Here is a 56249-nt window from a genome sequence, read left to right as displayed (position 1 = left end):
CTTGGTGGCTGGACGCTCCTCCCGATCCTCGCGGCTGGCGCGCTCCTGCGCCACCGCGACATCTAGACCGCGTTCGCCGGGGCAGAAACGAACGGCTGCCCCGGCGAACGCCCTTTTTTTATTCCAAACACCCTGTGTTTTCGCGGTAGGATCGTGCTATGGACCACAGCCCCGCGCGCGGCACCGCCGAATCGGTGCGGGTCAGCTTCGCCGAGCTCGCCGAGCGCCGGCGCGGGCCCGTGCGGCGGTACCTGCACCGGCACCCCAGGATCGGCGATGGCCTGGTCGTGGCGGCCTACCTGCTCTCCAACGCGATCGCGCTCGTCATGGTCGCCGACGCGCATTCGCTCTGGCCTCTGGCCGTGATCCTCGGCATCGCCGTCACGCTCTGGTTCCGGCGCCGTGCCCCGTTCGTCGTCCTCTCCATCATCGGCGTCACGACGCTCGCGTTCATGATCGTCGACCCCTTCCACGGAGTGTTGAGTACGGGCCTCTGGTTCGCGCTCTACACCGCGGCCACAAAATACTCGTCCCGCCGCATGCTCGTGCTCGCGGTGCTCATGAGCGGCGCGCAGGTGTTGATGATGGCGCTCTGGGTCGTGCCGCACCTGCAGGGGACCCGCCACGACCCGCACGCCGGCCTCGACGTCGGGGAGGGCACGACGGCGCTCGTGGTCGCCGCCGTGATCCTGCTCGCCGCCAACCTCATCTCGACCGGCATCGGGTCCGCCGTGCGCAGCAACCGCCTGCACCAGGCGGAGCTGGCTAACTGGGGGCTGCGCGTCTCGCGCCTCGCGCAGACCGAGGAACGCACCCGCATCGCCCGCGAGATGCACGACGTCGTCGCGCACTCGCTCTCGGTCATGATCGCGCTCTCCGACGGCGCCGGCGTCGTGATGCGCCGGGATCCCGACCGTGCGCAGGGCGTCCTGCGCGAGCTCTCGATCACCGGTCGGTCCGCGTTGCGTGACATGCGGCGCGTGATCGGCGTGCTGCGCGACGGCTCCCAGGCCCCGCTCGCGCCCCAGCCGGCGAGCTCCTCGCTGACCGAGCTGCTCGAGGGATTCCGGGTCGCCGGGCTGCCGCTGACCTACACCCATACCGGCGCGCCGCTGCCCGAGGATGCCGGCCTGCGCCTGACCGTCTACCGGATCATCCAGGAGTCCCTGACCAACGTGCTGCGCTACGGACGCGAGGTGCGTCGGGTCGCCGTCGACTGCACGGTGGTCGACGGCGAGATCGCCCTGCGCATCACCGACGACGGCCGGGGTGCGACGACGCGCGTGTCGCCGGTCGGCAGCGGCCAGGGCCTGAAGGGGATCGCCGAGCGCGTGGCGATCTACGACGGCGAATTCGTCGCCGGGCCGGGGCCCAGCGGCGGCTGGGTCGTCGACGCACGCCTGCACGTGAACGGGCAGAATCACTCCGCCGGGGGCGGGGGCACCGGGCCCGCCTCGCCGGAACCGCACGGGAGTGGGAGTATCGAAGCAGAGATGGGGGAGGACGGACGATGACAAAGAAGACGAAGGTGCTGCTGGCCGATGACCAGCCGCTGCTGCGCATGGGGTTTTCGCTGATCCTCGAGGCCGAGGAGGCCATGGAGGTCTGCGGCGAAGCCTCCGACGGGATCGAGGCGATCGAGCAGACCGAGCGGTTCGCGCCCGACGTCGTGCTCATGGACGTGCGCATGCCGCGCATGGACGGGATCGAGGCGACCCGCCGGATCACCGCCGCGCACCCCGGAACGCGCGTCATCATCCTGACGACGTTCGACCTCGACGAGTACGCGTTCGACGGCCTGCGGGCGGGCGCTTCGGCCTTCCTGCTCAAAGACGTCGCGCCCGAGGAGCTCGTGCACGCGGTGCAGCTCGTGGCCAGCGGCGACGCCGTCGTCGCCCCGCGCGTGACCCAGCGCCTGCTGGAGACCTACGTGCGCCCCGCGACCGGCGAAGCGGGGACGCCGTCGTCGTCCGCGGCGGAGCGGGCCGAAGATCCGCTGCTGGCCGACCTGACCCCGCGCGAGCGCGAGGTGCTCGAGGCGATCTCCGAGGGCCTCTCCAACGCGGAGATCGCGCACCGGTTCTTCCTCTCGGAGGCCACGGTGAAGACGCACGTGCGCCGAATCCTGACGAAGCTGCACCTGCGCGACCGCGTGCAGGCCGTCGTCTACGCCTACGAGACGGGTCTCGTCATCCCGAGCCAGGGCCTGGATTACTGAGGTGCGGCGATGAACATCGAGTTCCTGCGCAGCCCGTGGTTCATGATCGCGGTCCTGCTGCTCGTCGCCGGCGCGTTCCTGCTCGCGGTGCCCCAGTGGCCCGTGCCCGGCTGGGGGCTGATCATCTGCGGGCTGGCGTTCACGGGGTACGCCCGCTACCGCCAGGGCACGTGAGCACCGCTAAGATCGTTACCGAAGCAAACCATCAGCGTCCGCGCGCGCGGACAGCACGACGACGGAGGCCGGCTTGGCAGACATGAGCACGTTGGGTGCCGCAGGGGAGTTCAGCGACGAAGCCCGGGCCCACACCCGCGACCTGGGGGACTTCGTCTCCGCCTCGCCCTCGAGCTATCACGCGGCTGCCGAGGCTGCCCGCCGGCTGACCGCGGCCGGCTTCACGAGCCTCGACGAGGCGGCTGACTGGCCGACTCGGCCCGGGTCCTACTTCGTGGTCCGCGATGGCGCGATCATCGCGTGGGTCGTGCCGGAGGGTGCGGGGCCGCGGACCGGCTTCCACATGCTCGGCTCGCACACGGATTCGCCGTCGTTCAAGCTCAAGCCCAAGCCGACGACGGGCGCTCACGGCTGGCTGCAGGCCGGGGTCGAGGTCTACGGCGGCCCGCTGCTGAATTCGTGGCTCGACCGCGAGCTGCTGCTCGCCGGCCGCCTCGTGCTCACGGACGGCACGGAGGTGCTCACGCGCACCGAACCGCTGCTGCGCTTCCCCCAGCTGGCCATTCATCTCGACCGGCAGGTCAACGACGGCCTGACGCTGGACAAGCAGCGCCACATGAACCCGGTGTGGGGCACGGGGGTGCCGGCGCAGGAGGACCTGCTCGCGGTGCTCGCGGACGCCGCGGGTGTGGAGGCGGCGCGGATCGGCGGCTACGACGTCGTCGTCGCTGACGCGCAGGCCCCGGCCGAATTCGGCCGCGATGGGGCGTTCTTCGCTTCGGGCCGGCTGGACAACCTCTCCTCCGTGCACGCTTCGCTGGTCGCCCTCATCGAGCACGCCGCCACCGGCGGCGGCGAGCACATCGCGATGCTGACCGCGTTCGATCACGAGGAGATCGGATCCGGCTCGCGCTCCGGTGCCGCCGGACCGTTCCTGCAGGAGATCCTGGAGCGGATTTCGGGCGGACTCGGCGCCACCGACGCCGACCGCTACCGCGCGTACGCCGACTCGGTGTGCGTCTCCGCCGACGCCGGGCACTCGATCCACCCGAACTACCCCGAGCGTCACGATCCGGCGAACCAGCCGCTGCTCGGCGCCGGGCCGCTGCTGAAGATCAACGCGAACCAGCGCTATGCGACCGACGGCGTCGGGGCCGCGCTCTGGGCGCGCTGGTGCGACGAGGCGGGCGTGCCCTACCAAGAGTTCGTCTCCAACAACGTGATGCCGTGCGGCTCGACGATCGGACCGCTGACGGCGACGCGGCTCGGCGTGCGCACGGTCGACGTCGGCATCCCGCTGCTCTCGATGCACTCGGCGCGCGAGATGTGCGGCGTCGCCGATCCGTGGCGGCTGGCCCGCGTCGGCGTGCGGCTCTTCTCCAGCTGAACCACGGGTGGCGCCCGGTGCGTCCACAGCCTGCTGTGCGCGGACTGTGCCGAGGGTGGCGAAGTGCTGGCGATGCCCTGAGATTCCGGGTTCTGGCTTGCGTTGCCCCGCCGTCGTTGCCTTACCGTCGTTAAGTCACGGTTTGGTAACGACTTGCACTCGGTCGTTCCGGACACCGGGCGCCCGCATCCCGACCGTCCGCGCGGCGCCCCGGTACGAACTCGAAACGACGCCGGACGGTCGCGCGCAGCAGGTCCGGGGACGGTCCAAGCGTTGGGGGTGGCACACAGGAGATCCATGATCCGGAAGCATAAGAACACCAAGCACTCTGCACGCGTCGGCCTCGCCGGCTCCGCGGCCGCCATCGTCCTTGCGGGCGCCGCTGTCGGAATGGCCGCCGTTCCTGCGAATGCCGCCCCGGCCTCCACCTGGGATGCGGTCGCCGAGTGCGAGTCCGGGGGCGACTGGTCGATCAACACGGGCAACGGCTACTACGGCGGCCTGCAGTTCAGCATGAGCACCTGGGAAGCCTTCGGCGGTACGGGCAACCCGGCTGACGCCTCGAAGTCCACCCAGATCGCCGTTGCCGAGCAGGTGCTTGCCTCGCAGGGCTGGGGCGCATGGCCCGCGTGCTCGGCGAAGCTGGGCCTCTCCGGCACGGGCGACGCCGAGCCGGCGCCGGTGGAGGAAACCGTGGAGGAGGCCGCTCCGGCCGAAGCCCCGGCTGAGACGTCCGAGGAGGAGGCCGCCGCACCCGCCGAGCAGGCCGCCCCGCAGGAGGCGCCTGAGGTTGCACCGCAGGCCGAAGAGGCACCGCAGGAGGCGGCCGTGCCGCAGGGCGGCGGCCAGGAGGCCCTCGAGGTCGAGGCTGAGGACTCCGGCGAAGACCACACGGTCGAGGGCGGCGAGACCCTGGCCGACATCGCTGATGAGCACGGCATCGAGGACTGGCGTGCCGTCTACTCCGTCAACACCGACGTCATCGACGACCCCGACCTGATCTTCGTCGGCGAGGAGCTCAGCCTCCCGGTCAAGTAGCCCGGGCCTGCCAGGCTCTACACCCCGTCAGGGTGCGTCGTGGGTGCGGCGGGCGGTCGAATCACTTGGATTCGACCGCCCGCCGCACCCTTTTTCGCGTGCCCTCCAGCGGTGACCGATGCCTCAGCGGAGGCGTCTCGGTCGCCGGCGCGGATCGGGTAGGATAGATGAGGTTGTCTTCAGCCTGCCCGAAAATCGGGACGGCGGGACGACCAACGCAAAGAACCTCCTGTTACGGAAAGACCGTGACCGTTTAGCCCAAAGGAGGTGGGTTCACATGCGTGCTTACGAACTCATGGTGCTCCTCGACCCCGAGGTCGACGAACGCACCGTCGAGCCGACCCTCGGCAAGTTCCTGGACGTCGTCCGCAACGATGGCGGGACCATCGAAAACGTCGACATCTGGGGCCGCCGTCGTCTGGCCTACGAGATCCAGAAGAAGTCCGAGGCGATTTACGCCGTCGTCAACTTCACCGCAACCCCGGCAACCTCTGCCGAGCTTGATCGCCAGCTGTCTCTGAACGAGACGATCCTGCGCACCAAGATCACCCGCCCGGAGGACCAGAAGGTTTCCGCCAAGTAGTCCTCGCGGCTGCTTGAACTTCATTCGAACCGACACGTTAGAGAGACCTTCATGGCAGGAGAGACCGTCATCACGGTCGTCGGAAATCTCACCGGCGACCCGGAACTGCGTTTCACCCCGTCGGGATCAGCGGTGGCGAACTTCACCATCGCATCGACTCCGCGGACGTTCGATCGCCAGACCAATGAGTGGAAGGACGGCGAAACGCTGTTCCTGCGCTCTTCGGTGTGGCGCGACGCTGCCGAGAACGTCGCCGAGACGCTGACCAAGGGCATGCGAGTCGTCGCCCAGGGTCGGTTGAAGTCTCGTTCGTTTGACACCAAGGAAGGCGAACGGCGCACCGTCATGGAGCTGGATGTCGACGAGATCGGCCCCTCCCTGCGATACGCCTCTGCAAAGGTCACCCGCTCCCAGCGCAACAACGCTGGTGGCAATCAGGGCGGCTTCGGCGGCGGCAACGCAGGCGGCTTCGGTGGCGGTAATGCCGGGTTCGGCGGCGGCAACGCCGCACCAGCCGGCGGCGGAAACAATGCTGGCGGCGGAAACAATGCCGGCGGAGGCTGGGGCGCCCCGGCCGAAGACCCCTGGTCCACCCCGTCCACCGGAGGCAACAACGGTGGAAACAACGGTGGCGGCTGGGGAGCCGGTAACGACGAACCGCCTTTCTAACAACATTTCTATTCACCATCCCGCAGAATATTCTGCGGGCTCCAAAAACTAAGGAGCTCCACGATGGCTAAGGCTGATATCCGTAAGCCCAAACCAAAGTCCAACCCCTTGAAGGCCGCTGACATCACTGTCATCGACTACAAGGACGTCGCCCTGCTGCGCAAGTTCATTTCCGATCGCGGAAAGATCCGTGCTCGTCGTGTGACCGGCGTGTCCGTTCAGGAGCAGCGCAAGATCGCGCAGGCCATCAAGAACGCCCGCGAGGTCGCCCTGCTGCCTTACTCCGGCGCTGGCCGCGGCTAAGGGAAGGGATAAAGAACATGGCAAAGCTCATTCTGACCCACGAAGTGACCGGTCTCGGTACCGCTGGCGACATCGTCGAGGTGAAGAACGGTTACGCCCGTAACTACCTTCTGCCCCGCGGCGTGGCCATCACCTGGTCCAAGGGTGGCGAGAAGCAGGTCGAGTCCATCAAGGCCGCGCGTGCTGCACGCGCTGTCGCCTCGCTGGAAGAGGCCAAGGAACTGGCTGCGAAGCTGTCCTCCAAGCCGGTGAAGGTGCAGGTGAAGACCGGCGAGTCCGGTCGCCTGTTCGGCACCGTCAAGGTCGACGACGTCGCGAAGGCCGTCGAGGCCTCCGGTCTCGGCGCCATCGACAAGCGCAAGGTCGAACTGCCGGAGCACATCAAGGCCACCGGCAACTACGAGGCCACCGTGCGCCTGCACGAGGACGTCTCGGCGACCATCGCACTGCAGGTCGTCCCGGCCGCGAAGAAGAAGTAGTCGCGCGCGGCGTCAGCCGCACGCGTTCTTCGCACTGCACGCGAGGCCCCCACCCGCACGGGTGGGGGCCTCGCGTGGCTTAACGGCCGGACATCTGGTCGATGAACTTCTTCGCATCGACCAGGCCGATGCCGGTGTCCTGACGGACCTTCTTCACGGCCTCGACGATGCGTCCCTGCTGCACGAGCGCGAGGACGGCGTGGTACTCGGGGTTCGCGTCGGCGCCGCCGGGCATGGTCCCCGACGGGTGCATCATGGACGGGCCGGCGGCCGCGGTGGGATCGTTGACCGAGGCGACCGGTGTGCTGCGGTTGGCCGGGAGGCGCTGCTCCGTCTCGCGGCGGATCCGTTCCGCCCGCTGGGTCTCCTCGTGGCGCTGCTGGGCCCACTGCGAATTGAGGCGCTGGATGTACTGCTCCTCCTCGCTGACGGCCGTCTTGGGGCGCGAGACGAAGATGGCCCAGAGGACACCGACGATGATGCCGAAGACAGTCAGGAAGATGATCGCCTCGGCGATCGAGACCTCGAACATGTCAATCATTCCTTCTCGCGTGGCCGTTCGCGGGCGCCCGGTGCGCCCGTCCCTCCAATCTACGCCGGTGGCACCGCCTGACGCATCAGCCTGAAGTATCACCTTGGCGAGGTTCGGAGGTTCCTCGTCGCGGGCTCCCGCCACGCAGCGAACGCCAGCGCGGTGCCGACGGCACCGGTCCCCGCGAGGATGACGGCGGCCGACGACAGTCCGTACGCGGCACCGAGGCCTCCGGCCAGTGGGTACGTCAGCAGGAAACACGCGTGTGAGAGGGAGAACTGGGCTGTGAAGACCGCGCCCCGCGTCTCCGTGCCGCTGTTTCGCGCCAGCAGGCGCGCAGACGGGGTGAGGATCGCCGACGACGCCGCGCCCACGACGAACCACAGACCGATCAGGGCCAGCCATTGGGCGGGGCCGGACCCCCAGTGGATCGTGGCAGCCATCGCGGTGAGGGCGGCTGGCATGAGGGCCGCCCCCGCCAGCATGAGCGTCCGGTCGGCGATCGCGTCCAGCAGCCGCGGCACGACCAGCGCGACGGCCATCGAGCCGGCCCCGCCCGCCGCCAGCAGAAGGGCGACGTCCGACTGGGCGCGGCCCAGATCGGCCTGGACGAGGACCACCGTATTGACGATGAGCATGGCGGTGCCGCTCGCGACGACGAGGTCGAGAGCCAGCAGGCCGCGCAGCTCGCGCCGCCCGATGAATCGCCGGGCACCACGGGAAAGCCGATCGAGGAAGCCGGTACCGGACGCCACCTCGATGGCCGGGAGCCGGGCGGAGGCGACGAGCGCCGCCGACGCGGCGAATCCGACGACGGTGCCGACGAACAAGTCGTGGTAGCTCGCCACCGTCAGCAGCAGCGCGGCGATGGCGGGGCTGAGCAGGGACTCGAGGTCGTAGGCGAGCCGAGAGAGGGAGAGCGCCCGCGTGTAGTCGCGCTCGTCGGGCAGCACGGACGGGATCACGGCTTGGAAGGCCGGCGTGAACGTGGCCGAGGCCGACTGCAGCAGGAAGATCAGGACGTAGATCTGCCAGGCCTCGCCCACCAGTGGCAGGCACAGCGCGATCAGTGTGCGGACGACGTTGGCCGTGACGAGCAGCTGCTTGCGCCCGGCGCGGGTGGTCAGGGCGGTCACGACCGGCGCGACCGCCACGTAGGCGATCATCTTGATGGTCATCGCCGTGCCCATGACGATGCCGGCCTCTCCGCCGGCCACGTCGAAGGCCAGCAGGCCCAGAGCGACGGTGAGCAGCCCGGTGCCCAGCAGGGCGACCACCTGGGCACCGAACAGCCGGGCGTACACTCCGTCGCTCAGGACCGCGAGCATCGGATCACTCCTGCGGGGCGTGATGGTGCGGCGGCGCCGCTCCGCCGGCCACGGCGTGCTCGGCCTGTTTGACGGCCTCGGCGACGAGGGCCGCAGCATGCTCGTCGGCCAGGCGGTAGAGCACCCGCGTGCCGTCCTGGCGGGTCGTCACCATCCGCGCCATGCGCAGCCGCGCCAGGTGCTGGGAGACGCCCGAGGGGCTCTTGCCCACGGCCTCGGCGATGGCGTTGACCGAGAGCTCGGGACTCGCCCGCAGGGCCAGCACGATCCGGATGCGCGTGGGGTCCGAGAGGATCCCGAAGACCTCGGCGGCGAGGTGGACGAACTCCGACGACGGATCGAGTCCGCAAACCTTCTTATCTGCATTCATACGCGGAGACTAACAGTTTAATCCCCGTGCCGGCAGGCCTTGACCTCACCCGTTGCATTTCCCCTTGCTTCTGCACCCACAGACCACCTCGGGCGTGTCTGTGGGTAAGTGGACAAAACCTGTGGATAACTTGTCGCGCTTCGGGGCCCTCCGGGGCCTGAACACGCAATGCAAGGTTGAAGGTTGGGGATGAAAAACTTTCTGTCCACACCTGTGCAACAAGGAAATGCCTAGTCAACGCCAAATAACGGTGAAAAATAATCTCCTGTCCACAGCTCCGTCCCCAGACTGTGCACAATCGCCCACAACTTCTCCACAAGACCTGTGGATAACTTAGTTGGAGTGGGGATAAACAAGGTCTACTGTTTCAACATCCCTCCCGTGGCGAATCCGTTCGCGCGCGCACGTCGGGCGCCCCATTCTGCGGGTGCGGCGGCGGATCATGGAGGTGATGACGGCGCCAGGCGGCGTTCGGTGGCGAAAGGAATGCAGTGACTCTGACTCACTCGGATATCGACGAGAACCGCTCCTCCGACGTCGGGCGCACCCCGCCGCAGGACATCGTCGCCGAGCAGTCAGTGCTCGGCGGCATGATGCTCTCCAAGGATGCGATCGCCGACTGCGTCGAAGTTCTGCGCGGCCCCGACTTCTACCGGCCGTCCCACGAGCTCGTCTACGAAGCGATCATCGATCTCTACGGTCGCGGCGAGCCCGCCGATGCCGTCACGGTGGCGGACCTGCTGACCAAGCGCGGCGACATTTCCCGCGTCGGCGGCCCGGCTTATCTGCACACGCTCATCCAATCCGTGCCGACGGCCGCGAACGCCGGTTTCTACGCCGAGATCGTGCGAGAACGCGGTGTGCTTCGCCGGCTCGTGGACGCCGGGACGAAGATTGTCCAGCTCGGCTACTCGCAGGATGGCGAGGTCGACGACATCGTCAACACCGCGCAGGCCGAGGTCATGAACGTGGCCGAGCGCCGGGGCGGCGAGGACTATGTGGCCCTGCGCGACATCATCGAGGGCACGGTCGACGAGATCGAGTCCGCCGGTAGCCGGGGCGAGGGAATCATCGGCGTACCCACGGGCTTCTACGAGTTCGACGAGCTCACCCAGGGCCTGCACGGTGGCCAGATGATCGTCATCGCCGCCCGCCCCGCGGTCGGCAAGTCGACGTTCGCACTGGACTTCGCCCGGTCGGCGGCCATCGCGAACAACATGACCACGGTTTTCTTCTCCCTCGAAATGGGGCGGAACGAGATCGCGATGCGCCTGCTCTCCGCGGAGGCCTCGATCGGACTGCAGGACCTGCGCAAGGGCACCGTGAAGGACGACCAGTGGGGCAAGATCGCCACCACGATGGGCCGGCTGAACGACGCGCCGCTCTACATCGACGACTCGCCCAACATGTCGCTCATGGAAATCCGCGCCAAGTGCCGCCGCCTGAAGCAGAAGCACGATCTCAAGATGGTCGTTCTCGACTACCTGCAGCTCATGAGCTCCGGCAAGCGTGTCGAGTCGCGCCAGCAGGAGGTCTCCGAGTTCTCGCGTGCCCTCAAGCTGCTGGCCAAGGAGCTGGATGTCCCGGTCATCGCGCTGTCCCAGCTCAACCGTGGTTCCGAGCAGCGCACCGACAAGAAGCCCATGGTCTCCGACCTGCGTGAGTCCGGCTCGATCGAGCAGGACGCCGACATGGTCATCCTCCTGCACCGTGAGGACATCTACGACAAGGAGTCCCCACGCGCCGGCGAGGCCGACGTCATCGTCGCCAAGCACCGTAACGGTCCAACCAAGACCATCACCGTCGCCTTCCAGGGGCACTACTCGCGCTTCTCCAACATGGCCGCCGAAGGCGGGATGTAGGTGGGCGAGGTCGCGGCCGGGATCCGCCTCGTCGTCACCGACATGGACGGCACGCTCCTCGGGGCCGACGGCACCGTGCCGGACTCGTTCTGGCCGGTCCTGGAGCGTATGCGCGCGGCCGCGGTGACCTTCGTCCCCGCTTCGGGCCGGCAGTACGCGACCCTCGTCCGCGACTTCGCCGGCGAGGGGCTGGCCATCATCGCCGAGAACGGCGGCCTGGTCATGCGCGACGGCGTCGAGGTCTCCTCGCGTACGCTCGATACCGAGCGCGCCCGCGAAATCGTGGCCCGGGTTCGGGCGCTGCCGCGCGAACGGCACGACCTCGGGATCGTGCTGTGCGGCAAGGCGTCGGCCTACGTCGAGCGGAGAGAGCCGGCGTTCCTGGGGGAGGCCGAGAAATACTACGCCTGCCTCACCCCCGTGCCGGATCTGCTGGCGGTCGACGACGAATTCCTGAAGGTCGCCGTGTTCGACCTCAACGGCGCGGCCCACCGCGTGGCACCGGTCCTCGAAGAGGTCGCGCCCGGCAACCGGGTCGTCGTCTCCGGCCCGCAGTGGGTCGACATCATGCGGCCCGACGTCAACAAGGGTCTCGCGCTCGAGGACCTGCAGGCCGCGCTGGGCGTCACGCCGGCGCAGACGATCGTCTTCGGCGACTACCTCAACGACCTCGAGATGATGGGCCGGGCGGAGCACTCCTACGCCATGGCCAACGCCCACCCGGACATCTTGGCGGCCGCGCGCCACCGGGCCCCGTCGAACGCCGAGAACGGCGTGGTCACCACCCTGGAGCGGTTCTTCGGCTGAGATCGGCCCCGCGGCCCGTCAACGCCCGCCGCGCGCCCGGTGGCGGCGGACCGCGTCCCGATTGGCGCAGCGGACCGAACAGTAGCGCTGGCGGCCGTTGCGCGTCACGTCCACGACGACGGCGTCGCACTCGTCGCCCGGCGTCTGCCCGGCCGCGCAGCGGGACAGGCGGTGCATGCCGCGCGTCGTCAGGTGCAGCGCGGTACCCACGCTGATCACGGCCCGCAGCACATGGGGCAGGGCCTGTTCGTCGTCGCGGTAGTGCAGGTGCCAGCCCTCGGTGTCGTGGTCGGTGAGGCGCGGATAGGCCGCGACCGCCGCCATGTGCGCGTTGAGCAGCCGCGCCCGCTCCTGGTCGTCACCCGCGTCGACGACCTCGAGCCACGCGTCGATCACGGCGCGGGTCTGCCCGTGATCGTCCTGGGCGGTGGGGAACGACATGGTCATGCCGAACTCGCGGGTCCTGTCCTCGATGCCCGCGCGGTCCTCCGGCCAGTCGTTCGCAAGGGAGGCGGCGAGGAGGACCGCGTACTCTCCGTAAGGGTTGAGATGCATAATGGCATTACATCATGGTGGATTCATGAGAACCAGAGAACAGCACTCCGCCCGCCCCGTCCCCGCCGTAACGGACCTGCCCGCCGCGCACGAACACGGCTGGCGCGTCGAATCGAGTCACGCGACGTCGGCCGGGCGTGTGCTCTACGTGATGTGCGGCGACTGCGGCATGCGCCGCGTCGACGTGCAGGAGTCCGCGCACGTGCCGCCGTCGGCGCTGAGCCGCGAACTTCCCTGACGTGGCCGGACTAGAGCAGCACCGCCGGGTCGATGAGGTCCGTGCGCGGGTCCAGCGGGTAGTCGCTGTCCTTGTGTCGGTGCACGGCGGGCATGCCGATCGCGATCGAGTCCGCGGGCACGTCCCGCACGACGACGGCGTTCGCGCCGATCGCGGTGTCGTCGCCGATCGTGAGGGGCCCGATGATGCGGCAGCCGGCGCCGAGCATGACGCGGTCGCCGATGATCGCGTGGCGGCGCTCGTTGACGTCGCACGGCACCTGGAGCGTGCGGCCGCCGACCGTGGTTCCCTGGTACATCATGATGTCGTCGCCCATTACGGTGGTCTCGCCGATAACGATCTCCGAGCCGTGGTCGATGAACGGTCGCCGGCCGATGGTCGCCCCCGGATGGATCTCCACGCCGGTGAAGAAGCGGGCCAACTGGCTCAGCACGCGCGCCGCCGGCCGGAACGGGGGCCGCTGCCAGAGCGCGTGCGCGATCCGGTACGCCCAGATCGCGTGCACCCCGGAGTACGCGAGCGCCACCTCGAGGTCGTTGCGGGCGGCCGGGTCCTGGGCACGCGCCGCCTTGAGGTCCTCGCGCAGCAGGCGCAGCAGCGCGATCATGCGACGCCGGCGTTCTTGGCGACGGGCACGAACAGGTCCGTGCGCATCGAGGCCGGGTCGGCGTCGGGGCTCGGCTCGGTCACGTAAACCTCCCAGAAGGGCAGCTGCGGGGCGTAGCCCTGCTCCGCGATCCAGGCCATGAACGCCTCCCACGCGTCGCCCAGGGCGTCGTAGGCGCCCAGGTGGGAGGCGGCCGCCGTCGTCCCCTCGGGCAGGATGGAGGGTTCGACGACGACGCCGGAGCTCGCGGTGTGCGCGCCCTCGAGCGGGTGGTCGATCGCGAAGCCGACTTCCAGGTCCATCGTCTCGGTCGGCGGGCGCGTCATGAGTCCGAACGCCGGGCCCACGGGTGTCAGGTTCCGCTCGGCGAGCACCTCGCCCAGCGCCGCGAAGGCGGCGTCGTAGAAGGACGTCAGGTCGGCGAGGGCCACGTCCTGGCCCCTCACCACGGCCGTCCGGGCCTCGGAGACCTGAACGATCACCGGTTCGGTGTGCGGTTCTGAATGAATCACGGCACTCTCCTGCCCTCTTCCTGCTAGGTGACGGCGTTTCGTACCTTGAACTCTGCGGCGTCCCATGCGCGCGTGTCAAGGATGTCGCGCAGCGCCTCGACCGCATCGTAGACGTCGGCGAAGCCCACGTACAGCGGGGTGACGCCGAAGCGCAGGACGTGCGGCTCGCGGTAGTCGCCGATGACGCCGCGCTCGATCAGGGCCGCCATGACCGCGTAGCCCTCCGGGTGCAGGAAACTCGCGTGGCTGCCGCGGCGCGCGTGCTCCTCGGGTGTGACGAGGGTGAGCGGGTGTTCGCCGCAGCGCTCGCGCACGAGCCGGATGAAGAGGTCCGTCAGCTCGAGCGAGACCGCCCGAACGGTGGTCATGTCCGCGGCGAGGGCGATGTCCAGGCCGTTCTCGACCATCGCGAGCGACGTGACGGGCTGCGTGCCGCACATGAACCGGCGGATGTCGTCGGCCGGCGTGTAGGAGTCGGCCATCGCGAACGGGCTCGCGTGCGACCACCAGCCCGAGAGCGGCTGCCAGAAGCGCGCCTGGTGGCGTTCGTTCACCCAGACGAAGGCGGGGGAGCCGGGGCCGCCGTTGAGGTACTTGTAGGTGCAGCCGACGGCGTAGTCGGCGTCTGCGTCGTTGAGGTCGACCTCGACCGCGCCCGCCGAGTGGGCGAGGTCCCAGATCGCTAGGGCCCCGGCGTCGTGCGCTGCGGCCGTCACGGCCGCCATGTCCCACATGGCGCCGGTGCGATAGTTGACGTGGGAGAGCGCGACGACGGCGACGTCGTCGTCCAGCGCGGCCTCGAGGGGGAGGTCCTCGTCGATGAGGCGCACCTCGTAGGCGGTGCCCGTCTCGGCGGAGACGCGCTCGATCGCGCTGTTGAGGAAGTCGGCCAGACCCTCGGCGATGTAGACGTCGGTGGGGAAGTTGTCGCGTTCGGTCAGGATGACGCGCTTGGCCGGGTGCTCGGCCTGCTGGATGCGCACGGCCGAGGCGAGCGCCTTGAAGAGGTTCAGGGTGGTGGTATCGGTGACGACGCATTCGCCCTCGTTGCCGCCGATGAGCCGGGCGACCTTGTCACCGAGGGTGCGCGGGAGATCGAACCAGCCGGCCGTGTTCCACGAGCGGATCAGGCCCGTGCCCCATTCCTTCTCGACGACCTCGGCCGCGCGTTCGGCCGAGCCGACGGGCAGGGCGCCGAGCGAGTTGCCGTCGAGGTAGATCACGGATTCGGGCAGGCGGAAGCGGTCGCGGAAGCCGGCGAGCGGGTTCGCCGCATCGGCCGCCACGCAGTCTTCGCGGGTCACGCGATCGCCGGTGGGCTGCAGGATCTGGGTCATCATCGTCCTTGTCTGAGCGGGTGTGCCCAGCAAGTCTATGCGCCGGACTGGGCTCTCAGCCGCCGGCGACCGACTGCACGATCATGACCCGCGTGCCGGCCGGAATCGGAGTGTCCTGCCCGGCCAGGTCGCGGATGTTGTCCTGCCCGATGAACACATTGGCGTAACGCCGCACCTCGCCGAGCTCGTTGCGGATCTTGCGGCCGAACCTGGGGTGGCGTTCGGCGAGCACGTCGAGCACCGCCCCGATGCTCGGGTCGGCGCCGTCGTCCACCTCGACGCGCAGCTCGCGCGCCCCGTCCACCGACGCCGCGAGCACCTGCGGGACGTCCACGATGACCTCGCCCACGCCCCTACTCCTCCGGGAACTGAGGGACGTACTTCGCCGATCCCTGGGGCAGGGCGGTCTTCGGCACGACGGCGGCCCGCACGCTCAGCACGTCCGGCAGCCGGTGCGCGACCCGAGTGAAGGTCGCGCCCTCGTCGGCGCTCGCGAACACCTCGCCCGCGCGCGTTCCGAAGTAGACCCCCGTGGACTCCGGGTGGTCGTCGACTGCGGAGGCGTCGCGCAGGATGGTGTTGAAATCCTTGTCCGGCAGGCCGGCGTGGTTCTCCGTCCAGGTGTCGCCGCCGTCCTCGGTCTTGTAGACGGAGACGCGCGCGCCGGCCGGGATCCGGTCGATATCCGCGGCCATCGGAATGACCCAGCCGGTGCCGCCGATCCGCGGGTGCGTGAGGAACGTGAATCCGAAGTCGCCCGGCAGCCCGTCGGCGATCGAGACCCATGTCCCGCCGGCGTCGTCCGAGCGGTACACGCCCCCGTGGTTCTGGGCGTACAGGCGCCCGGGCTGCTCCGCGTCGCGGGCGATCCGGTGCACGCACTGGCCGTACTCGGGCTCTTCGCCGGGCAGGAAGCCGGCGGCGATGCCGCGGTTCGCGGGCTCCCACGTGGCGCCGCCGTCGTCGGAGCGGTAGACGCCCGCCGCCGAGGCGGCGATGTGGATCTGCTCGCTGTCCGGGTCGGGGTCCACGGTGTGCAGGCAGGGTCCGCCGCCGCCGGGTTCCCAGCTCGCCCGCTGCGGGTGGTCCCACAGGCCGCGGTTGAGTTTGAAGGTCTCGCCGCCGTCCTCGGAGCGCCACAGCGAGTGCGGCTCGGCGCCGGCCCACACGATGCCGGGGCGCGAGGCCGCGTCCGGGCGCAGGTGCCAGACGCGCTCGAGCGCGGCGCCGGTGTCCGGCGGGAACTTGATGGCCCCCTGCTCGGGGTCGGTCCAGGTGGCACCGAGGTCGTCGCTCGTGACGACCGTCGGGCCCCAGTGCCAGTCCAGCAGCCCGGCGAGGACGCGCGGGGCCCCGTTGCGGGTGTCGATTGCGACGGACGAGGCCTCGAGAATGAGGAAGTGCGGATCGGACAGGGTCCAGTGCTCGCGGTCCTCGCTCGCGGCGAGCCACAGGCCCTTCTTGGTTCCGATCGCCAGCAGAACCATGGTGTCGGCCGCAGCCGTTTCTGGTGCGCTCATGCCCACATTCCAACACCGAGGGCCCGTGCTGGCAATAGTTACCGACCGGTAGCGAGGATCAATCGCGGGCGATCAGGCCCGTCAGTCGACCCCACAGTGACCGGCGCGGGGCGCCCGTCGAATACGAGCGCGGAACGAAGTCCGGGTCCAGGCCCACGGGGGCGTAGAACAATGTCGGAGCGACTGTCGCCGCTCGTTCGGCTGCGGCGCGCGGGGAGGAGTCCGCGGAGTGGTCCGGGGTGCGGGGGCCGGTCGTGGTGTTCATGTTGTCTCCTCGTATCGAAAGTTCTCCTGCATTCCATAATGTGGAATCTAAATTCTGAATCCTGAAAACTAGTATGCGTCCTGCGTGCGGTGGTGGCAAGGGGTGTCGGCGGACGGATTCGAGGCCTGGTTCCACGTGCGGCCTTCGTCCGCCCCTGTGTGGCGACGAAGGGCGGGGACAGGTCGTTCCCAAGAATTTTCGACCACGGGGTTGACAGGCTCGACGTGACCGGCGTTACATTGATGGAAGAGAAGTTCCACCATACAAAAACATCGAATCAAGTTGATGCGGGTCCGCCCGCCAATGGTCAAGGGTGTTCAGCATTGAGGTGGACGTTGTCTAGACGACGAAAGAGCTGAACTCCCATGAACCTGAGCACCTTCAATTCACTGACTCCCGACGAGGCCCGTGCCGCCGTGCGGCCCTGCCTCGACGTCGACCGCTGGGTCGACGAGCTGGTCGCCGGCCGGCCCTACGCTGATGCCGAATCGCTCGCCGCCGCCGCCTCCAGTGCCGCGAACCCCTTCACCGACGCCGAAGTCGACGCCGCGCTCGCACACCATCCCCGCATTGGCGAACGCGCCGAGGGCTCGGGGGCCGAGGCGTGCCTCAGCCGCGGCGAACAGGCCGCCCTCGACCCCGCCGCCGAAACGGCCGCCCGCCTCGTTGAAGCCAATCAGGCCTACGAGAAGCGCTTCGGCCGGGTCTTTCTGATCCGCGCCGCCGGGCGCAGCGCCGAGGAGATCCTCTCCGAGGCCACCCGCCGCGTGCAGAACACTGACGAGGCCGAGGCCGCGGAGACGGCCGACCAGCTGCGGCAGATCGCCCTGCTGCGCCTGCACGGCGCCGTTGCCGAACCGGCTGCCGCCGGCGCGCAGCACCCCTGACGAACCACACGCCGGTGCTGGCGCGGCCGTCGTCGGGCCCGCACCGGGGGACACCTGCAGACAAGTGCAAAGGAGAGACTCGATGAGCGCTAGTGGACACACGAGCCACATCACCACCCACGTCCTCGACACTGCGGCCGGGCGACCGGCCTCCGGGGTCGCCGCGAAGCTCGAACAGCTCGCGGGCGATGAGTGGACGGCCATCGGCGACGGGAGAACCGACGACGACGGCCGAATCACCGACCTGAGCCCGCCCGCCGTGGAGCAGGGCACCTACCGCGTCACCTTCAGCACCGGCGACTACTTCGCCGCGCAGGACACGGACTCCTTCTTCCCGGAGGTCGTCATCGCCTTCCGCGTCACCGACGTGGACGCGCACTACCACGTGCCCCTGCTCATCAGCCCGTTCGCCTATTCAACCTACCGAGGAAGCTAGAACCATGACTCTGACCGCATCCGAAACCTCCACCGGCACCAAGATCGTGCTGGGGCGCAACCAGTACGGCAAGGCCGAGGTCCGACTCGTCAAGATCACCCGCGACACCGCGCGCCACCAGATCGAGGACCTGAACATCACGTCCCAGCTGCACGGCGATTTCACCGCCGCGCACACGGAGGGCGACAACGCCGCCGTCGTGGCCACGGACACCCAGAAGAACACGGTCTACGCGTTCGCCCGCGACGGCGTGGGCACCCTCGAGGGTTTCCTCACGCGCCTCGGCGACCACTTCACGACCGAGTTCGAGTGGGTCACGGGCGGCCGCTGGGCCGGGCAGCAGTTCTTCTGGGACCGGATCGAGGACCACGACCACGCGTTCTCCGCGAACAAGTCCGAGATCCGCACCGCGATCCTGGAGATCGCCGACGGTCAGAACAACATCGTCGCTGGCATCGAGGGCCTGACCGTTCTGAAGTCCACGGGCAGCGAGTTCCACGGCTTCCCGCGGGACCGTTACACGACCCTGAAGGAGACCACGGACCGTATCCTCGCGACCGACGTCACCGCCCGCTGGCGGTACAACACGGACGCCGTCGCCGGCGGCGGGATCCGGTTCGACGACGTCTACGCCTCCGTGCGCCGCCTGCTGCTGGGCGCCTTCGCCGACACCCACTCGCTCGCGCTGCAGCAGACGATGTTCAAGATGGGCGAGGCCGTGCTCGAGGCGCACCCGGAGATCGACGAGATCCGCATGAGCCTGCCCAACAACCACCACTTCCTCGTCGACCTGACCCCGTTCGGGCAGGACAACCCCAACGAGGTCTTCTTCGCTGCCGACCGCCCCTACGGCCTGATCGAGGCGGCGATCAAGCGCGACGGCGTTCCGGACACCCACCCGATCTGGGAGAACTCTTCCGGATTCTGCTAAACCGCCGCACGGAATCTGTCTGACAAGGAGGTCAGCTGTGACAGTTGCACGCAAGAGTAGACCCGCGCGGCCGGAGGACGAGCGCCTGCCACTGGGGCGGACGTTCGCCTACGGGCTCCAGCACGTCCTGACGATGTACGGCGGCATCATCGCGCCGCCGCTGATCATCGGCGCCGCGGCCGGGCTCGGGCCCGGCGAGCAGGCGGTCCTGGTCGCCTGCTGCCTGTTCGTCGGCGGGCTCGCGACGATCCTGCAAACCGTCGGCATCCCGTTCTTCGGGTGCCAGCTGCCGCTCGTGCAGGGCACGTCCTTCGCGTCCGTCGCCACGCTCGTGGCGATCGCGCAGGACGGAGGGGGAATCCAGGCCGTGTTCGGGGCGGTGTTGACGGCCGCCGTCATCGGGTTCCTGATCGCCCCGTTCTTCGCCAGGATCGTCCGCTTCTTCCCGCCGGTCGTGACGGGCGTGGTCATCACGATGATCGGGCTGTCGTTGACACCCGTCGCCGCGAACTGGGCCATGGGCGGGAACTCTTCGGCCGCGGACTACGCGAGCCTGGAGAACATCGGCCTCGCCGCGATGACCCTGGTCATCGTGCTGGCGCTGAGCAAGGTCGGCAACGCGGCGATCTCGCGGCTTTCGATCCTGCTGGCCATCGTCATCGGCACGCTGGTCGCGTGGGGGATCGGCATGGCCGACTTCTCGCAGGTCGGGCAGGGTGCGTTCTTCGCCCTGCCGCAGCCGTTCGCTTTCGGCCCGCCGACGTTCCACGCCGGCGCCATCATCTCGATGGTCATCGTGGTGCTGGTCATCCTCACGGAGACGACGGCGGACATTCTGGCCGTCGGGGAGATCGCCAAGACCCGCGTCGACTCCCGGCGCATCGCCGACGGGCTGCGGGCGGATATGATCTCCTCGATCGCGGCGCCGGTATTCAACACGTTCACGCAGAGCGCGTTCGCCCAGAACGTCGGCCTCGTGGCGATCACCGGTGTGAAGAGCCGGTTCGTCGTCACCGCCGGCGGCGTGATCCTGCTGATCCTCGGCCTCCTGCCGGTCCTGGGGCGCGTGGTCGCGTCGATCCCGCTGCCCGTGCTCGGCGGCGCCGGAATCGTTCTCTTCGGGACCGTGGCCGCGTCCGGGATCCGGACGCTCTCCAAGGTCCAGTTCAGCGGGCAGAACCTGATCATCGTCTCCGCGTCGATCGCGTTCGGCATGATCCCCGTCGTGGCGGAGGGCTTCTACGAGCACTTCCCGGCGTGGGTCGGGACGATCTTCCACTCGGGCATCAGTTCGGCAGCCGTCATGGCCGTGGCACTGAACATCGTCTTCAACGAGATCAAGGCCGGAAACTCCAAGGGGGGCTCGGTGTTCCACGCGGCCCCGCCGCGCATGGTCAAGACGGAGGAAATCCGCAGCCTGCGCGAGGGGGACCACTACGAGGCGGGCAAGCTCATCGACGCCAAGGGCGACGAGGTCCCCGTGGTGACCGCCGAGCAGTTCACAGTGGCATTGGCGCAACACCTCAAGGCCTGCGACGAGGCGGGCATCGAGCCGGAGCTGCCCGACGGCGTCGACCGCCGCGAGGTGCTCCAGGATGCCGAGCAGTCGGCGCGCCAGGACCACGTCCGGAGCACGTGAACCGGCGGGTCCCGGGGACTACGGGATAGCTGAACGGATGGCGAAAGCCGGGGGAATACCAACAGGTATTCCCCCGGCTTTCGCCATCCATTTCGGTGGTGGCGCGGTCGGGGCCGTTGCGTGAATGGCCGACCGCGGCCGGGTCCGGGTCCGGGTCCAGCGGTCGTTGCCGCCGGGCGCACCGGACTGCGCGCCCGGGGCCGATCAGGCGCTGACGCCGGTGAGGGCTTCCGAGATGGTGCCGGTGGCCCGCTTGAGGGCGTCGACCGCCTTGACTGCGAAATCCTCGCCGACGCGCGAGATGGGGCCCGAGATGGACAGGGCCATGGGGGTCGGGGCGCCCGAGACGGGCATCGCGAAGCAGCGGACGCCGATCTCCTGCTCCTCCTCGTCGACCGCGTAACCCTGCGCGCGGATCTGCTCCACCTCGGCCATGAGGGCCGGCAACGTGGAGATCGAGTGTTCGGTGGCGGCCGGCATGCCGGCCTGCAGGACCAGGCGGGTGATGCGCTCGTCGTCGAGCGTGGCGAGGATCGCCTTGCCGACGCCGGAGTTGTGCAGGTTGGCGCGGCGGCCCACCTCGGTGTTCATCCGCATGCTGTGCGGGGAGGGGACCTGGCCCGTGTACGTGACCATGTCGCCGTCGAGCACCGCCAGGTTGGCGGACTCGCCGAGCTCCTGGACCAGCGAGCGCAGCACCGGGGCCGCGAGGGCGCCGAGCTGGCGGTTGGCGACCTCGCCGAGGCGGATCAGGCGCGGGCCCAGGGCGTAGCGGCGGTTGGGCAGCTGGCGTACGTGGCCGATTCCGACGAGAGTGCGCAGCAGGCGGTGGATCGTCGGCAGCGGCAGCGGGGTCTGTTCGGCGAGTTCGCTCAGGGTGCATTCGCCGCCGGCGCGCGCGATGAGCTCGAGCAGGTCGAAGGCCCGCTCAACGGATTGGACGCCCGAACTGGTCTTGGCGGTCATGTGCACTCCTCGCGATGTGGTCGCATTCTCGATGTCACAGGGGCTTGTGACCCACTTGTCAGGCTATCGCATCGCCGAACGGTTTTTCCGCCCAACGAAATTTTTTCGCACGGAACTGAGTCTTGGGCCTTGAAATTCCATGATGTAAATCATAGTATCCACTATACGGAAAGAAGTTCTCGGCAATCGGAGGATTGCCACCCGTCGCTTTGCACGACGAGGCCTACAAGGAGGTACGGAACATGGGAGCACCCAGCCCCGGCTACTCGCTGACGATCCGCGTCGAAGCCCCAGCCACCATCACCGCGACCAGCGAGCTCGCCGCCGCCGTCGGCGCCGCGGGCGGTTCGGTCACGGCGCTCGACGTCGTCGAGTCGGGTCACGACAACGTCGTCGTGGACGTCAGCTGCAACACCACGGACACCTCCCACGCGGAACAGATCCGCGGGGCGCTCGACGACCTCGAGGGTGTGCACGTGCGCAAGGTCTCCGACCGCACCCTCCTCATGCACCTCGGCGGCAAGCTCGAGATCAACCCCAAGGTCGCCCTGCGCAACCGCGACGACCTCTCCCGCGCCTACACCCCCGGCGTCGCCCGCGTCTGCCAGGCCATCGCCGCGAACAAGGACGACGCGCGCCGACTGACGGTCAAGCGCAACACCATCGCCGTGGTCTCAGACGGGTCCGCCGTGCTGGGTCTGGGCAACATCGGCCCCGAAGCCGCCCTGCCCGTCATGGAGGGCAAAGCGGCCCTCTTCAAGCAGTTCGCCGGCGTCGACGCGTGGCCCGTCTGCCTGGATACGCAGGACACCGAGGAGATCATCGCCGTCGTCAAGGCCATCGCCCCGGTCTACGGCGGCGTGAACCTCGAGGACATCGCGGCCCCGCGCTGCTTCGAGATCGAGCGCCGCCTGCGCGACGAGCTCGACATCCCCGTTTTCCATGACGACCAGCACGGCACGGCGATCGTCACCCTGGCGGCCCTCGTCAACGCGCTCAAGGTCGTCGGCAAGCAGATCGGCGACGTCAAGATCGTGGTCTCCGGTGTCGGCGCCGCGGGCCACGCCATCATCGGGCTGCTGCAGGCCAGCGGGGCGACGAACATCGTCGCCTGCGGCCGCAATGGCGCGATCGCCCGCGGCCAGGAGCACACGGACGCGCACCGCGTCTGGATCGCGGAGAACACGAACCCCGAGGGCTTCACCGGGTCCCTGCACGAGGCCATCGTCGGCGCGGACGTCTTCATCGGCGTCTCCGGACCGAACATCCTGGCTGAGGAGCACGTGGCCTCCATGGCGAAGGACTCGATCGTCTTCGCGATGGCGAACCCGGACCCGGAGGTCGACCCCGCCGCCGCTGGTCGGCACGCCGCCGTCGTCGCCACAGGGCGTTCGGACTTCCCGAACCAGATCAACAACGTCCTGGCGTTCCCGGGCGTCTTCCGCGGTCTGCTGGACGCGCAGACATCCGAGATCACCGATGAGATGCTGGTGGCAGCGGCCGAGGCCATCGCCTCCCGCGTGAGTGACGCCGAGCTCAACCCCGGCTTCATCATTCCGAGCGTGTTCGACCCGAAGGTCGCCACCGAGGTGGCCGCCGCGATCGTCGCGGTCGCCTCGGCACCCGCCCCGGCCACCGCCAACTAGTCACCCGTCGACAAAGGAGCACCAGAGATGACCATCACCGCCCAGCCGGCACCCGACGTTGCCGGTGCCGAGGAGATCCTCACGCCGGATGCCCTCGCTTTCGTCGAGAAGCTGCACACCCGCTTCGCCGGGACCCGCGACGAGCTGCTCGAGGCCCGCGTCGCCGCCCGCGCCGCGGCCGCCGAGACCGGCCGCATGGACTTCCTTCCGGAGACCGCCGACGTGCGCGCCGGCGACTGGAAGGTCGCGGACGCGCCCGAGGCCCTGCGCGACCGCCGCGTCGAGATCACCGGGCCGCCGTCGCCCGCGAAGATGGCGATCAACGCCCTCAACTCCGGCGCCAAGGTGTGGCTGGCGTGCCTCGAGGACGCGTCGGCCCCGACATGGCACAACGTCGTCGACGGCATCAAGAACCTGACCGAGGCCGCCCGCGGCACCCTGGCCTACACCTCGCCGGAGGGCAAGACGTACACGCTGCGCACGGACATCCCGCGCGCCGTCGTCGTCATGCGACCGCGCGGCTGGCACCTGCCGGAGGCGCACGTGAGCATCAACGGGCAGCCGGCCATCGGCGCGCTCGTGGACTTCGGGCTGCACTTCTTCCACAACGCCCGCCACCTGGCCGAGACCGGGCAGGGACCGTACTACTACCTCGCCAAGACCGAGTCCCACCTCGAGGCGCGGCTGTGGAACGACATCTTCACCTTCGCCGAGGGTGAGCTCGGGCTCGAGCACGGCACCGTCCGCGCGACGGTCCTCATCGAGACGATCCCGGCCGCCTTCCAGATGGACGAGATCCTCTACGAGCTGCGCGAGCACGCCTCGGGCCTCAATGCCGGCCGCTGGGACTACCTGTTCAGCATCATCAAGTACTTCCGCGGGGCGGGCGAGAAGTTCGTCATGCCGGACCGCGCCGACGTCGCGATGACGGCCCCGCTGATGCGCGCCTACACCGAGCTGCTCGTGCAGACGTGCCACAAGCGCGGCGCCTTCGCGATCGGCGGCATGGCGGCGTTCATCCCGAACCGCCGCGAGCCGGACGTGACCGCGGCGGCCTTCGAGAAGGTCCACGCCGACAAGGCGCGCGAGGCGGCCGACGGATTCGACGGCTCGTGGGTGGCCCACCCGGACCTGGTCGAGGTGTGCCGCGAGGAGTTCGACGGCGTCCTCGGCGCCAAGCCGAACCAGCTGGACCGCCAGCGTCCGGAGGTCGCGGTCACGCCCGAGCAGCTGCTCGACGTCGAGTCCGTGCCGGGCCGGGTCACCGAGGCCGGCGTGCGCATGAACCTCTACGTCGCCGTCAACTACACGGCCGTGTGGCTCTCGGGCAACGGGGCGGTCGCCATCCACAACCTGATGGAGGACGCAGCCACCGCGGAGATCTCCCGCTCGCAGATCTGGCAGCAGATCCGCAACGAGGTCGTCGCCGAGGACACCGGCAACACCATCACCGCTGAGCTGGTCAAGACCATCCTGGGCGAGGAGGTCGAGCGGTTGCGCGCCGAGGTCGGCGACGAGGAGCGATTCGCGACGTACTACGTGCCCGCGGCCGAGCTGATCGAACGCCTGGTCTCCGGGCGCGACGAGGACTTCGAGGAGTTCCTCACGCTTCCCGCCTACCGCCACCTCACCCGGGAGGTCATCGCGTCATGACGATCGGACCCGTTCTCGGGCAGGAGGCTGCCACGGCGCTCGACGCCCGTCTCGCCGCCGCCGACCACGAGCTCGCCACCCGCTACCCGGGCGAGGACGGCCGCCGCCAGCCCGTGCATACCGTGTACGTCTCGGCCGAGCGATTCACGCCGGAGCTGGCGGCCGACTGGGGCGCCCGCGGCCTCGAGGCGGCGCGCGCCGCCGGCGGCCTGCAGTCCCTCGCTGAGACCATCGGCCTCGGCGGGGCCGACGGCGGCGGGAACTCCCGCGCGGCCGTGCTGGCCGAGCTCGTTCAGGCGAAGCTCGCCGCCGAACCGATCGAGGACCTGCGCCTGGACTTCGAGGACGGGTACGGCGACCGTGGCGACGAGCAGGAGGACGCCGACGCTGTGGCGGCCGCGGATGCCGTGGCCCGGGCGGTCGCGGCCGGCACGGCTCCGCCGTTCATCGGCATCCGCTTCAAGTCCTTCGAGGCGCCGACCCGCCGCCGCGGCCTGCGCACGCTCGACCTGTTCGTCTCCGCACTCATCGCCGCAGGGGCCGAGCACGGGCTGCCGGGGGACCGGCTGCCGGAGGGCCTCGTCCTCACGCTGCCGAAGGTCACCTCGGTGGAGCAGGTGGAGGCGATGGTCGACGTCGTCGAGCGCCTCGAGGCCGCGCACGGCCTGGCCGCCGGCCGGCTGCGCTTCGAGGTGCAGATGGAGACCCCGCAGCTGATCCTCGCGGCGGACGGGACGGTCCCGAGCGCCCGCCTGATCCACGCCGGCGCTGGCCGCGTGTCGAGCCTGCACTACGGCACCTACGACTACTCGGCGTCGCTCGGGATCGCGGCCGCGTACCAGTCGATGGAGCACCCGGCCGCGGACTTCGCGAAGAACGCGATGCAGGTCGCGGTTGCGGGTACCGGCGTGCACCTCTCCGACGGCTCGACCAACATCCTGCCCGTCGGCGACCCCGAGAACGCGGTGGCCGCGTGGCGGCTGCACGCGCGCCTCGTCCGCCGCCACCTCGAGCGGGGCATCTACCAGGGGTGGGACCTGCACCCCGCGCAGCTGCCCACGCGCCACCTGGCCACCTACGCGTTCTACCGGGACGGGTTCGCGGCTGCCGCGGCCCGCCTGCGCAACTACGTGCACGAGATCGAGTCGTCCGTCATGGACGAACCGGCGACGGCACGCGCCCTCGCGGCCTTCATCCGCCGCGGACTCGTCTGCGGCGCCCTGACGGCCGACGAGATCGTCGAGGCCGCCGGCGTCGACGCCGCGACCCTCGACTCCCTCGCGCTGAACCGACCCATCGATGCAGAAGAAGGTACCCATGTCTGAGCTAGCCACCGCCCGCGCTTCGGCGCCCGCCTACCAAGGCGCGATCGGCGGCCTGCCGCCGCAGTCGAACCTGCTGAGCGACCGCGCCGTCGTCACCGAGGCCTACACCGTCATCCCGCGCGGCGTGCTGCGCGACATCGTCACCTCCGTCTTCCCGGAGTGGACCGGCGCGCGCGCCTGGGTGCTCAACCGTCCGGTCTCCGGCGGTGCGACGACGTTCGCCCAGTCGATCGTCGAGGTCGCCCCCGGCGGCGGGTCCAAGCGTCCCGAGCCGCAGGCCGAGGTCGAGGGGTTCGTCTTCGTGCTCTCCGGCAGCCTGACCGTGATCATCGACGGCACGGAACACGTGCTTACGGAGGGCGGGTTCGCTTTCCTGCCGGCCGGCACCGACTGGAGCGCCGCGAACAACGGCGTCGACCCGACCCAGTTCCAGTGGCTGCGCAAGCGCTACGTCCCGCTGGCCGGGCACGCGCCGCGCGTCGTCGTCGGCAACGAGCGCGACATCGAGCCCAGCCCGATGCCGGACACCGACGGGGCCTGGCGCACCACGCGCATGCTCGACCCGGAGGACCTGGCGTTCGACATGCACGTGAACGTCGTGACCTTCGAGCCTGGCGCGTCGATCCCGTTCGCCGAGACCCACGTCATGGAGCACGGCCTGTACGTCCTCGAAGGCAAGGCGGTATACCGTCTGAACGAGGACTGGGTCGAGGTCGAGGCCGGCGACTACATGTCCCTGCGAGCCTTCTGCCCACAGGCCTGCTACGCGGGCGGGCCGTCGAAGTTCCGCTACCTCCTCTACAAGGACGTGAACCGCCAGATCGCGCTGTAGGCGATAGCGGTCCGCGACGAACGAAGGCCCCCAGCCATTGGCTGGGGGCCTTCGCCTCATCACTCGCACCTTCGAGGTGACTACGACACTACGGGTCGAGTCTGAAATTAAACTGGACATGACCTGCTGGTTTGCTGGCGTGCTGTTTCGGGCGCGACGTCGAACAGCTCGGGTCGGGCATCACTGGTCGTAGATGTCCCGGCGGTGTCCGGCGCGTACGACCGTGACAAGGAGGCGGCCGTCGTCGATTTCGTAGATGACGCGGTAGTTGCCGCTGCGCACCCTCCAGGCTTCACGCCCGGTGAGCTTCTTGCAACCATGCGGGCGCGGATTGTCAGCCAGCGACGCGGTCAGATCCAGCACCCTCTTGCGTTCGGGCGGAGGCACCTTTTGGATCAGACGACTGGCGGCGGCGGTGTATTCGATCCGGTAGCTCATGCATCGAGGTCGGCCACGAGGTCAGCATGGCTGATTCGTGTGCCGTCGTCCTCAGCCTTGGCTTCGTCGTAGGCCGCGACGTCGCGAGTCATCTCGAACTCCTCCAGAGCCTCGAGGTCTTCAACGCTCACGACGACGGCGGCAAGCCTGCCGTGGCGGGTAATGCCGATGCGTTCTCCTGCGTACATCGCACGGCCGAGCACGTCGGAGAGTTGGCTTCGCAGCTCGCGGGTCGTGATCTCACTAGTGACGGTCTCCATGTGTACATACTACGCTTAATTCCAAGTGTGTACACAAGTGGTACATCCAGCCTCCGTCAGGCGAGGAACGTGGGCGCGCTGACCGCGCGTCTTCTCCACGTTCTTCTGTCAGGATGAGGGCACGACAGTGCCTGTTCGCGCGGCGGCCGGCGGGGAATTCCCGGAAGACGCGGCGCGACTCGCGCGAGAGAACTCACAGAGGAGGATGGACGGAGTGATGCGGTCGACAGCGGCATCGTTCCCGGCGCCTGCCCGGCCGATGGCGAGCCTTGGCTAGCGCGGCGGATACGGCGACCGGCAGGCAAGCGCGCCCGTCACTCCTCAGGCGGCTCTACGTCTCCAACGGCGCAGACATCGCCGGTCGGTCCCTCGCCGACTACATCGTCGACGTCGTGGCGGTCACCATGCTCGGGGCGACCGCCATGCAGATGGGCGCTCTGAACATCCTGCAGACCCTGCCCATGATGCTGCTGGCGGTTCCAATCGGAGTCCTGATCGACCGCCGACCGACGAGCGGTCCACTCATCGGATCGCAGATCCTCAGGGCGATCGTCGTCGCGGTCCTTGTGTTCGTCGCGAGTGCCGATGCCCTCACGCTGACGTGGATTGCGGCGTTCGTGCTGCTTTCGGGGCTCCTCGCGACCTTCGCCGAGGCGGGGCAGGCCAAGGCCGTGCTGCGTGCTTCCGATCCGGGGCGCGCCGGAGGGGCCTACGGTGTGCTCCAGGCGACCGACTCGGCTGCCGGCATTGTCGTTCCCGCCGCTGCGGGCGTGCTTCTGGCGCAGGCGGGTGCGCCCACCGCACTGGCCGTCTCCGCGGCGTTGGCACTCGTCGGCGGCGCGGCGCTCCTGACACGCGCGTGGTCGTCGAAGACCCAGGTCGGTGAGATAGCCGACGCGAAATCTTCGATGACCGGCCCCGCGGCGTTCGCCCGGGAGGCCGGAGAGGGGTTCGCCGTCATCTGGAGGATCCGCCGCCTGCGGTATCTGACGGGGGCCTCATTCCTCCTCGGCTGCGGTCTCGCAGCGTACTCGGCGATCGAGGCCATCTACGTCCTGCGGGACCTCCGTGTCGCCGTCGTCGATTTCGGAATAATCGTCTCGGCCGGGGCTGCAGGCGGCCTGATCGGCAGTCTCGTTTCCGGTCCATTCGCCCGCTGCTTCGGGCGGCTGCGACTGACTCGCATGACCTTCGTCCTCACGATAATGTGCGCACTGCTGCTCTTTGTCCCCCTGATGTATCCCCGCGCCGCCGTTCCGGTGCTCGCGCTGCAGTTTCTCCTCTGGGGCGTCTTCGTGGTCGCAAACAACGTGCAGGTGGCCGCGCTGGTTGTCGAGATCGTGCCCGAGTCCGCCGTCGGCCGCGTCATCGCGACGCGGCGGACGGCCACCATGGCTTCGATCCTCGTCGGCAGCGTCTTCGGTGGCGCACTCGGGGGCGCGGTCGGGACGGAATGGGTTCTGGTGCTGTTCGTCGGGCTCCTGGCCGGCGCCGCGATCTGCGCGTTCCGAGCCGACTAGAACGGCCATTCCGCGATTCGGGTCTTGGCAGAGCGCTCCGCGGTGAATACTGTAGGGGCAACGGGTGCGCCGCCGAGGCTCCGCGCCCGCCCGCACCGCCGAGGTGCCCCTGGATCAGCAGACAGGGTGTAACTGAGCTGGCTCGTCACTAGTCGAACCACTTCAGGAGGACCCCGTGAACACCACCGCGCCCAGGCTCTGGATCAAGAACCCGCTCGCCGTCTTCACCGCCAACGATCTCGACGCCGGCGGCGGCGTCGTCGTGTGTGGGGACCGGATCGCCGAGCTCGTCCCCGCCGGCGGACGGCCACAGCAGCCGTGCGAGGAGGTCTACGACGCCGGCCGCCACGTCCTGCTGCCGGGCCTGATCAACACGCACCACCACTTCTACCAGACCCTCACCCGCGCGTGGGGTCCTGCCGCCGACGTGCCCCTGTTCCCGTGGCTGCAGAACCTCTACCCCGTCTGGGCGCGGCTGACTCCGGACGCGCTCGAGCTCGCCGTCGAAGTCGCGCTCGCCGAGCTGCTGCTCTCCGGCTGCACGACCGCCGCCGACCACCATTACCTCTTCCCGGACGGACTGCAGGACGCCGTAGACATCGAGGCGTCCGTGGTCCGGCGCATGGGGATGCGCGCGACGCTCACCCGCGGGTCCATGACCCTCGGCGAGGACGACGGCGGCCTGCCGCCGCGCTCGACCGTCCAGCGGGCCGACGTCGTCCTCGCTGACAGCGAGCGGCTCATCCGCGAACATCACGAGGCGGGCGCGGGCGCCGTCGTGCAGATCGCGCTGGCGCCGTGCTCGCCGTTCTCCGTGACGAGCGAGGTCATGAAGGAGAGCGCGGCGCTCGCCGAGCGGCACGACGTCCGGCTGCACACGCATCTCGCCGAGACGCTCGACGAGGAGGACTTCTGCCGCGAGAAGTACGGCCTGCGCACGGTCGATTATCTGGAAAGCGTCGGCTGGCTCGGGGACCGCACGTGGCTCGGCCACGGCATCCACTTCGACGACGCCGAAATCGCCCGGCTAGGCGCGGCAGGGACCGCGGTGGCCCACTGCCCGACGTCGAACATGCGGCTCGCCTCCGGGACGGCGCGGGTGCTGGACCTGGAGGCGGCCGGGGTGCCGGTGGGGCTCGGCGTGGACGGATCGGCCTCGAACGACGCGTCGAACATGATCCTCGAGGCCCGGCAGGCCGTCTACCTGCAGCGGCTGCGCTACGGGGCCGACGTGCCGGTGACGCGGGCGCTCGGCTGGGCGACGCGCGGTTCGGCGGCGGTGCTCGGGCGCACCGACATCGGCCAGCTGGCCCCCGGGATGCAGGCCGACCTCGCGATGTTCACCCTGGACGGGCTGCGCTTCTCCGGCAGCCACGATCCGCTCGCCGCGCTCCTGCTCTGCGGCGCGGACCGAGCGGACCGGGTGATGATCGGCGGGGTGTGGCGCGTCGTGGACGGCGCCGTGCCGGGCCTGGACGTCGAGTCCCTCGCGGCGCGGCACTCGGAGGCAGCCCGTCGGCTCGTCGCCGGGTAGGGGGTGCAGCGGGTCCGGGCTCCAGTGACGAGCGCGGACCCGCTCCGACGTGCGTGTATTCCGAGAGACGGAAAAAATTTCTCACAAACCCTTCCGCTCGGCCGAAAAGCGGACTAGGGTGGGCTACATCTCGTGACGCAGGTCACGTAACCTGGGAGCAGCAGGCAGGGTCGTAATGAGCTGACATCACTCGATGTCGGCTCATTTTTTATGCCGCGAACCCCACAACCTCATCGACGCCAGATTTCTCGCACCAACAGTCACGTCACCACTCCTCCGGCTCAGCTGTCGGAACGAATCAGGAAGACTGCCATGATCCTCAAGAAGAAATCCCGGCCCGGGGCCTCCCGCTCCGGCCCCGCACGACCGGAGGACGAGCGGCTGCCCCTGGGCAGTACGTTCGCGTACGGCTTCCAGCACGTCCTCACGATGTACGGCGGCATCATCGCGCCGCCGCTCATCATCGGTGCCGCCGCGGGTATGGACTCCCAGGACATCGGCCTGCTCATCGCGGCTTGCCTCTTCGTGGGTGGTTTGGCCACGATTCTGCAGACGATCGGCGTGCCCTTCTTCGGTTCCCAGCTCCCGCTGGTCCAGGGTGTCTCCTTTGCCGGCGTCTCCACGATGGTCGCCATCGTGCACGGGGGCGGCGGGATCCAGTCGGTCTTCGGGTCGGTGATCGTCGCCTCGCTCATCGGTCTGGCCATCACCCCGGTGTTCTCCAAGATCATCAGATTCTTCCCGCCGGTCGTGACCGGAACGGTCATCACGACGATCGGCCTGACGCTCATGCCGGTTGCCGCTAACTGGGCCATGGGCGGCAATTCCCAGGCTGAAGACTATGGAAGCGTCTCGAACATCGGCCTCGCGGCCGCGACGATGGCCGTCGTGCTGCTGCTGAGCAAGGTCGGCAGCTCGGCGATCTCGCGCCTTTCCATCCTGCTGGCCATGGTCGTCGGCACGCTCATCGCCCTGGCCGTCGGCAAGGCGGACTTCTCCAAGGTCGGCGAGGGCGACGTCGTGGCTTTCCCGACGCCGTTCGCCTTCGGCGCACCGACCTTCGAGATCGCGGCGATCATCTCCATGCTGATCGTCATCCTCGTGACGCTGACGGAGACCTCGGCCGACATCATCGCCGTCGGCGAGATCACCAAGTCCAAGGTCGACGCCAGGCGCATTGGCGACGGTCTTCGGGCCGACATGCTCTCGAGCGCGCTCTCGCCGGTCTTCAACTCCTTCACCCAGAGCGCCTTCGCCCAGAACGTTGGCCTCGTCGCGATCACCGGCATCAAGAGCCGCTTCGTGGTCAGCGCGGGCGGCTTGATCCTCGTGGTCCTGGGGCTGCTGCCGATCCTCGGCCGGGTCGTGGCGGCCGTGCCGACGCCCGTGCTCGGCGGTGCCGGCGTCGTCCTCTTCGGGACCGTCGCTGCCAGCGGCATCCGCACCCTGGCAAAGGTCGAGTACCGGGGCAACATGAACCTGATCATCGTGGCCGCCTCGATCGGGTTCGGCATGATCCCGATCGCGGCACCGCACTTCTACGACCAGTTCCCGGCCTGGTTCGCCACGATCTTCCACTCGGGCATCAGCTCGGCGGCCATCGCGGCGATCCTGCTGAACATCATGTTCAACCACGTGAAGAAGGGCAACACCGAGAACCAGTCGGTGTTCGTCGCCGGGACTGAACGCTCGGTCACCGACCAGGACGTCGCGTGCCTGGCCGACGGCGACCACTTCGAAGACGGCAAGCTGATCGACCGCGAGGGCCGCGAGGTCCCCATCACGTCGAGCATCGACGTCGTCAAGGTGCCGGACCGCACCGAGACACGCGAGCCGTAGTCCGCCGGGGCAAAACGAAGGCCCCCAAACCACTGGCTGGGGGCCTTCGCCTCATCACTCGCACCTTCATGAGGTGCTACCAACATTAGACATCGATTCTGGGAGGACGCTGTGTTATCTGTGATCGATACCTGTCAGTTGCGATGCCGCGTCGCCCGGGAGCGAACTCCAGTCGATACGGCGGCGCGATGTCTACGACCAGCCCGTGACCTGCGCGAAGACCAGGAAGATCAGCGCGATCACGAACCAGATCAGGAACAGCGGGATGAAGAATTTCACCCATTTCTGCCACGGGACGCCGGCGATGGCCAGGGTGGCCATGAAGTATCCCGACGTCGGGAAGAGAATGTTTCCGAACCCGTCGCCCAGCTGGTAGGCCAGCACGGCGGTCTGGCGGGTCACGCCGAGAATGTCGGCCAGCGGAGCCATGATGGGCATGGTCACGAGGGCCTGGCCGCTGCCCGAGGGGATGATGAAGTTCAGGCCCATCTGGCCGACGAACATTCCGACGGCGGCCAGCGCGGCGGGCAGGCCGCCGACGGCCTCGCCGAGGGCGTAGACGATCGTGTCGAGGATCTGGCCGTCCTCCAGCACGACGGCGACGCCGCGGGCGATGCCCGCGATCAGGGCGCCGACGAGGACCGCACGGAAGCCGTCGTTGAAGGCCTCGGCGAGCTCCGCGCCGCGCAACCCGGAGATCACGCCGACGATGGCGCCCACGAGGATGAACAGACCGGCCATCTCCATCATGAACCAGCCCAATTTGAGGACACCGAACACCAGAACCGCGAAGAAGCCGAGGGCGACGACGGCGGCCGCACGCTGGCGCTTGGTCATCTTGTGCGACGGCTCGTCCCGCGAGGCCTCGGTGTAGTCGCGGCGCTTCTCCATCTCCGCGGGGCTGCCGTGCATGAGGCTGAGCGTCTGGTCGCGACGCACCTTGTTCGCGTAGCGGATCACGAAGACGATCGCGATGGTCACGGTGACGACGAAAATGACCGCGCGCAGGCCGAATCCGGACCACAGCGGGACGCCGGCGAGCTTCTGCCCGAGGCCGGTGTTGATCGGGTTGAGGATGCCGGAGGTGAACCCCGCCGTCGTCGCACACAATGCGATGGCGGCCGCGACGATCGAGTCGTACTTCAAGGCGATGATCAACGGGAGGATCACCGGCACATACACCAGGGCGAGCTCCTGGGTGCCGATGAGCGTCGCGACGAGCGAGAACGTGCCCATGAGGACGGCGATCAGCACCGGTCCACGGTTGGAGAAGCGTTTGCTGAGGGCCTCGACCGCGTGTTCGACCAGCCCGGTGGCCTTCAGTACGCCGAAGAGCCCGCCGATCATGAGCGTGAAGATGACGACTTCCGCGGCGGAGACCATGCCGCGGGGGATCGCCAGCATGAAGTCTACGAGGGTCGTCGGCTGCGACGCGATGAACTGGAAGCTCTCCGGGTCGATCGTCGTGCGCCCGTCGGGTCCATCGATGCGCTCGTAGCTGCCCCCGGGTACGAGGTACGTGGCGAGTGCGCCCAGCGCGATGAAGCTGAAAAGGATGATGTAGATGTGGGGGACGCCGAAGCGCCACCTCCTCTTCGCTGCGACGTCCCCTTGTTCGCGGGTCGACTTGTCGGTGCGTGAGTTCATGTCGGGCCTCCATTGTGATTGCGGCTGGCCCCTGAAGGGGCGTCCGATGGTTTGCCTCGGCTCTGATGAGAAGCCGTGAGTTCCATTCTGCGGAAGAAAAATTCCGCAAAGCGCTGATTAAGTAACGCCCATCACACGCAGCCCTGTCAAGGTTAAATACCGCATCGCGGTAGTTCGGCGCCGATAAGTGGAAAGTTCCTTGACAGGTGTCTCGCACCACATCTAGTATTTTCAGCAAGCAATAGTTTTCTTCCGCAATATGGAATCAACGACGAGGAGGGCCTCATGTCCTACACAGTGAACTGCTCGATCCTGCTGACCGAACTGCCCCTGCTGGAACGACCGGCTGCGGCCAAGGCCGCCGGCTTCGATCAGGTCGAGTTCTGGTGGCCCTTCGCGGAGGCCGTTCCGGCCGATGCCGAGGTGGACCGCTTCATCACCGCCCTGGACGACGCGGGTGTGAAGCTGACCGGCTTGAACTTCCTCGCCGGCGACATGCCGGGCGGTGACCGCGGTCTGGTCTCCTGGACGGGCCGCGAGATCGAGTTCCGCGACAACGTCGATGTGGTCGCAGGGATCGGCGAATCCACGGGATGCCGTCACTTCAACGCGCTCTACGGCAACCGGCTGGAGTCCTCCACCGCCGCCGCACAGGACGAACTGGCCGTCGAGAACCTCGCCGCAGCCGCGGCCGGGGTCGGCAGGATCGGCGGTACCGTGCTGCTCGAGCCGGTCTCGGGTGCGCCCGCCTACCCGCTCAAGACCGCGTCCGACGCCCTCGGCGTCATCGACCGCGTCGCTGCCGCCGGGGCCGACAACGTCAAGCTGCTGGCCGACTTCTATCACCTGTCCGTCAACGGAGACGACGTCGCCGCCGTCGTCGAGTCCCACGCTAAGGACTTCGGCCACATCCAGATCGCCGACAACCCGGGCCGTGGGGCCCCAAGTACGGGCGACCTCCCGCTCGGCGAGTGGATCACCCGGTCCCGCGAACTCGGCTACGCCGGCCCCGTGGGCCTCGAATACAAGGCCGCCCGCGAGGACGCCTTCACCTGGCTCATCCGCCAGCCGGCCTGAGCCTCCCGCCGCCGCACCGAACAGTCAACGTAGACCTCACGCAAGGAGCACGCACCATGGCACAGCAGAAAATCGCCTTCATCGGACTCGGCATCATGGGCCTGCCGATGGCCAAGAACCTCGTCGCGGCCGGGTTCTCCGTCGCCGGCTACAACCGCAGCCCGGAGAAGACCGCCGAGCTCGTCGCAGCCGGCGGCACGGCCGCCGGGACGATCGGCGAGGCGGTGGCCGAGGCCGACGTCATCATCACGATGGTCCCCGACTCGCCCGACGTCGAGGGTGTCGTGATCGGCGAGAACGGCGCCTTCGCCCAGGCAAAGGACGGCGCGCTCTGGATCGACAACTCAACGATCCGTCCCGACGTCGCCGTGGCGCTGGCCGAGGAGGCGCGGGCGGTCGGCCTGCGCGCCCTCGACGCACCGGTCTCCGGCGGCGAGGCGGGCGCCATCTCGGGCGCCCTGTCCATCATGGTCGGCGGCGACGCCGCGGACTTCGCCGCAGCCGCGGACGTCTTCGCGGCCGTCGGCAAGACGATCGTGCACGTCGGCCCGGCCGGATCCGGTCAGACCGTCAAGGCCGCGAACCAGCTCATCGTGGCCGCCAACATCCAGGCACTCGCCGAGGGTGTGGCCTTCCTCGAGGCCTACGGCGTCGATACGACGGCGGCGCTCGAGGTCCTCGGCGGCGGCCTCGCCGGCTCGAAGGTCCTGGACCAGAAGGGGCAGAAGATGCTGGACCGCGACTTCGCCCCCGGCTTCCGCCTCGCCCTGCACCACAAGGACATGGGGATCGTGACCGCGGCGGCCCGCGAGGCCGGCGTCGTCCTCCCGCTCGGCGGCCTCGTCGCGCAGCTCGTGGCCTCGACCGTCGCCAGCGGCGACGGCGGGTTGGACCACTCGGGCCTCTTCCGCGGCGTCCAGCGCCTCGGCGGCTCCGACACCACCGCAGAGGCCGCCGCAACCACCACGGCCTGACGGCCACGGGCGGCCCCGCCGCCCCCATCATGACTTCAAAGGAGCAATCATGACCCGCATGCGCACGGTCGACGCGATCGCGTTGATCCTCGAGAAGGAAGGCGCCACGGAGGCCTTTGGCCTGCCCGGCGCCGCCATCAACCCGCTGTACTCGGCGATGAAGGCCCACGGCGGCATCCGCCACACCCTCCACCGCCACGTCGAGGGCGCGTCCCACGCGGCCGACGGCTACTCGCGGGCCACCGGCGGGATCGGCATCTGCATCGGTACCTCCGGTCCGGCCGGCACCGACATGATCACGGGCCTCTACGCCGCGATCGCCGACTCCATCCCGATGCTCTGCATCACCGGGCAGGCCCCTACGCACGTCCTGCACAAGGAGGACTTCCAGGCCGTCGACATCGAGTCGATCGCCAAGCCGGTCACGAAGTTCGCCTCGACGATCCTCGAGCCGGGCCTGATTCCCGGCACCTTCGCCAAGGCCTTCCAGATCATGCGCTCAGCCCGCCCGGGCCCCGTGCTGCTGGACCTGCCGATCAACGTGCAGATGGCCGAGATCGAGTTCGACATCGACGCCTACGAGCCGCTGCCCGTGGACCGCCCGGCCGCGACCCGTGCGCAGGCCGAGAAGGTCCTCGACCTCCTCGTCGCCGCGCGGAACCCGCTCATCATCGCCGGTGGCGGCGTGATCAACGCCGAGGCCTCGGCGCAGCTCGTCGAACTCGCCGAACTGCTGAACATCCCCGTCTCACCCACGCTCATGGGCTGGGGCTCGATTCCCGACGATCACCGCCTGCAGTCCGGCATGGTCGGCATCCAGACGCACACCCGGTACGGCAACGAAACCTTCCTGGCCTCGGACTTCGTCCTGGGTGTTGGCAACCGCTGGGCCAACCGCCACACCGGCGACCTGGACACGTACCGCGCGGGCCGCAAGTTCGTGCACATCGACATCGAGGCGACGCAGGTCGGCCGCGTGTTCAGTCCCGACCTGGGCATCGTCTCCGACGCCGGCGCGGCGCTCGAGCAGCTCATCGCCGCCGCCCGCGACCGCCAGGCGGCCGGCGTGCTGCCGGACTACTCCGCGTGGGCCGACGAGTGCACGGCACGCAAGGGCACGGGCCACCGCAAGACGAACTTCGACAACGTCCCGGTCAAGCCGCAGCGCGTGTACCAAGAGATGAATGCGGCGTTCGGGCAGGACACCACGTACGTCTCCACGATCGGCCTCTCGCAGATCGCCGGCGCGCAGATGCTGCACGTCTTCGGCCCGCGCCGGTGGATCAACGCGGGCCAGGCCGGGCCCCTCGGCTGGACCGGCCCCGCGGCCCTCGGCGTCGTGCGCGGCAAGCCCGGCCAGACGGTCGTGGCGCTCTCCGGCGACTACGACTTCCAGTTCATGATCGAGGAGCTCGCGGTCGGCGCCCAGTTCAAGCTGCCGTACATCCACGTCGTCGTGAACAACTCGTACCTCGGCCTGATCCGCCAGTCGCAGCGCGGGTTCGACATGGATTACCACGTGTCCCTGGGCTTCGAGAACATCAACTCCCCGGAGACCAACGGCTACGGCGTCGACCACGTCAAGGTCGCCGAGGGCCTCGGCTGCAAGGCCGTGCGCGTGGAGGACCCGAACCGACTCGCGGAGGGCTTCGCCGAGGCCGGACGTCTCGCCGCCGAGCACCAGGTGCCCGTGGTCGTGGAGGTCATCCTCGAGAAGGTCACCAACATCTCGATGGGCGCCTCGCTCGACGCGGTGAACGAGTTCGAGGAGCTGGCGATCTCGGCTGCGGATGCGCCGACCGCGCTGACCCCGCTGAGCCTCAAGAGCCCGGCCGAGCCGGCGGGCGCTGGAGTCTAGGGCCGGCCATGCGAGTGGTGGTGGCACCCGACAAGTTCAAGGGCTCGCTCACGGGCGCCGAGGCGGCCGCGGCGATCGCCGCCGGCGTGCGCGAGATCTTCGCCGACGCCGAGATCGTGACCCTCCCCGTCGCCGACGGCGGAGAGGGCACGGTCGCCGCGGCGGTCGCCGCCGGCTTCGAGGAGCACACGACGACGGTCGCCGGGCCGACGGGCGTCGACCATCAGGCGGTGTTCGCGCTGCGCGGGGCCACCGCCGTCGTCGAGCTGGCCGCCGCGTCCGGACTCGACGCGCTGCCCGCCGGGCCCGACCCGATGGGCGCGACGAGCCGGGGCACCGGGGACGCGATCCGCGCCGCCCTCGACGCGGGGGCGCGCACGATCGTGCTCGGTGTCGGCGGCAGCGCCTCGACCGACGGCGGGGCCGGCATGCTCGTCGGGCTCGGCGCCCGGCTGCTGGACGCCTCCGGGACGGTCCTGCCCGACGGCGGCGCCGCCCTCGCGCGGCTCGCGTGCGTCGACCTCTCCGGGCTCGATCCGCGCATCGTCACCACCTCGTTCACCCTCGCCGCAGACGTTGACAACCCCCTGCTCGGTGACCGTGGCGCGGCGGCGGTGTTCGGGCCGCAGAAGGGTGCGGACGAGGCACAGGTCGTGGAGCTCGACGCCGCCCTCGCGCAGTTCGTCGAGGTCCTCGACCGGGTCGCCGGCACCGACTGCGCCGGCCTGGCCGGGCAGCCCGGGGCCGGGGCGGCCGGCGGCGTGGGCTTCGCGGCGCTGGCGCTGCTGGGAGCGCGCCGCCGCAGCGGCTTCCAGGTCGTCGCCGAGCTCGTCGGCCTGCACGCCGCGATCGCCGGGGCGGACGCGGTCGTCACGGGCGAGGGCAGCCTCGACGAGCAGACCCTCGGCGGCAAGGCCCCGGCCGGGGTCGCGGCGGCCGCCATCGCCGCAGGGATCCCCGCCCACGCGGTCTGCGGCCGCAGCCTCCTGGACGACGACGCGCGCGCGGCCGCCGGCTTCGCCTCCGTCCTCGCGCTCACCGACCTCGAACCCGACCCGGAGGTGTGCATGCGCGAGGCCGCCGTCCTCGCCCGCGAGGCCGGGCGCACCATCGCCCAGCACCTCGCCGAGAACGTCGGCGCTACCATCGGCACATCGACCCGAACGAAGGAGCTCACCTCATGACAGCGACCAGCGCAGCCCACGCCGCCGCGACCGCGACCGCAGCCGAAGGGGTCGCCTACGACGTCGTCCTGCGCGGGGCGCGCGTCCTCGTCGACGGCACCGTCGCCCCCCGCCAGGTGGGCGTCAATGACGGCCGCATCGCTGCCGTCGTCCCCTACGAGGAGACGTTGGAGGGCGAGCGCGTCGTCGAGCTCGGGGAGCACCAGGTGCTGCTGCCGGGCCTCGTCGACACGCACGTTCACGTCAACGAGCCCGGTCGCACGGAGTGGGAGGGCTTCGACTCGGCGACCCGCGCGGCCGCTGCCGGCGGCGTGACCACGCTGATCGACATGCCGCTGAACTCGATCCCGCCGACCATCGACGTCGCCGCGCTGGAGACCAAGCAGGAGGTCGCCGCCGCCAAGGCGCACATCGACGTGGGCTTCTGGGGCGGGGCGGTGCCCGGCAACGAGGCGGACCTGCGGCCGCTGCACGACGCCGGCGCCTTCGGGTTCAAGTGCTTCCTGCTGCACTCGGGTGTGGACGAGTTCGCGCCGTTGACGCCCGAGGCGATGGAGGCCGATATGGCGATCCTGGCCGAGTTCGATTCGCTCATGATCGTGCACGCCGAGGACGCGGGGACGATCGACGCCGCCCCGGAGCCTTCCGGCACGGGCTACGCCGGCTTCCTGGCCTCACGCCCCCGCTCCGCGGAGGACACGGCGATCCAGGCCGTGATCGAGGCCGCTCGGCGCACCGGCGCCCGCGCGCACATCCTGCACCTGTCGTCGTCGGACGCCCTCGACGCGATCCGCGCCGCGAAGGCCGACGGCGTGCGCATCACCGTGGAGACGTGCCCGCACTACCTGACGCTCGAGGCCGAGGCGATCCCCGACGGGGCCACCGCGTACAAGTGCTGCCCGCCGATCCGCGAGCGCGCCAACCGCGATCTGCTGTGGGAGGCGCTGGCCGACGGGACGATCGACTGCATCGTCTCCGACCACTCGCCGTCCACCGTGGAGCTCAAGCTCGCCGGCGGGGGCGACTTCGGCCAGGCCTGGGGCGGCGTGTCCTCGCTGCAGCTGGGGCTCTCGCTGATCTGGGACGAGGCGAAGCGCCGCGGCATCGCGCTGGAGCGCGTCGTGGACTGGATGGCAACCAACACCTCGCGGCTCGTCGGTCTCGAGAACAAGGGCCGGATCGGCGTCGGTGCAGACGCCGACTTCGCGGTCTTCGAACCGGAGACCGCGCTCCGCGTCGACGCTGCGCAGCTGCACCACCGCAACCCGGTGACCCCCTACGACGGCCGCGAGCTGACCGGCGTCGTCGCCTCCGCCTGGGTCCGCGGTGAGCAGGTCGATTTCGAGACGCCGCGCGGGAAGCTCATCCGCCGCGGGGAGGCCTGACGGCCCACTAGATTCCCGGGGACGGGCCGACGGCGGCGAATCAGTGGCGATTCGCGCCGCGGCCGGTCCGGCCCCGGGGGCAAGCGTGCGGCCCGCTGCGAGCGGTGCCGCCCGACCGGTGCCCGTCCGTTGGAGCGGGCGGGCACCGGAACCCTTTCGCCAGGGAAGGCCCGGCCACTCATCGTCGCGAATTGGTGCTTCGCCCGACGACGAGGGGTCGGGCCGCTGGTGTGCCGTGCGCGAATCTCTGTCAATGGAGTTTATCGATGACGTAGACAATGCGGATGTCCTGCCAGATGAACTCTCCGACCTCGAGGTCGAATTGGTGAGCCATCATGTGGGCGAGCAGGGAGTAGGCGGCGATGTTGAATGGGACGCCCAAGAACATGTCCGCGCTGCGCTGGTAGAGCTGGCATGAAAGTCTGCCCGGCCCGAGACCGGGGTGCCGCACTCGAGGACTTCCCGCAGCAGGTCCTCGTATACGGGGCGCTGAACGTTTCGGGGACCTTCCTAACTGGGGCAGCGGGGGGGCGGAGCAAGAATTTAGGGCTGCACCGCCCCCGCATTGCTAGTTGATATCAGTAGGCGACGGCGAACCGCTGCCGGGAGTGGGCCGGGGTCTCGATCTCATCGAGCACGGCCACGGCGTAGTCCTCGACCGAGATGTAGCTGTTGCCTGCCGCGTCGGTGAGCAACTCGTCCAGCGAGGTGCGGTAGCGGCCGGTGCGCTCGCCCGGCGCGATCTGCGCGGCGGGGCTGAGATTGGTCCAGTCCACATCGGTGACGGTTCGGAAGTAATCCAGGGCGTCGCCGTGGGCGTGCATGATCTGCAGTAGGGGCTCCGGCAGCCCCGGCGAGTCCCAGACCTGGCGGCCGTCGGGAGTCCCCAGGGAGCCGGCGCCGCCGACTGCCACCAGCCGCGGCGCCGGTTGCGGGAGGGCACGCAGACCGTCGACGAGCGAGCGGGCGGCCGGGGCGATGGTGGCCAAGTGGCCGGGCCCGTCCCCTCCGCCGACCGCGCTGACCACCACGTCCTGGCCAGCGGCTGCGCTGGTGACCGACGCCGGGTCCAGGACGTCTCCGGTCGTGACGGTCAGGCGCGGGTCGGGGTCAGCGATTTTGGCGGGGTCGCGGACCACTGCGGTGACAGTGTGGCCGCGCCCCAGGGCTTCGGTGACGATGCGGGAGCCAATGGTGCCGGCGGCGCCGAAGACAGTGATGTTGACCATGAGGGTTGTCCTTTCGGAGGAACTAGTTGTGACGTAATGAGTGAGGGGATCAATGAGCGATGGGCGCCATGTGGGCGTCGAGGGCCCTGGTGAGTGCCTCGGCGGATGTGGCCGGCCCGCCCAGCCGGTGCGTCCCGGTGGCGGTGTGCACTAGCAGGGTCGGGTACTGGTGAACGTCCAGCTGGCGCACGGTTCGGAAATCGGATTCGGCCTCTACCAAGGCGCTGCGGTCGTTCCAGGCTTCGGCGACGGCCTCGACATCGAGCCCGTGCTCGGCGGCGATGGCTCGATAGACTGCCGCATCTCGCAGGTCGCAACCCTGCTGATACCAGGCGTTCTGAATGGCTGCGGTGAATTCCAGAACCCGCTCCGGTGCCTGCCGGCGCAGCGCCGCCAAGCCGGCGGCCGCGGCTGTGGAGTCCATCACCGTGGTGCCGTCGGCGAGCATCTGCACGTACCGGTCGCCGAAGGTCACCCCAGTCAGTCGGGTGATGCGTTCGTTGGCCTCCGGGATGTGCGGGTAGGCGCTGATGGGTCCTGCAGCCGTGCCGGAGAACAAGCCCCCGGACAGCACCCGCAGGCGAATTCGGTCGGCATTGGCCGCGGCGAAGTCATGCAGCGCGGGGGAAAACCCGTAGCACCACCCGCAATAGGCATCGAATGCGTAGGTTAGCTCGATTCGAGTCACGGACGTCTCCTGTCGATAGTTGTTTCTGGTCACAGTCCGCGATGCGCCGCCCGCGCTAGGCGGTGACGAGTCGCTGTGGTTACCCTCTAATTTTGGGGTGACTCGGATGGAAGGTCGAGGTACAGTGGCGACTCATGATGGTGAAAAAAGGACACGTTGACGTTCACAAGGTTCACTATGAACCCCCGGGCGGCGATGCAGGCGGCATCGAGGTGCTATCGCTCGACCAACTGCGGCAGCGGATGCAGAACCAGACGAGTACGGGACAGGCGCAACGGCTCGATTTCCATCAGCTGCTCACCGTGGAGCACGGGATGCTTCGGCACATGGTCGACTTCACCGACTACACCGCGACGCCCGGCGCGTGGTTGTGGGTGCGTCCGGGGCAGGTCCAGCAGTTCCGGGACCTCACCACCGGATCAGGATGGCTCGTCCTCTTCCAGCCCGGTGTCATGGACCCGGCGACCTCCGACCAGGCGCGGCTGGACGACCCGTTCGGCCGCGTTCAGTGGGACCTGGCCGGGGACGATGTGACGTCCATGGAGGAGGCGCTGCACCACCTCGTCCACGAATACACGGCCACCGGTCCTCTGGGCGCATCGCTGCGTTCCCGCATCCTCACGCACTTACTGGCCGTCGTCATGCTGCGACTGACACACCAGGCTGCACCGGTCGGCAGTCCCGCCTTCGTGCAGAACGAGACGTTTCTGCGGTTCCGATCCGCAGTCGAGGAGCGGTTCGCCCGGACCCGTCACGTCAGCGACTATGCCCGGATGCTGGGATACTCCCCTCGAACCCTCACCCGCGCCACCACATCCGCTGCTGGTATGGGCGCCAAGGAGTTCATCGATCGGCGGGTCGTCCTGGAGGCCCGTCGGCTCCTGGTCCACGGAGGAGACCCCGTCAACCGCGTCGCCACCCGACTTGGCTTCGACGATGCGAGCAACTTCGTCAAGTACTTCACCGAGCGTGCTGGCGTCACCCCCTCAGCATTTCGCCACCAGTTCCGGGGCGGATGAGGCGGGCTCCTCGGAAGCTGTCCGATGCCCCAGTAGCACGCGGCGTGGAGGCGCTTGACGCCGATCGTGTGGTCGCCGGTGAAGTGGCCCAGGCCCGAGATGTTCTCACCTCCGAACACGACATGGGCCTCGGTCTGGACGGCATCTCGATGAGGCGGGTCATGCCGGCGCGGATCCCGCGGGCAGTCTCGATCTTCAGGCGTGGCCCCGCGAGCAGCTGGCTGTCGTTCTCGACGGGCCCGGCGAGCTTGGTGTCTACCGCCGCCCCGGGGGACTACTGGATCAGTTTCTGAGCGTCTGTGCGGCCCTGCCCGACCCTGCAGCAACGGCTCGGATTCCGCTGATGTCGGCCCGCACCGTGCAGAGTTTGTTTGAGAGGGGGCTGGCCAAGGCCCTCAGGGCGCGGTTCGGCGTGTCGCCTCCGGATTTCCGCAAGTCCGGAGCGGGCGGAACAGCACATGCGACCAATTTAGTTGGTGCACCAACTAATCGGATAGGCTTGTTCTACCGGGAGCGAAGCGCCTCCAAACCAGATCTCGTCACGACAGGAACACCATGAGCGACAAGCCATTGCCGATCGTCAAAGACACCACGGGGCTCAGCCGCGGCTACCGGTTCCAATGGAGGCTCCAGTACCTGGGCTTTTCGATCTTCGGGCCCGCGGACCAGCTGCCCTTCCGGAGTCCTTTCGAGAAACTCAAGCGCGAGCGAGCCCTCCGAGTGCTCCGCGCGCACGAGACCAACGGCACCGAGGCGCCGCAGGACGTCGTCGACGCCTCGAGGGAGCTCTGAGCCCTGTTCAGGGGCGGGCGTGGTGACGGATCAGCCGCTCTCCGACGCTAAAATGAGTCGGGTCATCGCCCGGTGCAGGGTAACCAGCTCCTCCTCATCCAGCCCCAGTCGTTTCATCATCTCTACGGGTACTTTCTCGGCCTCTGCGCGCAAGTTGGCTCCGCGCCGTGTGAGGGTGATGGCCAGGGAGCGTTCGTCGTCCGGATCGCGGAGACGGTCGATGTAGCCGAGCGTCTCGAGTCGCTTCACTAGGGGAGAGACCGTGCCGGGGTCCAACTTGAGGAGGGACCCGATCTCCTTGAGTGACAAGGGGGCACTCTCCCAGAGAGCCAGCATTACCAGGTACTGCGGATGCGTCAGGCGCAGGGGTTCGAGGACGGGCCTGTAGGCGGCGATCACGGATCGCGAAGCGACTGCCAGGGCGAAGCAGACCTGGCTCTCGAGGGCCAGGGGATCCCGAGCTTCCATCTGTGTCCCTCCCGTTCGCCGATGTCTCCGCGCCGGATCGACCGACTCTTCCGTCATCCGATTCTACGGCCGCGCGGTCGCGACTCGGATATTAGTCGTCGCGGCGGTCGTCGCCGTTTGGGCACTGGTCCGCGCGGAATAATCGCGGGCGCGGTGCCGTTCTCCTAGCTGTGAGGTGAATCACGGAGGCGCGATGTACAGCGACGAGAAACGCCCGATCATCCGGGACACGACGGGGCTCAGTCGGTCCTATCGGTTCCGGTGGTGGGCCAAGTATGTGGGCTACACCTTCTTCGGTCCGGCGGACGTGCAGCCGCACCTGAATCCGCTGGAAAAGCTCAAGCACGAGCGCGCCCTCCGCGTGCTCCGTGCGCACGAAGCCGCGGGCACTCCGGCACCGCAGGAGGTCGTCGATGCCGCGCGAGACCTGTGATCCGGTGCGCCTCCGTCTTCAAAGCGGTCCCGGCTTCCAGGGTCGGAATCATCCTTGAGGCGGATCTTTTCGTGAGTACCCCGGAGTAAGGTGCTGTCTGCCCCGTCTGCACACGGCGTCCGGGGCGCCTCGCCGAAGGACCCCAAGCCCATGCTCTTGCGCCTGATCGTGCAGTATTCGAAACCTTACAAGTGGTGGATCGCGGCTGTCCTGTTCCTGCAGCTGGCGACCACGATGGCCACGCTGTACCTGCCTAGCCTCAACGCGGGCATCATCGACCAGGGCGTCGTCAACGGGGACGTCGACTACATCTGGAGCACCGGCGGCGTCATGCTTGTCGTCGCGCTCATTCAGGTCGTCACCGCCGTCGGCGCGGTCTACTTCGGCGCACGCACGGCCATGGCCATTGGCCGGGACGTGCGCCGCTCGGTCTTCCACGCCGTCGCCGGATTCTCCGCCCGGGAGGTCAACCGGTTCGGCGCGCCGACGCTCATCACGCGCGGAACCAACGACGTGCACCAGGTCCAGATGCTCGTGCTGATGGGTCTGAACTTCATGGTGACTGCGCCGATCATGTGCGTCGGCGGAGTCATCATGGCACTGCAGGAGGACCCCGGGCTGTCGTGGCTGGTCTGGGTCTCGGTGCCGATACTGCTCCTCGTCGTCGGCTTCCTCGTAGTGCGCCTCATGCCCCTCTTCCGCACCATGCAGGATCGGATCGATGGGATCAACTCGGTGCTGCGCGAGCAGATCACCGGCATCCGCGTGATCCGCGCCTTCGTCCGTGAACCCTACGAGACGCAGCGCTTCCGCGAGGCCAATGAGAAGCTGACCGAGACCGGCGTGAAGGTCGGCCAGCTGTTCGTCCTGATGTTCCCGGTCATCGGGCTCATCTTGCACTTGGCCACAGCCGCGGTCATGTGGTTCGGCGGCCAGCGGGTCGACGCCGGCGAGATGGAGCCGGGCGCACTCACCGCCTTCCTGCAGTACCTGCTGCAGATCCTCATGGCCGTCATGATGGGCACGTTCATGGCCATGATGGTTCCGCGCGCGATGGTCTGCGCCGAACGCATCCGCGAGGTCCTCGACGTCGAACCGTCCCTGCACGAGCCCGCCGTCGGCGCCACCCTCGACGACGACGGCGCGCAGCGCGGCCGGGTCGAGTTCCGGAACGTCAGCTTCGGCTACCCCGGGGCTGAGGAGCCGGTGCTCAAGGGACTTTCGTTCACGGCCGAGCCGGGCCAGACGACGGCGATCATCGGCTCCACGGGCGCCGGCAAGTCGACGCTGCTCAACCTCGTCCCGCGCCTCTACGACGCCGACGACGGAGAGGTTCTCATCGACGGCGTGAACGTCGCGGCGCTGGACCGCAAGACCCTCTCGCGTGCGGTCGCCGCGGTCCCCCAGCGGCCCTATCTGTTCTCCGGGACGGTCGCCTCCAACTTGCGCTACGGCAAGTCAGACGCGAGCGAGGCGGAACTGTGGGACGCCTTGTCGATCGCGCAGGCGGCCGACTTCGTCCGGGACAAGGACGGCGGGCTGGAAGCGCCGATCTCCCAGGGCGGCACCAATGTCTCCGGCGGCCAGCGGCAGCGGCTCTGCATCGCCCGGGCACTCGTGGCGCGTCCCTGGGTGTACCTGTTCGACGATTCGTTCTCGGCCCTCGACGTCACGACCGACGCCAACGTGCGCGCGGCGCTGGCCGAGAACATCGCGGAGGCAACGATCATCGTCGTCGCCCAGCGCGTCGCCACCATTACGGAGGCCGACCAGATCATCGTGCTCGATGACGGATTCGTCGTCGGGCGCGGTACACACGAGCAACTACTTGAGAGCTGCGAGACCTACCAGCAGATCGTCGAGTCGCAGATGACGGCGGAGGAGGTGGCCTGATGGCTTTCAAGACCAAGAAGGAGAAGGAGCCCGAGGTCGAGTTGACCGAGGAGGAGCTCAACCTCAAGATCGACGACGGCTTCGGCGAAGTCTCGGCCCCGCGCAAACCCAAGCACTTCTGGCCCTCGGCCAAGCGCTTGCTCGCCCTGCTGGCGCCGGAGAAGGTGATGCTGTCGCTCGTCTTCGGTTTCGTCGCGGTCGCCGTCGTGCTCAACGTGATCGCCCCCAAGGTCCTGGGCATGGCGATGGACGTCATCTTCGGCGGGTTCGTCGGGGCCAGGATGCCCGAGGGCGTCAGCCAGGAGCAGATGGTCGAAGGCCTCCGCGCCGAAGGCCAGAACGACCTGGCCGAAATGATCGCGGGCATGGAGCTGGTGCCGGGCACCGGCATCGACTTCCAGCGGCTCGGGCTGATCATCGCGATCGTGCTGGCGATGTACTTCGTCTCCAACGTCTTCATGTGGGCGCAGGGCTACCTACTGAACAAGCTCGTGATGCGTGTGGTCTACAACCTGCGCAGGGACGTCGAGAACAAACTCAACCGTCTACCGTTGAACTACTTCGATACTCGCCAGCGCGGCGACGTGCTCTCGCGCGTGACCAACGACGTCGACAACATCCAGAACGCACTGCAGCAGGCCTTCGCCCAGCTCGTGCAGTCGGCGCTGACCGTGATCGGCATTGTCATCATGATGTTCGTCGTCTCGTGGCAGCTGGCCCTCATTGCACTCGTCGCGCTGCCGCTGTCCGCCGTCGCCGCCGGCTTCATCGGCGTGCGCTCGCAGAAGCTGTTCACGCGCCAGTGGAAAGCCACCGGATCACTCAACGGCCAGATCGAGGAGGCGTTCTCCGGCCACGACCTGATGAAGGTCTTCGGGCGCGAGGACGACGCCCTGAAGCAGTATGACGAGAAGAACGAGGACCTCTTCAAGGCCTCCTTCGGTGCCCAGTTCGTCTCGGGAATGATCTTCCCGGTCATGAACTTCATCTCCTACCTGGCCTACGTGGGCATCGCCGTCGTCGGGGGCCTGCGCGTCGCGTCCGGCCAGATGAGCCTCGGCGATGCGACGGCGTTCATTCAGTACTCGCGCGAGTTCACCCAGCCTTTGGGCCAGATCGCGGGTATGGCCAACATGCTGCAGTCCGGCGTGGCCTCGGCCGAGCGCACGTTCGAGCTGCTCGACGCCGACGAGCAGGAGACCGAGACGGCCGACGAGCACCTGCCCGAGCGGACCGACGGCCACGTCGAGTTCCACAACGTGTCCTTCTCGTACTCGGAGGAGACGTCGCTCATCGAGGACCTCTCCTTCGACGCGGATCCGGGCCACACGGTCGCCATCGTGGGCCCGACAGGTGCCGGCAAGACCACGCTGGTCAATCTGGTCATGCGGTTCTACGAGCTCGACGCCGGCCGGATCACCCTCGACGGGGTCGACGTCACCGCGCTGTCGCGTTCCGAACTGCGATCGAAAGTCGGCATGGTGCTGCAGGACGCGTGGCTGTTCAACGGCTCCATCCGGGAGAACATCCGCTACGGGCGCCTCGACGCGACGGACGAGGAGGTGCAGAAGGCCGCCGAGGCGACCTACGTCGACCGCTTCGTCCGCGCCCTGCCGGCGGGCTACGACACGGTGATCGACGACGGCGGCACCAATGTCTCCGCGGGAGAGCGCCAGCTCGTCACGATCGCCCGGGCTTTCCTCGCGAACCCCTCGCTGCTGATCCTCGACGAGGCGACTTCATCGGTCGATACCCGCACCGAGGTCCTCGTCCAGAAGGCGATGAACGCGCTGCGCTCGGACCGGACGTCGTTCGTGATCGCCCACAGGCTCTCCACGATTCGCGACGCCGACACCATCCTCGTCATGGAGGCCGGTCGCATCGTGGAGCAGGGCGATCACGAAGAACTCATCGCGGCCCGGGGCGCCTACTACCGGCTCTACCGGAGTCAGTTCGCCGGTCCTGCCGAGGACCCGGACGCCGTGACCGACTCGATTCCCGTCGTCTAGGGCACGCGGTCTATCGTTGCCAGCATGAAGAACACCGCCCGGTCGCCGAAGCCCTACGCGTCGCCGCCGAAGGAAAAGCGGCCCGCTTACGACGCCGGGCGGTTCCGGCGCGGTGACGCGGTCGTGCTGGTGATCTACGGGCTGCTCATGGGCCTGGGATTGGCGGGGCTGCTGCTGCTCGTTCCGGCCTACGCGGATTACTTCGCGAGTGAAAATCACGCGATGTTCTCGGTGAATCTCATCTCCTATGTGGTCCTCTTCTGCGCTGTCATGGTCGTAGCCGGGCCGCACCTGTTCCGCACCTTCGGCACCTTCGTCCGCAACCCTTGGGCGAAGTTCGGTCTCATCCCGGGGCTCTGGCTGGCGTCGTTCCTGACCACGGCGGGCATCCTGGCGGCCTCGGGGCTGGACCCGACGAAGAGCGAGAATCAGCTCACGATCGAGGCCATGACGCGCGATGTGCCCTTCGTGACGATGTTCGTCACCGCCGCCGTGATGGGGCCGCTGGTCGAGGAGTACGTGTTCCGGCACCTGCTGATCGGCAAGATGAGCCGCAAGGTCCCGGTCTGGATCTGCGTCGTGGTCTCGGTGATCGCCTTCGCGGCACTGCACTTCGTCGGTGCAGGCACTTTCGACTGGATTTCAGCGGTACCGTACCTCGTCCTCGGCACGGCCTTCAGCCTCGCCTACGTGTTCACGGGGATGTCGTTGGCGTACGTCTATGTGCTGCACTTCTTCAACAACGCCGTCTCGCTCGTGCTCGCGTACTCGTTCGGCCCCCTGATGGGGATCTAGGTCCGTGCTGGCACCCGGCATCCGCGCCGTCGGATTCGATCTCGATGCGACCCTGTTCGACCATCACGCATCCGCCGTGGCGGGCGCGGAGGCCTTCGTCACGCATCTCGGTCTCGCGCCGTCGTCGGACCTGACCGCGTTGTGGTTCCGACTCGAGGACCTGCATTTCGAGCGGTGGCGCGCGGGCGAGATCTCCCACGTCGAGCAGCGCCGCGAGCGCATGCGCGACTTCCTGCCGGCGGTCGGTCTGCCCCGCCCCGCCGACGCGGCGGCTGACGAATATTTCGCCGTCTTCCTCGCCGCGTACCGCGCCACGTGGCGGGCGTTCGACGACGCCGTCCCGGTCCTGACCGAGTTGCGCGCGGTGGGCGTGCCAGTGGGCGTCCTCACCAATGGCACCGAAACCCAGCAGCTCGCCAAGCTCGAGGTCACCGGACTCCTGCCGCTCGTGGACGTCGTCTGCACGGCCGAGGGCATCGGTGTCGCGAAGCCCGCGGTCCGGGCTTTCGAGATCCTGGCTGCACGCCTCGGTGTCGAACTCCGCGAGCTCGCCTTCATCGGAGACCACCCGCAGCACGACGTCGGCGCGGCCCGCGCTGCTGGTGCCGTCGCCGGGCTCGTCTCGCGGAAAGCAGACGCGCGGGCCGGACTCCGCGAGGCACTGCAGGAGGCGGCGAATTCACCTGCCGGCAAGGTCGGGGCCATTGACGCTGAGCGGCAATGATGATCGTATGGCACTGAGGGCCAACTATTTCATTTGAACCTTCAATCGATTACGACCCCAGCTTGCCGCGAGAGAATATCGCACGCTTTCCTTTTAGGCGTACCTAAAACCTTAGCGGACAAGTCTAGACGTGCTGCCCCGAGTGTCGGAGGCCAGTCTACGAATGGGCGCGTCACAAGATTCGCCTAGTCAAGTCCAAATCAGACATTTCTGTGAAATGTCTATGAAAAGTCTTGTGTTCCACTGCCACTTCGTGTTGAGTTTTGAATCGGTGCCACCTTTTTGAGGGGGGCGGCACCACACTTCAGGAACTCAACTGGGAGGGCTAGTGAGTACTAAAAAGCCGCGCTCGCATCTGAAAGGTGCAGAGCTCAAAAGAGGACTGAGGAGGTCTCTCGCCATCGGCGTCGCTTCGACGCTGGCTGTTGCGGGATACGGACTTCCTGCGTTCGCTGACGTGAATACGGCTCCGGAGGAGCCGGCGGAATCGTCAGCGAGCATTGTCGATTCGCAATTGCTCGGCCAGGAACTGGCCGGAGGCGGTCTGTCGCGCGCGACGTTCCCGTCGAACCCGGGTCCCGACAACCAGGCGCTCGACGCCACGTTGCTGGGCAGCGAGGTCGTCACGCTGGGCGGTATCGACATTCCCGTCACCAGCATTCTGGACTTCGGCGAACTCGGCGTCCTGCAGTCGCTGTCGGAGGCGACGTCACCGCAGGACGCGCGGGCGATCAGCACCACCGTCGGAGCCGACGGTTCGTTGACGCTCGACAATCTCGACACCGCCGACATGGACAACGCCCGGATCGATATGGTCCAGCTCGCCGACTCCATCGGTTTCGGCGCCATTCCCGGCGTCGACGAAGCCTGGATCGAATTCGGGGCACTGGGCTCCGAGGTGCAGGCTGTCGACGGCGCCTTCGTGAACCCGGACGCCGAACACACCGGCGACGGTCAGTACAAGGTCGGCGACTTGCTCGTCGGCCTTCGCTCTGACGCCTTCGCGGCCGCGATGGCGCAGATGCTCGACGCGATCTCCGCGGTCGACGGCGCGATCGAAGATTCCGTCAACACCATCATGGAGGCCGCCAACCTGCTGGATCCGATCTTGTCGGTCCTGCCTGCAGGTGTCACTGCGGACGTGAGTATCGAGTCGAACGTCGCCGGCGCCGTCGAAGAGGCTCTGCTGTCTGAAGACCTAACGGCAGAGACGAGCATTCTCGACATCGACCTGGGTTCGGGAACGATCTACATCGACATCGCCGAGTTCATGGGCAATGACGAGGGCGCTCGGACGGGCCCCGACGGAAACCCGGCCCCCGAGGGCCTGAACAACCAGTGGCCGAACACCGAGATCATCGACTCGGACATCTACCCGATGATCGCGGACTCGATCCACGACGTGATTGAGAATGCCATTCACATCGCCGTCGGCGCAGTTGCTGCGTCGCTCGATGCCATCACGATCAACGTGGACGCTGAAGCGAGCGCCGTTGGAAGCTCCGCATCGAAGACGTTCTCGGTGAGCCTCGATGGAACGTACACGTCGACTGCTTGTGCGTCTGAGGGGCTCGGCGGTGGAGTGCTTTGCGCTACGCTCGACGGCTTCGAGACCGTTGTTCAGCCGCTGATGGAGACTCTCGCAACGACGGTCGCCGACACGCTGCTGGCCGACGACGGGCAGATCCTTTACGACATCTTCGAGCTCATCAAGACGGACTCGATCACCATCCCGGCTCGCGCTCTGGTGGATCCATTCCTGGAGCTGTTCGCGGACAACGTGTTCTCGGTCCAGATCAACCACCAGCCGGAGCCGACGATGTGCACGGCACCGGACGGTACGGAGTTCAAGGGCACCCACGAAGTCTCTGCGCTGAGCTTCGGCGTTCTGGGAGTTGTCGACGGCGCTCGTTTGAGCTTCGGCAACTCGGGTGTCCGCATGGACGCCTGCAACCTGTTCGCGGAGATCGATCCGGCGATCACGGTCGACCCGACCGAGGTTCCCGCGGGTGACTCCACAAACGTCGACGGCACGGGTTTCACCCCGGACAGCGACGTGGAGCTCCAGTTGACGGACGCCGAGGGCACCCCCGTCGGCGACGTGGTCCCGGTGACGACGGATGAGAACGGCGACTTCCCGTCGACCGAGCTCCCGGTTCCGGCCGGCACCGAGCCTGGCGACTACATCGTCCAGGCGACGGACGTCGCCACGGACACCATGGTTTCGGAGAACATCACGGTCACCGAGCCAGACGTCCTGGAACTGAACATCGGCCTTGATCCGCCGACCGTTCCGGCTGGCGAATCTACTGAAGCAACGGGTACGGGCTACACCCCGGATTCGACCGCAACCGTGCAGCTGGTTGATCCGGCTGGTACTGATGTCGGGGATCCGATCCCGGCGGACACGGACGCGGAGGGGACTTTCACCGCCGTGGTTCCGGTTCCCGAGGGTTCCGAGCCGGGCGACTACACGGTGGTCGGTACGGATGACACCACCGGTGAGTTCACGGATGCAGCACTGACGGTCACCGAGCCCGGTGCTCCGGCGATCGTGCTGGATCCGACCGAGGTTCCTGCTGGTGATCCGACGACTGCGGACGGCACCGGCTACACCCCGGATTCGACCGCGACGGTTCAGCTGGTTGATCCGGCTGGTACTGATGTCGGGGATCCGATCCCGGCGGACACGGATCCAGATGGTGCTTTCACCGTCGAGGTTCCGGTTCCTGAGGATGCCGAGCCGGGCGACTACACGGTTGTCGGCACGGATGACACGACGGGCGAGACTGCTGAGGCAGTGTTGACCGTGACTGAGCCGACGGGCATTGATCCGGCGATCGTGCTGGATCCGACCGAGGTTCCTGCTGGTGATCCGACGACTGCGGACGGCACCGGCTACACCCCGGATTCGACCGCGACGGTTCAGCTGGTTGATCCGGCTGGTACTGATGTCGGGGATCCGATCCCGGCGGACACGGACGCGGATGGTGCTTTCACCGTCGAGGTTCCGGTTCCTGAGGATGCCGAGCCGGGCGACTACACGGTTGTCGGCACGGATGACACGACGGGCGAGACTGCTGAGGCAGTGTTGACCGTGACTGAGCCGACGGGCATTGAGCCGACGGTGTCGGTTGATCCGACGGCTGTTGAGCCGGGCGAGTCGACCGACGTGACGGGTGAGAACTTCGCTCCGAACGATTCGGTTGATGTTCAGCTGGTTGACCCTGAGGGCAACCCGGTAGGCGATCCGGTGACGGTTCCGACGGACGAGGAGGGCAACTTCACGACGCCGCTGACCGTTCCTGAGGATGCTGAGCCGGGCGATTACACGGTCGAGGCTGTCGATTCCGAGGGCAACGAGGGCTCCGCAGACCTCGAGGTCCTGGATCCGGCGGCTGGCGTCATGACGCTCACGCCGAACCCGGCTGCTGTTGAGCCGGGCGAGACGACGGAGATCTCCGGTACCGGTTTCACGCCGGGTGAGGACATCACTGTCGAGCTGCTCGACGCTGAGGGCAACCCGGTGACCGAGGTTGTCACTCCTGCTGACGAGAACGGCGAGATCCTGACGGATCTGGTTGTTCCCGAGGATGCTGTTCCGGGGCCGGACTACGTGGTCGAGGCCACGGATCCTGTCACTGAGCAGTCGATCGATGCTCCGTTCGAGGTTCTCGAGCCGGGCACGGGTGCCGGTGAGGGTTCGATCGGCGACTTCGTCTGGGATGACTCCAACGCTGACGGTGTCCAGGACGAGGGCGAGGCCGGTGTTCCGGATGTCGCTGTCAACCTGCTCGATGCTGAGGGCAACCCGGTTGAGGACGCTGAGGGCAACCCGGTGGCCACGCTGACGGATGAGAACGGCAACTACGCCCTAGACGGCCTGGAGCTGGGCGATTACGTCGTCGAGTTCGTGGCGCCGGAGGGCAAGACCTTCTCGCCGCAGGCTGCTTCGGGTAACGACGCTACTGATTCGGATGCGAACCCGGAGGACGGGCGCACCGATGTGGTGATGCTGACCGAGGAGATGTCGGTTCTCGACACGGTTGATGCTGGTCTGATCGACGATGACGCCGCCGGTATCGGTTCGATCGGTGACTTCGTCTGGGACGACACCAACGCTGATGGCGTTCAGGATGCCGGCGAGCCCGGTGTTCCGGACGTGGTCGTCAACCTGCTCGATGCTGATGGCAACGTGGTTGAGGATGCCGAGGGCAACCCGGTCTCCGACACCACGGATGAGAACGGCAACTACGCTCTGGCTGGTCTCGAGGTTGGCGACTACGTCGTCGAGTTCGTGGCGCCGGAGGGCAAGACCTTCTCGCCGCAGGCTGCTTCGGGTAACGACGCTACTGATTCGGATGCGAACCCGGAGGACGGGCGCACCGATGTGGTGACGTTGACCGAGGAGATGTCGGTTCTCGACACGGTTGATGCTGGTCTGATCGACGCTGACGCCGCCGGTGAGCCGATGGTGACTGTTGATCCGACGGCTGTTGAGCCGGGCGAGTCGACCGACGTGACGGGTGAGAACTTCGCTCCGAACGATTCGGTTGATGTTCAGCTGGTTGACCCTGAGGGCAACCCGGTAGGCGATCCGGTGACGGTTCCGACGGACGAGGAGGGCAACTTCACGACGCCGCTGACCGTTCCTGAGGATGCTGAGCCGGGCGATTACACGGTCGAGGCTGTCGATTCCGAGGGCAACGAGGGCTCCGCAGACCTCGAGGTCCTGGATCCGGCGGCTGGCGTCATGACGCTCACGCCGAACCCGGCTGCTGTTGAGCCGGGCGAGACGACGGAGATCTCCGGTACCGGTTTCACGCCGGGTGAGGACATCACTGTCGAGCTGCTCGACGCTGAGGGCAACCCGGTGACCGAGGTTGTCACTCCTGCTGACGAGAACGGCGAGATCCTGACGGATCTGGTTGTTCCCGAGGATGCTGTTCCGGGGCCGGACTACGTGGTCGAGGCCACGGATCCTGCCACTGAGCAGTCGATCGATGCTCCGTTCGAGGTTCTCGAGCCGGGTACGGCCGAGCCGATGGTGACTGTTGATCCGACGGCTGTTGAGCCGGGCGAGTCGACTGAGGTGTCGGGCGAGAACTTCGCTCCGAACGATCAGGTCGAGATCCAGCTGGTTGACCCTGAGGGCAACCCGGTGGGTGAGCCGGTGACGGTTCCGACGGATGAGAACGGCGACTTCGTTGGTGAGCTGCCGGTTCCGGAAGGTACGGAGCCGGGCGACTACACGGTCGAGGCTGTGGACTCCGAGGGCAACGAGGGCTCCGCGCCGCTCGAGGTCCTGGTTCCGGGCTCGGGCGATGGTTCGATTGGTGACTTCGTCTGGGACGACACCAACGCTGATGGCGTTCAGGATGCCG

54 protein-coding genes and 1 pseudogene (2 of these 55 running past the window's edge) are annotated in these 56249 nt (G+C 68.1%); 37 read left to right on the top strand and 18 right to left on the bottom strand.

The genetic code is table 11. The features are described 5' to 3' along the window. The 10 genes from EV380_RS13580 to rplI form a co-directional block, all read left to right on the top strand. Positions 1 to 66, top strand: partial view of an ABC transporter permease gene (locus EV380_RS13580; protein ID WP_130451592.1) — the end only. It extends 810 nt beyond the left edge of the window; 66 of the gene's 876 nt are visible here — the last part of the coding sequence; its start codon lies beyond the left edge, outside the window; its stop codon occupies positions 64 to 66. 92 nt (positions 67 to 158) lie between these two features. Next, the gene (locus EV380_RS13575) at positions 159 to 1514 is read left to right on the top strand and encodes a sensor histidine kinase (RefSeq protein WP_130451591.1); all 1356 of its coding nucleotides are present in this window, start codon (positions 159 to 161) and stop codon (positions 1512 to 1514) included. Then, positions 1511 to 2218, top strand: coding sequence for a response regulator (locus tag EV380_RS13570; RefSeq protein WP_130451590.1), 708 nt, complete (start codon positions 1511 to 1513; stop codon positions 2216 to 2218). The genes EV380_RS13575 and EV380_RS13570 overlap by 4 nt, the downstream gene beginning before the upstream one ends. A gap of 9 nt (positions 2219 to 2227) precedes the next feature. After that, a complete protein-coding gene (locus EV380_RS16650; protein WP_165391968.1) occupies positions 2228 to 2392 on the top strand; it encodes a hypothetical protein in 165 nt (54 codons plus the stop codon). A gap of 82 nt (positions 2393 to 2474) precedes the next feature. Next, positions 2475 to 3779, top strand: coding sequence for a M18 family aminopeptidase (locus EV380_RS13565; protein WP_130452244.1), 1305 nt, complete (start codon positions 2475 to 2477; stop codon positions 3777 to 3779). A gap of 297 nt (positions 3780 to 4076) precedes the next feature. Next, positions 4077 to 4817 (top strand): LysM peptidoglycan-binding domain-containing protein, encoded by a 741-nt coding sequence (locus tag EV380_RS13560; RefSeq protein ID WP_130451589.1) that lies wholly within the window; start codon positions 4077 to 4079, stop codon positions 4815 to 4817. Positions 4818 to 5094: 277 nt separating this feature from the next. Next, complete coding sequence (rpsF, locus tag EV380_RS13555; RefSeq protein ID WP_102158603.1) at positions 5095 to 5400, top strand: 30S ribosomal protein S6; 306 nt, start codon at positions 5095 to 5097, stop codon at positions 5398 to 5400. A 51-nt stretch (positions 5401 to 5451) separates the two neighbouring features. Continuing rightward, positions 5452 to 6069, top strand: a complete 618-nt coding sequence (locus tag EV380_RS13550; RefSeq protein ID WP_130451588.1) for a single-stranded DNA-binding protein — start codon at positions 5452 to 5454, stop codon at positions 6067 to 6069. A 63-nt stretch (positions 6070 to 6132) separates the two neighbouring features. Beyond that, the gene (gene rpsR, locus EV380_RS13545) at positions 6133 to 6372 is read left to right on the top strand and encodes a 30S ribosomal protein S18 (RefSeq protein WP_102158601.1); all 240 of its coding nucleotides are present in this window, start codon (positions 6133 to 6135) and stop codon (positions 6370 to 6372) included. Between the two features lie 17 nt (positions 6373 to 6389). Beyond that, positions 6390 to 6851 (top strand): 50S ribosomal protein L9, encoded by a 462-nt coding sequence (rplI, locus tag EV380_RS13540; RefSeq protein ID WP_130451587.1) that lies wholly within the window; start codon positions 6390 to 6392, stop codon positions 6849 to 6851. A gap of 79 nt (positions 6852 to 6930) precedes the next feature. Here rplI and EV380_RS13535 read toward each other — a convergent pair whose 3' ends face one another. The 3 genes from EV380_RS13535 to EV380_RS13525 form a co-directional block, all read right to left on the bottom strand. Continuing rightward, entirely contained in the window at positions 6931 to 7392 is a 462-nt protein-coding gene (locus EV380_RS13535; protein ID WP_130451586.1) for a hypothetical protein, read from the bottom strand. Positions 7393 to 7481: 89 nt separating this feature from the next. Next, the gene (locus EV380_RS13530) at positions 7482 to 8711 is read right to left on the bottom strand and encodes an MFS transporter (RefSeq protein WP_130451585.1); all 1230 of its coding nucleotides are present in this window, start codon (positions 8709 to 8711) and stop codon (positions 7482 to 7484) included. A gap of 4 nt (positions 8712 to 8715) precedes the next feature. Continuing rightward, positions 8716 to 9081 carry an ArsR/SmtB family transcription factor gene (locus EV380_RS13525; RefSeq protein ID WP_102158597.1) on the bottom strand — a complete coding sequence of 122 codons (366 nt, stop codon included), beginning with the start codon at positions 9079 to 9081 and terminating at the stop codon, positions 8716 to 8718. Positions 9082 to 9572: 491 nt separating this feature from the next. Here EV380_RS13525 and dnaB point away from each other — a divergent pair, with 491 nt between their 5' ends. Continuing rightward, entirely contained in the window at positions 9573 to 10943 is a 1371-nt protein-coding gene (gene dnaB / locus EV380_RS13520) for a replicative DNA helicase (RefSeq protein WP_102158596.1), read from the top strand. Beyond that, on the top strand, positions 10944 to 11750 hold the full coding sequence (locus tag EV380_RS13515) for an HAD family hydrolase (protein ID WP_242607629.1): 807 nt from the start codon (positions 10944 to 10946) through the stop codon (positions 11748 to 11750). An 18-nt stretch (positions 11751 to 11768) separates the two neighbouring features. Here EV380_RS13515 and EV380_RS13510 read toward each other — a convergent pair whose 3' ends face one another. Continuing rightward, the gene (locus tag EV380_RS13510; protein WP_130451584.1) at positions 11769 to 12305 is read right to left on the bottom strand and encodes a CGNR zinc finger domain-containing protein; all 537 of its coding nucleotides are present in this window, start codon (positions 12303 to 12305) and stop codon (positions 11769 to 11771) included. A gap of 25 nt (positions 12306 to 12330) precedes the next feature. Here EV380_RS13510 and EV380_RS13505 point away from each other — a divergent pair, with 25 nt between their 5' ends. Further along, on the top strand, positions 12331 to 12543 hold the full coding sequence (locus EV380_RS13505) for a hypothetical protein (RefSeq protein ID WP_102158594.1): 213 nt from the start codon (positions 12331 to 12333) through the stop codon (positions 12541 to 12543). Between the two features lie 10 nt (positions 12544 to 12553). Here EV380_RS13505 and epsC read toward each other — a convergent pair whose 3' ends face one another. From epsC to EV380_RS13475, 6 genes are read right to left on the bottom strand one after another with little or no spacing between them, the layout of a single operon-like run. Further along, positions 12554 to 13147, bottom strand: coding sequence for a serine O-acetyltransferase EpsC (epsC, locus tag EV380_RS13500; protein WP_102158762.1), 594 nt, complete (start codon positions 13145 to 13147; stop codon positions 12554 to 12556). Further along, entirely contained in the window at positions 13147 to 13662 is a 516-nt protein-coding gene (locus EV380_RS13495; protein WP_165391966.1) for a GyrI-like domain-containing protein, read from the bottom strand. Before EV380_RS13495 ends, epsC begins: the two co-directional genes overlap by 1 nt. 23 nt (positions 13663 to 13685) lie before the next feature. Then, the gene (gene kynU, locus EV380_RS13490) at positions 13686 to 15002 is read right to left on the bottom strand and encodes a kynureninase (RefSeq protein WP_242607628.1); all 1317 of its coding nucleotides are present in this window, start codon (positions 15000 to 15002) and stop codon (positions 13686 to 13688) included. Positions 15003 to 15054: 52 nt separating this feature from the next. Further along, on the bottom strand, positions 15055 to 15348 hold the full coding sequence (locus EV380_RS13485; protein ID WP_130451583.1) for a MoaD/ThiS family protein: 294 nt from the start codon (positions 15346 to 15348) through the stop codon (positions 15055 to 15057). Between the two features lie 4 nt (positions 15349 to 15352). Next, positions 15353 to 16519 (bottom strand): WD40/YVTN/BNR-like repeat-containing protein, encoded by a 1167-nt coding sequence (locus EV380_RS13480; RefSeq protein ID WP_130451582.1) that lies wholly within the window; start codon positions 16517 to 16519, stop codon positions 15353 to 15355. A gap of 58 nt (positions 16520 to 16577) precedes the next feature. Further along, the gene (locus EV380_RS13475; protein WP_130451581.1) at positions 16578 to 16784 is read right to left on the bottom strand and encodes a hypothetical protein; all 207 of its coding nucleotides are present in this window, start codon (positions 16782 to 16784) and stop codon (positions 16578 to 16580) included. A gap of 365 nt (positions 16785 to 17149) precedes the next feature. Between EV380_RS13475 and uraD the strand changes: the two genes are divergently transcribed. The 4 genes from uraD to EV380_RS13455 all read left to right on the top strand — a co-directional run bounded on the left by uraD (position 17150) and on the right by EV380_RS13455 (position 20677). Continuing rightward, positions 17150 to 17671: a 2-oxo-4-hydroxy-4-carboxy-5-ureidoimidazoline decarboxylase gene (uraD, locus tag EV380_RS13470; protein ID WP_130451580.1), complete on the top strand. Its 522-nt coding sequence runs from the start codon at positions 17150 to 17152 to the stop codon at positions 17669 to 17671. A gap of 82 nt (positions 17672 to 17753) precedes the next feature. Beyond that, complete coding sequence (gene uraH, locus EV380_RS13465) at positions 17754 to 18107, top strand: hydroxyisourate hydrolase (protein ID WP_130451579.1); 354 nt, start codon at positions 17754 to 17756, stop codon at positions 18105 to 18107. Positions 18108 to 18111: 4 nt separating this feature from the next. Next, positions 18112 to 19038, top strand: coding sequence for a factor-independent urate hydroxylase (gene pucL, locus EV380_RS13460; RefSeq protein WP_130451578.1), 927 nt, complete (start codon positions 18112 to 18114; stop codon positions 19036 to 19038). Between the two features lie 37 nt (positions 19039 to 19075). Then, positions 19076 to 20677: a nucleobase:cation symporter-2 family protein gene (locus EV380_RS13455; protein WP_130451577.1), complete on the top strand. Its 1602-nt coding sequence runs from the start codon at positions 19076 to 19078 to the stop codon at positions 20675 to 20677. Positions 20678 to 20881: 204 nt separating this feature from the next. Here EV380_RS13455 and EV380_RS13450 read toward each other — a convergent pair whose 3' ends face one another. Then, positions 20882 to 21643 carry an IclR family transcriptional regulator gene (locus EV380_RS13450; RefSeq protein ID WP_102158584.1) on the bottom strand — a complete coding sequence of 254 codons (762 nt, stop codon included), beginning with the start codon at positions 21641 to 21643 and terminating at the stop codon, positions 20882 to 20884. A gap of 242 nt (positions 21644 to 21885) precedes the next feature. On the opposite strand from EV380_RS13450, the gene EV380_RS13445 reads away from it, so the two are divergent. The 4 genes from EV380_RS13445 to EV380_RS13430 are packed head-to-tail and all read left to right on the top strand — an operon-like array spanning position 21886 to position 27099. Further along, positions 21886 to 23289: an NAD-dependent malic enzyme gene (locus tag EV380_RS13445; RefSeq protein ID WP_130451576.1), complete on the top strand. Its 1404-nt coding sequence runs from the start codon at positions 21886 to 21888 to the stop codon at positions 23287 to 23289. A 27-nt stretch (positions 23290 to 23316) separates the two neighbouring features. Beyond that, positions 23317 to 24942 carry a malate synthase A gene (gene aceB, locus EV380_RS13440; RefSeq protein WP_130451575.1) on the top strand — a complete coding sequence of 542 codons (1626 nt, stop codon included), beginning with the start codon at positions 23317 to 23319 and terminating at the stop codon, positions 24940 to 24942. Continuing rightward, positions 24939 to 26267, top strand: coding sequence for a DUF6986 family protein (locus tag EV380_RS13435; RefSeq protein WP_130451574.1), 1329 nt, complete (start codon positions 24939 to 24941; stop codon positions 26265 to 26267). The genes aceB and EV380_RS13435 overlap by 4 nt, the downstream gene beginning before the upstream one ends. After that, a complete protein-coding gene (locus EV380_RS13430; protein ID WP_130451573.1) occupies positions 26260 to 27099 on the top strand; it encodes a bifunctional allantoicase/(S)-ureidoglycine aminohydrolase in 840 nt (279 codons plus the stop codon). Before EV380_RS13435 ends, EV380_RS13430 begins: the two co-directional genes overlap by 8 nt. Positions 27100 to 27279: 180 nt before the next feature. Here EV380_RS13430 and EV380_RS13425 read toward each other — a convergent pair whose 3' ends face one another. Both EV380_RS13425 and EV380_RS13420 read right to left on the bottom strand, forming a co-directional pair. Then, on the bottom strand, positions 27280 to 27537 hold the full coding sequence (locus EV380_RS13425; protein WP_130451572.1) for a type II toxin-antitoxin system RelE family toxin: 258 nt from the start codon (positions 27535 to 27537) through the stop codon (positions 27280 to 27282). Next, a complete protein-coding gene (locus tag EV380_RS13420) occupies positions 27534 to 27797 on the bottom strand; it encodes a type II toxin-antitoxin system Phd/YefM family antitoxin (protein WP_130451571.1) in 264 nt (87 codons plus the stop codon). The genes EV380_RS13425 and EV380_RS13420 overlap by 4 nt, the downstream gene beginning before the upstream one ends. 269 nt (positions 27798 to 28066) lie before the next feature. Between EV380_RS13420 and EV380_RS13415 the strand changes: the two genes are divergently transcribed. The 3 genes from EV380_RS13415 to EV380_RS13405 all read left to right on the top strand — a co-directional run bounded on the left by EV380_RS13415 (position 28067) and on the right by EV380_RS13405 (position 32690). After that, complete coding sequence (locus tag EV380_RS13415; RefSeq protein ID WP_130451570.1) at positions 28067 to 29317, top strand: MFS transporter; 1251 nt, start codon at positions 28067 to 28069, stop codon at positions 29315 to 29317. Positions 29318 to 29492: 175 nt separating this feature from the next. Further along, positions 29493 to 30851, top strand: coding sequence for an 8-oxoguanine deaminase (locus EV380_RS13410; protein WP_130451569.1), 1359 nt, complete (start codon positions 29493 to 29495; stop codon positions 30849 to 30851). A gap of 312 nt (positions 30852 to 31163) precedes the next feature. Beyond that, positions 31164 to 32690 (top strand): nucleobase:cation symporter-2 family protein, encoded by a 1527-nt coding sequence (locus tag EV380_RS13405; RefSeq protein WP_130451568.1) that lies wholly within the window; start codon positions 31164 to 31166, stop codon positions 32688 to 32690. 192 nt (positions 32691 to 32882) lie between these two features. Here the strand turns inward: EV380_RS13405 and EV380_RS13400 are convergent, their stop codons facing one another. Beyond that, complete coding sequence (locus EV380_RS13400; protein ID WP_130451567.1) at positions 32883 to 34337, bottom strand: YfcC family protein; 1455 nt, start codon at positions 34335 to 34337, stop codon at positions 32883 to 32885. Between the two features lie 285 nt (positions 34338 to 34622). Between EV380_RS13400 and EV380_RS13395 the strand changes: the two genes are divergently transcribed. From EV380_RS13395 to allB, 5 genes are read left to right on the top strand one after another with little or no spacing between them, the layout of a single operon-like run. After that, complete coding sequence (locus tag EV380_RS13395) at positions 34623 to 35414, top strand: hydroxypyruvate isomerase family protein (protein ID WP_130451566.1); 792 nt, start codon at positions 34623 to 34625, stop codon at positions 35412 to 35414. 56 nt (positions 35415 to 35470) lie between these two features. After that, entirely contained in the window at positions 35471 to 36388 is a 918-nt protein-coding gene (locus EV380_RS13390; RefSeq protein ID WP_130451565.1) for a 2-hydroxy-3-oxopropionate reductase, read from the top strand. A gap of 49 nt (positions 36389 to 36437) precedes the next feature. Continuing rightward, positions 36438 to 38246, top strand: coding sequence for a glyoxylate carboligase (gene gcl / locus EV380_RS13385; RefSeq protein ID WP_130451564.1), 1809 nt, complete (start codon positions 36438 to 36440; stop codon positions 38244 to 38246). Between the two features lie 8 nt (positions 38247 to 38254). After that, on the top strand, positions 38255 to 39430 hold the full coding sequence (locus EV380_RS13380) for a glycerate kinase (RefSeq protein ID WP_130451563.1): 1176 nt from the start codon (positions 38255 to 38257) through the stop codon (positions 39428 to 39430). After that, the gene (gene allB, locus EV380_RS13375) at positions 39427 to 40815 is read left to right on the top strand and encodes an allantoinase AllB (RefSeq protein WP_130451562.1); all 1389 of its coding nucleotides are present in this window, start codon (positions 39427 to 39429) and stop codon (positions 40813 to 40815) included. The genes EV380_RS13380 and allB overlap by 4 nt, the downstream gene beginning before the upstream one ends. A gap of 292 nt (positions 40816 to 41107) precedes the next feature. On the opposite strand, the pseudogene EV380_RS13370 reads toward allB, so the two are convergent. The 3 genes and pseudogenes from EV380_RS13370 to EV380_RS13360 form a co-directional block, all read right to left on the bottom strand. Continuing rightward, positions 41108 to 41242: pseudogene (locus EV380_RS13370) on the bottom strand (thymidylate synthase); the annotation flags it as partial. Positions 41243 to 41393: 151 nt separating this feature from the next. Further along, the gene (locus EV380_RS13365; RefSeq protein WP_130451561.1) at positions 41394 to 42044 is read right to left on the bottom strand and encodes an NAD(P)-dependent oxidoreductase; all 651 of its coding nucleotides are present in this window, start codon (positions 42042 to 42044) and stop codon (positions 41394 to 41396) included. 49 nt (positions 42045 to 42093) lie between these two features. Beyond that, complete coding sequence (locus EV380_RS13360; RefSeq protein WP_130451560.1) at positions 42094 to 42732, bottom strand: DsbA family protein; 639 nt, start codon at positions 42730 to 42732, stop codon at positions 42094 to 42096. Positions 42733 to 42944: 212 nt separating this feature from the next. Here EV380_RS13360 and EV380_RS13355 point away from each other — a divergent pair, with 212 nt between their 5' ends. Beyond that, positions 42945 to 43751: a helix-turn-helix transcriptional regulator gene (locus EV380_RS13355; RefSeq protein WP_207219427.1), complete on the top strand. Its 807-nt coding sequence runs from the start codon at positions 42945 to 42947 to the stop codon at positions 43749 to 43751. Between the two features lie 555 nt (positions 43752 to 44306). After that, a complete protein-coding gene (locus tag EV380_RS13350; RefSeq protein WP_130451559.1) occupies positions 44307 to 44543 on the top strand; it encodes a hypothetical protein in 237 nt (78 codons plus the stop codon). A 30-nt stretch (positions 44544 to 44573) separates the two neighbouring features. On the opposite strand, the gene EV380_RS13345 is transcribed toward EV380_RS13350, so the two are convergent. Next, the gene (locus EV380_RS13345) at positions 44574 to 45011 is read right to left on the bottom strand and encodes a MarR family winged helix-turn-helix transcriptional regulator (protein WP_130451558.1); all 438 of its coding nucleotides are present in this window, start codon (positions 45009 to 45011) and stop codon (positions 44574 to 44576) included. 193 nt (positions 45012 to 45204) lie between these two features. On the opposite strand from EV380_RS13345, the gene EV380_RS13340 reads away from it, so the two are divergent. The 6 genes from EV380_RS13340 to EV380_RS13315 all read left to right on the top strand — a co-directional run. After that, positions 45205 to 45444, top strand: a complete 240-nt coding sequence (locus EV380_RS13340) for a hypothetical protein (RefSeq protein WP_102158568.1) — start codon at positions 45205 to 45207, stop codon at positions 45442 to 45444. A gap of 150 nt (positions 45445 to 45594) precedes the next feature. Continuing rightward, positions 45595 to 47337: an ABC transporter ATP-binding protein gene (locus tag EV380_RS13335; RefSeq protein ID WP_130451557.1), complete on the top strand. Its 1743-nt coding sequence runs from the start codon at positions 45595 to 45597 to the stop codon at positions 47335 to 47337. Continuing rightward, positions 47337 to 49346, top strand: coding sequence for an ABC transporter ATP-binding protein (locus EV380_RS13330; protein ID WP_130451556.1), 2010 nt, complete (start codon positions 47337 to 47339; stop codon positions 49344 to 49346). Before EV380_RS13335 ends, EV380_RS13330 begins: the two co-directional genes overlap by 1 nt. Before the next feature lie 24 nt (positions 49347 to 49370). Then, on the top strand, positions 49371 to 50141 hold the full coding sequence (locus EV380_RS13325) for a CPBP family intramembrane glutamic endopeptidase (RefSeq protein ID WP_130451555.1): 771 nt from the start codon (positions 49371 to 49373) through the stop codon (positions 50139 to 50141). Positions 50142 to 50145: 4 nt separating this feature from the next. Next, positions 50146 to 50865 (top strand): HAD family hydrolase, encoded by a 720-nt coding sequence (locus EV380_RS13320; protein WP_130451554.1) that lies wholly within the window; start codon positions 50146 to 50148, stop codon positions 50863 to 50865. A gap of 457 nt (positions 50866 to 51322) precedes the next feature. Beyond that, positions 51323 to 56249, top strand: partial view of an SdrD B-like domain-containing protein gene (locus tag EV380_RS13315; RefSeq protein ID WP_130451553.1) — the 5' portion only. Its footprint extends 2342 nt past the window's final position; only the first 4927 of its 7269 coding nucleotides appear in the window; it begins with the start codon at positions 51323 to 51325; its stop codon lies off the right edge, out of view.

Source organism: Zhihengliuella halotolerans, from assembly GCF_004217565.1.
Lineage (GTDB): Bacteria > Actinomycetota > Actinomycetes > Actinomycetales > Micrococcaceae > Zhihengliuella > Zhihengliuella halotolerans.
The sequence above is the reverse complement of the archived record's forward strand: the minus strand, read 5'-3'. Positions and strand labels throughout refer to the sequence as shown.

Bases quoted from the DNA above. Each gene is read 5' to 3' on its own strand.
- EV380_RS13445 (WP_130451576.1), top strand. From the start codon at position 21,886: ATGGGAGCACCCAGCCCCGGCTACTCGCTGACGATCCGCGTCGAAGCC.
- EV380_RS13330 (WP_130451556.1), top strand. From the start codon at position 47,337: ATGGCTTTCAAGACCAAGAAGGAGAAGGAGCCCGAGGTCGAGTTGACC.
- EV380_RS13510 (WP_130451584.1), bottom strand. From the start codon at position 12,305: ATGCATCTCAACCCTTACGGAGAGTACGCGGTCCTCCTCGCCGCCTCC.
- EV380_RS13430 (WP_130451573.1), top strand. From the start codon at position 26,260: ATGTCTGAGCTAGCCACCGCCCGCGCTTCGGCGCCCGCCTACCAAGGC.
- EV380_RS13570 (WP_130451590.1), top strand. From the start codon at position 1,511: ATGACAAAGAAGACGAAGGTGCTGCTGGCCGATGACCAGCCGCTGCTG.
- EV380_RS13380 (WP_130451563.1), top strand. From the start codon at position 38,255: ATGCGAGTGGTGGTGGCACCCGACAAGTTCAAGGGCTCGCTCACGGGC.
- EV380_RS13400 (WP_130451567.1), bottom strand. From the start codon at position 34,337: ATGAACTCACGCACCGACAAGTCGACCCGCGAACAAGGGGACGTCGCA.
- aceB (WP_130451575.1), top strand. From the start codon at position 23,317: ATGACCATCACCGCCCAGCCGGCACCCGACGTTGCCGGTGCCGAGGAG.
- EV380_RS13425 (WP_130451572.1), bottom strand. From the start codon at position 27,537: ATGAGCTACCGGATCGAATACACCGCCGCCGCCAGTCGTCTGATCCAA.
- EV380_RS13505 (WP_102158594.1), top strand. From the start codon at position 12,331: ATGAGAACCAGAGAACAGCACTCCGCCCGCCCCGTCCCCGCCGTAACG.
- EV380_RS13535 (WP_130451586.1), bottom strand. From the start codon at position 7,392: ATGATTGACATGTTCGAGGTCTCGATCGCCGAGGCGATCATCTTCCTG.
- kynU (WP_242607628.1), bottom strand. From the start codon at position 15,002: ATGATGACCCAGATCCTGCAGCCCACCGGCGATCGCGTGACCCGCGAA.
- EV380_RS13350 (WP_130451559.1), top strand. From the start codon at position 44,307: ATGAGCGACAAGCCATTGCCGATCGTCAAAGACACCACGGGGCTCAGC.
- rpsF (WP_102158603.1), top strand. From the start codon at position 5,095: ATGCGTGCTTACGAACTCATGGTGCTCCTCGACCCCGAGGTCGACGAA.
- EV380_RS13525 (WP_102158597.1), bottom strand. From the start codon at position 9,081: ATGAATGCAGATAAGAAGGTTTGCGGACTCGATCCGTCGTCGGAGTTC.
- EV380_RS13475 (WP_130451581.1), bottom strand. From the start codon at position 16,784: ATGAACACCACGACCGGCCCCCGCACCCCGGACCACTCCGCGGACTCC.
- uraD (WP_130451580.1), top strand. From the start codon at position 17,150: ATGAACCTGAGCACCTTCAATTCACTGACTCCCGACGAGGCCCGTGCC.
- EV380_RS13450 (WP_102158584.1), bottom strand. From the start codon at position 21,643: ATGACCGCCAAGACCAGTTCGGGCGTCCAATCCGTTGAGCGGGCCTTC.
- EV380_RS13365 (WP_130451561.1), bottom strand. From the start codon at position 42,044: ATGGTCAACATCACTGTCTTCGGCGCCGCCGGCACCATTGGCTCCCGC.
- allB (WP_130451562.1), top strand. From the start codon at position 39,427: ATGACAGCGACCAGCGCAGCCCACGCCGCCGCGACCGCGACCGCAGCC.
- EV380_RS13575 (WP_130451591.1), top strand. From the start codon at position 159: ATGGACCACAGCCCCGCGCGCGGCACCGCCGAATCGGTGCGGGTCAGC.
- EV380_RS13550 (WP_130451588.1), top strand. From the start codon at position 5,452: ATGGCAGGAGAGACCGTCATCACGGTCGTCGGAAATCTCACCGGCGAC.
- gcl (WP_130451564.1), top strand. From the start codon at position 36,438: ATGACCCGCATGCGCACGGTCGACGCGATCGCGTTGATCCTCGAGAAG.
- uraH (WP_130451579.1), top strand. From the start codon at position 17,754: ATGAGCGCTAGTGGACACACGAGCCACATCACCACCCACGTCCTCGAC.
- EV380_RS13325 (WP_130451555.1), top strand. From the start codon at position 49,371: ATGAAGAACACCGCCCGGTCGCCGAAGCCCTACGCGTCGCCGCCGAAG.
- EV380_RS13340 (WP_102158568.1), top strand. From the start codon at position 45,205: ATGTACAGCGACGAGAAACGCCCGATCATCCGGGACACGACGGGGCTC.
- EV380_RS13335 (WP_130451557.1), top strand. From the start codon at position 45,595: ATGCTCTTGCGCCTGATCGTGCAGTATTCGAAACCTTACAAGTGGTGG.
- pucL (WP_130451578.1), top strand. From the start codon at position 18,112: ATGACTCTGACCGCATCCGAAACCTCCACCGGCACCAAGATCGTGCTG.
- EV380_RS16650 (WP_165391968.1), top strand. From the start codon at position 2,228: ATGAACATCGAGTTCCTGCGCAGCCCGTGGTTCATGATCGCGGTCCTG.
- rplI (WP_130451587.1), top strand. From the start codon at position 6,390: ATGGCAAAGCTCATTCTGACCCACGAAGTGACCGGTCTCGGTACCGCT.
- EV380_RS13405 (WP_130451568.1), top strand. From the start codon at position 31,164: ATGATCCTCAAGAAGAAATCCCGGCCCGGGGCCTCCCGCTCCGGCCCC.
- EV380_RS13345 (WP_130451558.1), bottom strand. From the start codon at position 45,011: ATGGAAGCTCGGGATCCCCTGGCCCTCGAGAGCCAGGTCTGCTTCGCC.
- EV380_RS13390 (WP_130451565.1), top strand. From the start codon at position 35,471: ATGGCACAGCAGAAAATCGCCTTCATCGGACTCGGCATCATGGGCCTG.
- EV380_RS13395 (WP_130451566.1), top strand. From the start codon at position 34,623: ATGTCCTACACAGTGAACTGCTCGATCCTGCTGACCGAACTGCCCCTG.
- EV380_RS13435 (WP_130451574.1), top strand. From the start codon at position 24,939: ATGACGATCGGACCCGTTCTCGGGCAGGAGGCTGCCACGGCGCTCGAC.
- rpsR (WP_102158601.1), top strand. From the start codon at position 6,133: ATGGCTAAGGCTGATATCCGTAAGCCCAAACCAAAGTCCAACCCCTTG.
- EV380_RS13530 (WP_130451585.1), bottom strand. From the start codon at position 8,711: ATGCTCGCGGTCCTGAGCGACGGAGTGTACGCCCGGCTGTTCGGTGCC.
- EV380_RS13420 (WP_130451571.1), bottom strand. From the start codon at position 27,797: ATGGAGACCGTCACTAGTGAGATCACGACCCGCGAGCTGCGAAGCCAA.
- EV380_RS13480 (WP_130451582.1), bottom strand. From the start codon at position 16,519: ATGAGCGCACCAGAAACGGCTGCGGCCGACACCATGGTTCTGCTGGCG.
- EV380_RS13565 (WP_130452244.1), top strand. From the start codon at position 2,475: ATGAGCACGTTGGGTGCCGCAGGGGAGTTCAGCGACGAAGCCCGGGCC.
- EV380_RS13560 (WP_130451589.1), top strand. From the start codon at position 4,077: ATGATCCGGAAGCATAAGAACACCAAGCACTCTGCACGCGTCGGCCTC.